The organism is Candidatus Synechococcus calcipolaris G9 (assembly GCF_029582805.1).
Taxonomy (GTDB): Bacteria; Cyanobacteriota; Cyanobacteriia; order Thermosynechococcales; family Thermosynechococcaceae; genus Synechococcus_F; species Synechococcus_F calcipolaris.
Map to the genome: position 1 here is coordinate 461,373 of NZ_JAKKUT010000002.1, position 56,128 is coordinate 517,500.

54 protein-coding genes and 1 tRNA gene (2 of these 55 only partly in view) are annotated in these 56,128 nt (G+C 50.1%); 35 read left to right on the top strand and 20 right to left on the bottom strand.

Annotation, left to right across the window (positions count from 1 at the left end):
* Positions 1–697: the 3' end of a protein kinase domain-containing protein gene (locus L3556_RS04895; protein WP_277866189.1), read on the top strand. 794 nt of this gene lie to the left of the window's left edge; only the last 697 of its 1,491 coding nucleotides appear in the window; its start codon lies beyond the left edge, outside the window; its stop codon occupies positions 695–697.
* Between the two features lie 17 nt (positions 698–714).
* The gene (locus L3556_RS04900) at positions 715–1,806 is read left to right on the top strand and encodes a PstS family phosphate ABC transporter substrate-binding protein (protein ID WP_277866190.1); all 1,092 of its coding nucleotides are present in this window, start codon (positions 715–717) and stop codon (positions 1,804–1,806) included.
* A 7-nt stretch (positions 1,807–1,813) separates the two neighbouring features.
* Here L3556_RS04900 and pxcA read toward each other — a convergent pair whose 3' ends face one another.
* Positions 1,814–3,220, bottom strand: coding sequence for a proton extrusion protein PcxA (gene pxcA / locus L3556_RS04905; protein ID WP_277866191.1), 1,407 nt, complete (start codon positions 3,218–3,220; stop codon positions 1,814–1,816).
* A gap of 84 nt (positions 3,221–3,304) precedes the next feature.
* Here pxcA and L3556_RS04910 point away from each other — a divergent pair, with 84 nt between their 5' ends.
* From L3556_RS04910 to L3556_RS04945, 8 genes are all read left to right on the top strand, one after another.
* The gene (locus L3556_RS04910; RefSeq protein WP_277866192.1) at positions 3,305–3,490 is read left to right on the top strand and encodes a hypothetical protein; all 186 of its coding nucleotides are present in this window, start codon (positions 3,305–3,307) and stop codon (positions 3,488–3,490) included.
* 183 nt (positions 3,491–3,673) lie between these two features.
* A complete protein-coding gene (gene thrS / locus L3556_RS04915) occupies positions 3,674–5,515 on the top strand; it encodes a threonine--tRNA ligase (RefSeq protein ID WP_277866193.1) in 1,842 nt (613 codons plus the stop codon).
* 62 nt (positions 5,516–5,577) lie between these two features.
* Positions 5,578–7,215 carry an acetolactate synthase large subunit gene (locus L3556_RS04920; protein ID WP_277866194.1) on the top strand — a complete coding sequence of 546 codons (1,638 nt, stop codon included), beginning with the start codon at positions 5,578–5,580 and terminating at the stop codon, positions 7,213–7,215.
* 69 nt (positions 7,216–7,284) lie between these two features.
* The gene (gene pgl, locus L3556_RS04925) at positions 7,285–8,025 is read left to right on the top strand and encodes a 6-phosphogluconolactonase (protein ID WP_277866195.1); all 741 of its coding nucleotides are present in this window, start codon (positions 7,285–7,287) and stop codon (positions 8,023–8,025) included.
* A 143-nt stretch (positions 8,026–8,168) separates the two neighbouring features.
* A complete protein-coding gene (locus tag L3556_RS04930; RefSeq protein WP_277866196.1) occupies positions 8,169–8,864 on the top strand; it encodes an FHA domain-containing protein in 696 nt (231 codons plus the stop codon).
* 33 nt (positions 8,865–8,897) lie between these two features.
* A complete protein-coding gene (locus L3556_RS04935; RefSeq protein WP_277866197.1) occupies positions 8,898–10,346 on the top strand; it encodes a protein kinase domain-containing protein in 1,449 nt (482 codons plus the stop codon).
* Positions 10,343–11,110 carry a TIGR03943 family putative permease subunit gene (locus tag L3556_RS04940; RefSeq protein WP_277866198.1) on the top strand — a complete coding sequence of 256 codons (768 nt, stop codon included), beginning with the start codon at positions 10,343–10,345 and terminating at the stop codon, positions 11,108–11,110. Before L3556_RS04935 ends, L3556_RS04940 begins: the two co-directional genes overlap by 4 nt.
* Before the next feature lie 26 nt (positions 11,111–11,136).
* Positions 11,137–11,844: a hypothetical protein gene (locus L3556_RS04945; RefSeq protein WP_277866199.1), complete on the top strand. Its 708-nt coding sequence runs from the start codon at positions 11,137–11,139 to the stop codon at positions 11,842–11,844.
* 5 nt (positions 11,845–11,849) lie between these two features.
* On the opposite strand, the gene L3556_RS04950 is transcribed toward L3556_RS04945, so the two are convergent.
* Both L3556_RS04950 and ctpC read right to left on the bottom strand, forming a co-directional pair.
* Entirely contained in the window at positions 11,850–12,947 is a 1,098-nt protein-coding gene (locus L3556_RS04950) for a glycosyltransferase family 4 protein (RefSeq protein WP_277866200.1), read from the bottom strand.
* Between the two features lie 55 nt (positions 12,948–13,002).
* On the bottom strand, positions 13,003–14,289 hold the full coding sequence (ctpC, locus tag L3556_RS04955) for a carboxyl-terminal processing protease CtpC (protein ID WP_277866201.1): 1,287 nt from the start codon (positions 14,287–14,289) through the stop codon (positions 13,003–13,005).
* Between the two features lie 176 nt (positions 14,290–14,465).
* On the opposite strand from ctpC, the gene typA reads away from it, so the two are divergent.
* Positions 14,466–16,256 carry a translational GTPase TypA gene (typA, locus tag L3556_RS04960; protein WP_277866202.1) on the top strand — a complete coding sequence of 597 codons (1,791 nt, stop codon included), beginning with the start codon at positions 14,466–14,468 and terminating at the stop codon, positions 16,254–16,256.
* A 17-nt stretch (positions 16,257–16,273) separates the two neighbouring features.
* Here the strand turns inward: typA and L3556_RS04965 are convergent, their stop codons facing one another.
* The gene (locus tag L3556_RS04965; protein WP_277866203.1) at positions 16,274–16,894 is read right to left on the bottom strand and encodes a DUF305 domain-containing protein; all 621 of its coding nucleotides are present in this window, start codon (positions 16,892–16,894) and stop codon (positions 16,274–16,276) included.
* Positions 16,895–17,005: 111 nt separating this feature from the next.
* Positions 17,006–17,434 (bottom strand): YraN family protein, encoded by a 429-nt coding sequence (locus L3556_RS04970; RefSeq protein WP_277866204.1) that lies wholly within the window; start codon positions 17,432–17,434, stop codon positions 17,006–17,008.
* Here L3556_RS04970 and L3556_RS04975 point away from each other — a divergent pair.
* Positions 17,433–18,899, top strand: coding sequence for an aminotransferase class I/II-fold pyridoxal phosphate-dependent enzyme (locus L3556_RS04975; protein WP_277866205.1), 1,467 nt, complete (start codon positions 17,433–17,435; stop codon positions 18,897–18,899). The genes L3556_RS04970 and L3556_RS04975 overlap by 2 nt on opposite strands.
* 99 nt (positions 18,900–18,998) lie before the next feature.
* Positions 18,999–20,066 carry a WG repeat-containing protein gene (locus tag L3556_RS04980; protein ID WP_277866206.1) on the top strand — a complete coding sequence of 356 codons (1,068 nt, stop codon included), beginning with the start codon at positions 18,999–19,001 and terminating at the stop codon, positions 20,064–20,066.
* Between the two features lie 162 nt (positions 20,067–20,228).
* Here L3556_RS04980 and L3556_RS04985 read toward each other — a convergent pair whose 3' ends face one another.
* Entirely contained in the window at positions 20,229–21,659 is a 1,431-nt protein-coding gene (locus L3556_RS04985) for an ammonium transporter (protein WP_277866207.1), read from the bottom strand.
* Positions 21,660–22,025: 366 nt separating this feature from the next.
* Here L3556_RS04985 and L3556_RS04990 point away from each other — a divergent pair, with 366 nt between their 5' ends.
* Complete coding sequence (locus L3556_RS04990) at positions 22,026–22,889, top strand: Tab2/Atab2 family RNA-binding protein (protein WP_277866208.1); 864 nt, start codon at positions 22,026–22,028, stop codon at positions 22,887–22,889.
* A 99-nt stretch (positions 22,890–22,988) separates the two neighbouring features.
* On the top strand, positions 22,989–23,210 hold the full coding sequence (locus L3556_RS04995; RefSeq protein ID WP_277866209.1) for a hypothetical protein: 222 nt from the start codon (positions 22,989–22,991) through the stop codon (positions 23,208–23,210).
* A gap of 35 nt (positions 23,211–23,245) precedes the next feature.
* Here the strand turns inward: L3556_RS04995 and L3556_RS05000 are convergent, their stop codons facing one another.
* The 3 genes from L3556_RS05000 to L3556_RS05010 form a co-directional block, all read right to left on the bottom strand.
* Positions 23,246–24,136: an Rpn family recombination-promoting nuclease/putative transposase gene (locus L3556_RS05000; RefSeq protein ID WP_277866210.1), complete on the bottom strand. Its 891-nt coding sequence runs from the start codon at positions 24,134–24,136 to the stop codon at positions 23,246–23,248.
* A 74-nt stretch (positions 24,137–24,210) separates the two neighbouring features.
* Entirely contained in the window at positions 24,211–24,702 is a 492-nt protein-coding gene (locus L3556_RS05005) for a YajQ family cyclic di-GMP-binding protein (RefSeq protein ID WP_277866211.1), read from the bottom strand.
* Between the two features lie 18 nt (positions 24,703–24,720).
* Positions 24,721–26,010: an ABC transporter substrate-binding protein gene (locus tag L3556_RS05010; RefSeq protein WP_277866212.1), complete on the bottom strand. Its 1,290-nt coding sequence runs from the start codon at positions 26,008–26,010 to the stop codon at positions 24,721–24,723.
* 600 nt (positions 26,011–26,610) lie between these two features.
* Between L3556_RS05010 and L3556_RS05015 the strand changes: the two genes are divergently transcribed.
* Both L3556_RS05015 and pdxH read left to right on the top strand, forming a co-directional pair.
* Complete coding sequence (locus L3556_RS05015; protein ID WP_277866213.1) at positions 26,611–28,539, top strand: DUF2339 domain-containing protein; 1,929 nt, start codon at positions 26,611–26,613, stop codon at positions 28,537–28,539.
* 17 nt (positions 28,540–28,556) lie between these two features.
* Complete coding sequence (pdxH, locus tag L3556_RS05020) at positions 28,557–29,198, top strand: pyridoxamine 5'-phosphate oxidase (RefSeq protein ID WP_277866214.1); 642 nt, start codon at positions 28,557–28,559, stop codon at positions 29,196–29,198.
* A gap of 1 nt (position 29,199) precedes the next feature.
* Here pdxH and L3556_RS05025 read toward each other — a convergent pair.
* From L3556_RS05025 to L3556_RS05035, 3 genes are all read right to left on the bottom strand, one after another.
* A tRNA-Thr gene (locus tag L3556_RS05025) sits at positions 29,200–29,271 on the bottom strand.
* A gap of 94 nt (positions 29,272–29,365) precedes the next feature.
* Positions 29,366–29,713 carry a type II toxin-antitoxin system PemK/MazF family toxin gene (locus L3556_RS05030; RefSeq protein WP_338405709.1) on the bottom strand — a complete coding sequence of 116 codons (348 nt, stop codon included), beginning with the start codon at positions 29,711–29,713 and terminating at the stop codon, positions 29,366–29,368.
* Complete coding sequence (locus L3556_RS05035) at positions 29,673–29,861, bottom strand: hypothetical protein (protein ID WP_277866216.1); 189 nt, start codon at positions 29,859–29,861, stop codon at positions 29,673–29,675. The genes L3556_RS05030 and L3556_RS05035 overlap by 41 nt, the downstream gene beginning before the upstream one ends.
* A gap of 159 nt (positions 29,862–30,020) precedes the next feature.
* On the opposite strand from L3556_RS05035, the gene L3556_RS05040 reads away from it, so the two are divergent.
* From L3556_RS05040 to speA, 4 genes are all read left to right on the top strand, one after another.
* Positions 30,021–30,479, top strand: coding sequence for a DUF2752 domain-containing protein (locus L3556_RS05040; protein ID WP_277866217.1), 459 nt, complete (start codon positions 30,021–30,023; stop codon positions 30,477–30,479).
* A gap of 307 nt (positions 30,480–30,786) precedes the next feature.
* Complete coding sequence (locus L3556_RS05045) at positions 30,787–31,041, top strand: TM2 domain-containing protein (protein ID WP_277866218.1); 255 nt, start codon at positions 30,787–30,789, stop codon at positions 31,039–31,041.
* Between the two features lie 135 nt (positions 31,042–31,176).
* Positions 31,177–31,449 carry a CD225/dispanin family protein gene (locus L3556_RS05050; RefSeq protein WP_277866219.1) on the top strand — a complete coding sequence of 91 codons (273 nt, stop codon included), beginning with the start codon at positions 31,177–31,179 and terminating at the stop codon, positions 31,447–31,449.
* A gap of 276 nt (positions 31,450–31,725) precedes the next feature.
* Positions 31,726–33,678: a biosynthetic arginine decarboxylase gene (gene speA / locus L3556_RS05055; RefSeq protein WP_277866220.1), complete on the top strand. Its 1,953-nt coding sequence runs from the start codon at positions 31,726–31,728 to the stop codon at positions 33,676–33,678.
* Positions 33,679–33,700: 22 nt separating this feature from the next.
* Here the strand turns inward: speA and L3556_RS05060 are convergent, their stop codons facing one another.
* Complete coding sequence (locus L3556_RS05060) at positions 33,701–34,366, bottom strand: phosphoribosylanthranilate isomerase (RefSeq protein WP_277866221.1); 666 nt, start codon at positions 34,364–34,366, stop codon at positions 33,701–33,703.
* Positions 34,367–34,504: 138 nt separating this feature from the next.
* On the opposite strand from L3556_RS05060, the gene psaK reads away from it, so the two are divergent.
* Positions 34,505–34,756: a photosystem I reaction center subunit PsaK gene (psaK, locus tag L3556_RS05065; protein WP_277866222.1), complete on the top strand. Its 252-nt coding sequence runs from the start codon at positions 34,505–34,507 to the stop codon at positions 34,754–34,756.
* Here the strand turns inward: psaK and L3556_RS05070 are convergent.
* Entirely contained in the window at positions 34,733–35,686 is a 954-nt protein-coding gene (locus tag L3556_RS05070) for a serine hydrolase (protein ID WP_277866223.1), read from the bottom strand. The two genes, psaK and L3556_RS05070, sit on opposite strands and share 24 nt — an antisense overlap.
* 174 nt (positions 35,687–35,860) lie before the next feature.
* Between L3556_RS05070 and L3556_RS05075 the strand changes: the two genes are divergently transcribed.
* From L3556_RS05075 to L3556_RS05120, 10 genes are all read left to right on the top strand, one after another.
* Complete coding sequence (locus tag L3556_RS05075) at positions 35,861–36,841, top strand: hypothetical protein (protein ID WP_277866224.1); 981 nt, start codon at positions 35,861–35,863, stop codon at positions 36,839–36,841.
* A 28-nt stretch (positions 36,842–36,869) separates the two neighbouring features.
* Positions 36,870–38,033: a GuaB3 family IMP dehydrogenase-related protein gene (locus tag L3556_RS05080; RefSeq protein ID WP_277866225.1), complete on the top strand. Its 1,164-nt coding sequence runs from the start codon at positions 36,870–36,872 to the stop codon at positions 38,031–38,033.
* Positions 38,034–38,421: 388 nt separating this feature from the next.
* Positions 38,422–38,745, top strand: a complete 324-nt coding sequence (gene trxA / locus L3556_RS05085) for a thioredoxin (RefSeq protein WP_277866226.1) — start codon at positions 38,422–38,424, stop codon at positions 38,743–38,745.
* 57 nt (positions 38,746–38,802) lie between these two features.
* Entirely contained in the window at positions 38,803–39,024 is a 222-nt protein-coding gene (gene thiS / locus L3556_RS05090) for a sulfur carrier protein ThiS (protein WP_277866227.1), read from the top strand.
* Positions 39,025–39,034: 10 nt separating this feature from the next.
* Complete coding sequence (locus L3556_RS05095) at positions 39,035–40,789, top strand: ABC transporter substrate-binding protein (RefSeq protein ID WP_277866228.1); 1,755 nt, start codon at positions 39,035–39,037, stop codon at positions 40,787–40,789.
* A gap of 49 nt (positions 40,790–40,838) precedes the next feature.
* Positions 40,839–41,516 carry a DUF3108 domain-containing protein gene (locus tag L3556_RS05100; protein WP_277866229.1) on the top strand — a complete coding sequence of 226 codons (678 nt, stop codon included), beginning with the start codon at positions 40,839–40,841 and terminating at the stop codon, positions 41,514–41,516.
* A gap of 112 nt (positions 41,517–41,628) precedes the next feature.
* On the top strand, positions 41,629–41,925 hold the full coding sequence (locus L3556_RS05105; RefSeq protein WP_277866230.1) for a type II toxin-antitoxin system TacA family antitoxin: 297 nt from the start codon (positions 41,629–41,631) through the stop codon (positions 41,923–41,925).
* Complete coding sequence (locus L3556_RS05110; protein WP_277866231.1) at positions 41,916–42,434, top strand: GNAT family N-acetyltransferase; 519 nt, start codon at positions 41,916–41,918, stop codon at positions 42,432–42,434. Before L3556_RS05105 ends, L3556_RS05110 begins: the two co-directional genes overlap by 10 nt.
* Positions 42,435–42,529: 95 nt before the next feature.
* On the top strand, positions 42,530–44,176 hold the full coding sequence (locus tag L3556_RS05115) for a 2-isopropylmalate synthase (protein ID WP_277866232.1): 1,647 nt from the start codon (positions 42,530–42,532) through the stop codon (positions 44,174–44,176).
* A 128-nt stretch (positions 44,177–44,304) separates the two neighbouring features.
* Positions 44,305–46,017, top strand: coding sequence for a CapA family protein (locus L3556_RS05120; RefSeq protein ID WP_277866233.1), 1,713 nt, complete (start codon positions 44,305–44,307; stop codon positions 46,015–46,017).
* A gap of 38 nt (positions 46,018–46,055) precedes the next feature.
* On the opposite strand, the gene cysS is transcribed toward L3556_RS05120, so the two are convergent.
* Both cysS and L3556_RS05130 read right to left on the bottom strand, forming a co-directional pair.
* Entirely contained in the window at positions 46,056–47,579 is a 1,524-nt protein-coding gene (gene cysS, locus L3556_RS05125; protein WP_277866234.1) for a cysteine--tRNA ligase, read from the bottom strand.
* A gap of 14 nt (positions 47,580–47,593) precedes the next feature.
* Positions 47,594–48,262, bottom strand: a complete 669-nt coding sequence (locus L3556_RS05130) for a potassium channel family protein (protein WP_277866235.1) — start codon at positions 48,260–48,262, stop codon at positions 47,594–47,596.
* 15 nt (positions 48,263–48,277) lie between these two features.
* Here L3556_RS05130 and L3556_RS05135 point away from each other — a divergent pair, with 15 nt between their 5' ends.
* The gene (locus tag L3556_RS05135; protein WP_277866236.1) at positions 48,278–49,945 is read left to right on the top strand and encodes an ABC1 kinase family protein; all 1,668 of its coding nucleotides are present in this window, start codon (positions 48,278–48,280) and stop codon (positions 49,943–49,945) included.
* On the opposite strand, the gene lptC is transcribed toward L3556_RS05135, so the two are convergent.
* The 3 genes from lptC to metG form a co-directional block, all read right to left on the bottom strand.
* On the bottom strand, positions 49,925–51,139 hold the full coding sequence (gene lptC, locus L3556_RS05140; RefSeq protein WP_277866237.1) for an LPS export ABC transporter periplasmic protein LptC: 1,215 nt from the start codon (positions 51,137–51,139) through the stop codon (positions 49,925–49,927). The genes L3556_RS05135 and lptC overlap by 21 nt on opposite strands.
* A gap of 4 nt (positions 51,140–51,143) precedes the next feature.
* Positions 51,144–51,794, bottom strand: a complete 651-nt coding sequence (locus L3556_RS05145; RefSeq protein WP_277866238.1) for a LabA-like NYN domain-containing protein — start codon at positions 51,792–51,794, stop codon at positions 51,144–51,146.
* A 76-nt stretch (positions 51,795–51,870) separates the two neighbouring features.
* Positions 51,871–53,469, bottom strand: coding sequence for a methionine--tRNA ligase (gene metG, locus L3556_RS05150; protein ID WP_277866239.1), 1,599 nt, complete (start codon positions 53,467–53,469; stop codon positions 51,871–51,873).
* Between the two features lie 101 nt (positions 53,470–53,570).
* Here metG and L3556_RS05155 point away from each other — a divergent pair, with 101 nt between their 5' ends.
* Positions 53,571–53,999, top strand: coding sequence for a hypothetical protein (locus L3556_RS05155; protein ID WP_277866240.1), 429 nt, complete (start codon positions 53,571–53,573; stop codon positions 53,997–53,999).
* 17 nt (positions 54,000–54,016) lie between these two features.
* Here the strand turns inward: L3556_RS05155 and L3556_RS05160 are convergent, their stop codons facing one another.
* Positions 54,017–55,036, bottom strand: a complete 1,020-nt coding sequence (locus L3556_RS05160) for a hypothetical protein (RefSeq protein ID WP_277866241.1) — start codon at positions 55,034–55,036, stop codon at positions 54,017–54,019.
* Positions 55,037–55,444: 408 nt separating this feature from the next.
* On the opposite strand from L3556_RS05160, the gene L3556_RS05165 reads away from it, so the two are divergent.
* Positions 55,445–56,128, top strand: partial view of an iron ABC transporter substrate-binding protein gene (locus L3556_RS05165; protein ID WP_277866242.1) — the 5' portion only. Its footprint extends 327 nt past the window's final position; the window shows 684 of its 1,011 coding nt (coding positions 1–684); it begins with the start codon at positions 55,445–55,447; its stop codon lies beyond the right edge, outside the window.

Below are 56,128 nucleotides of genomic sequence, written 5' to 3' on the forward strand. Positions count from 1 at the left end.
ACTGACGGGTAAGGCTCCGGATCAATTGTTTGAGGCCTACCATAACCGCTGGAATTGGCGTAGCCAGGCAGCGGTTAGCGATCGCCTCGCAGATATTTTAGATAAAATGCTCCATGCCACCCCCAGTCAGCGGTTTCAATCTGCCAATGAGGTGCTCCAAGCCCTGGCTGCGCCCACCACAACCAGTTCTGTTCCCCAGGCACCTAGCCCCCCACCCACCCCAACAAATTCACCCACGGTGCAGCAGCCCGCAGGCACGGTCGCTCCGCCTACGACCACCCCCCGACCCCAACCCGTAAAACCAGCCAAACCGCCCCGGGTTCGCACCCCCCCACCGCCCTTGCCCATTGCCAGACTCTTGTCGGCGGCAGCATTTACGGGCTTTGAAATGGCAGCCTTGGGCCTCGTCCTGCGGGGACTGATTCTGGAATGGAGTCTTTCTCTATCCGTGGGGGCTGGTATCCTGGGTATGATCTTTGCTCTCCTAGTCTTTCTTCAGTTCAAGGGCATTGTCGAAAAGTGGGAACAACTGGCGATCGCCATTGTCACAGGTTTAGTCATCGTCTATGTACCTCTACTGCAAGCAGGCCTAGGGGGCATGATGGCATTACTGGTTTGTGGTCTAGGAGGCTTGATTACCCTAGTGATTGGTAATATTTTTCTGGTGATTTATACTCTACTATCGCGGCTATTCTGAACCGCTACTCTAAACCTATGTCTCAACGCAATAACATTGTCCCCCTCCTATTTTCGCTGATCCTTACCCTAGGCCTGTTGGGGGGTGGAGCCTGGTTGGTTCTCCGGTTTCTGAAATCAGATGTTCCCCCCGGTATTCCCCTACCCACCCAAGGAAATGACAGTGATCCCAGCAATACTTTGCCCGGAACCTCCCAAGCTCCCTGGCCGGAGTCGGGGCAATCTAATCTAGACTTTTTTGCCCAAGTCCCCGCCGTGCCCGCTGGATTATTTAACTACGGCGGCAGTACCACCTGGGCCCCCATTCGTCGGGATGCGGATCCAGTGATTCAAGCGGTGTGGCCCAACTTTCGTTTGCGTTATACAGACCCCACCAGCGGCACCCCAGGATCCGGCAGTGGTATTCGGATGCTCTTGAATGATCAACTCGTCTTTTCCCAATCCTCGCGGCCGATTAATGACAGCGAACGGCAACAGGCCCAAAACCGTGGCTATCAATTAGAGGCCATTCCCGTGGCGATCGATGGGATTGCCCTAGCAGTGAATCCTAGCCTAAACATTCCAGGCGTAACTGTTCAAGACGTAGTGGATATTTATACAGGCAAAATCACCAATTGGAGCCAAGTGGGGGGGCCCAACCTCTCCATTACTGCCTATTCCCGTCGTCCCGAAGATGGAGGCACTGTGGAGTATTTTGTGGATGAAGTCTTGAATGGCCAAAATCTGGGCTCCAATGTGGAACTTACCCGCGATACCACCGATGGCCTACGAAAAGTAGGGGCAAACCCCGGCGGCATTTACTACGCCTCCGCCCCGGAAATTGTAGGTCAATGTACGGTGCGCCCCCTGCCCCTCAGTGCCCGTGGCTCCGATTTTATTCCCCCCTATCAATCTCCCTTTGCCCCATTGGAAAACTGCCCAGCCCAGCGGAATGTCTTAAACCATGGTGCGTTTCAAACTGGAACCTATCCGATTACACGACGGTTATTTGTGATTATTAAAAAGAATGGCCAACTAGATGAGCAGGTGGGCCGTACCTATGCGGATCTGCTTTTGACCAATCAGGGCCAGGAGTTAATTGTCAAGGCCGGTTATGTGCGCCTGCGGTGATCGGGCCCTAATCATTCATATTTTTATAGGTTGCCACCGCCGAAGGGGAAATTTGATTTAAGTATCGAAAAATCCAGTACTTAAAGACCGTATCTAGCATCACCGGAAACGTGGCAATAAACATATCAATAAAGTCTTCATTGCGAGGCAGGCCAAAATGCTGAAGGGTATTATTCACTAAGACCGTCCAACCGTGGGGCGAGTGGAAGCCAACAAAAACATCTGTAAATAAAATAATAATAAATGCCTTGGCACTATCGCTAAGGCCGTAGACCACTTCATCCATAAAGGCTTTGAGAATGGCGACCTGCCGCTGACCCGTAAAAAGGAGAATCGTAAAGGCTGCCAAGCCCAGGGCATCGGAAAGAATGTTTTTTAGGGGTTCAATGAGTTCTTTTTTATACTCCGTAGAAAGCTCGATCGCCTTTTGGCGGATTTGTGCTTCCACCTGTTCAGGGGCAAGGGGAATTTGACTCACCAAACTTTCAAAGCGAATTTTATTTTCAAAGCGAGCGAGTTCCTCTAAGACATTTTCTTCTAATTGTGAATTAATAATTTTCTCAATTTGACCCACGGCTCTGAAGTGATTCACAATCGGGCTGACCAGAAAAGCCTTGGATACCTGCTGGGTTAATAGGGGCACAATAATCAGGAGTAAAACAAAGCGAATGGCAATCCTTGTGCGAATTCTGGAGGTGCGAAAATCCCGCATCACCTCTGCTTCTGTGTCTTCTCCAGGATCGAGTTCACGGCGAAAGCGATCGGCGGTTCGTAAAATAGAGCGGGGAATAAAACTACTACTATCGAGCTTGGAATCTTCCGTCTTTGTATCGTCGTTAATATACTCGGCGCGATAGAGGGAGTCTTTATCGGTGAGTTGGGCATCATTTTTAACCGGATTTTTAGGGCGGCCATTCTTTGGCTCATTCCCGCGGCTATTGATAGCGGGTGTTGCTAGGGCCGATAATTCCCGTTCCCGCTGTCGTTTATAGCGATTGATGGTGGCATCAATGAAGCGGAGTTTTTCATAAATCGTGGGTTCTTTATCACCCTCGGCGATCGCCTCAGCCGTGACCGTATAGGTGGGAATAGTCCCATTCTCGATTCCAACTTGACGATGCAACCGTCCCCCAGGGGGAATCTGGATAACTTGGCTACTGGCACGAAATTCCGTCAGGCGCATCCGTACCGTTTTCAGAAGCTTTTTCAGTTCCGTCTCAAAGTAGCCTGCTACGGAGCCCGGCGGCAGAGACAGGGGACTAATGGGGCCAGACTGAAAATGCTCATCCTCAATGGCTTTTATGCGCAGAGCCGCCTCATAGGAGTCCTGCAACGCCCGCTCAGGAGTGGTCAAGTACCATTTTTCCCACTGGGAAATTGTTTGTCGCAGGCCCGAAAAGGGGTTGGGTGTCATGGCCAGGAATGCAGATAATGGTAGTAGGATCGTAGCAAATCCATTCACCTAACCAAATAAAACCAATAAAGTGGAGATCCCCCCATGGAACCGGCCCAAATCAAAGCCCTGGTTGAACAAGCCCTTGCAGATAAAATCCTCACCCTGAAGGAACACGGCGAGATTATTGATGCGGTGCTAGCGGATGGAGAAATTTCTGAGGAAGAAGAAGCCATCCTCCAGAATCTCCTGGAAAAAGTGGCGTCCGGTGAAGTGGATTCCCAATACTAAAGGTGGATTCAAGTTAATTCTAAATTTTTAGTAAAATAAAATCAATCAATCGAAATCCCACGAATTAGGGCGTGTTTTTTGAAGTTAACATCGCCCCAGTTTTTTGTCTCTACAAGTTCTGCAAGTATAGAATCTCGGTAAGATAGAAGCAGTGCGCTCCAATTCAGCAGGTTAATACGTTCTATGTCGTCGGTGTCGGTTCAGGATCATAGCCCCCAATCTGCCCCCATTGCCTTACCCCGTACCAGTGAATCAGAGACCCTGAAGCGGATTCGCCACACCACCTCCCATGTTTTAGCCATGGCCGTCCAAAAGCTCTTTCCCAAGGCCCAAGTGACGATTGGCCCCTGGATTGAGTCGGGTTTTTATTATGACTTTGACCATCCCGAACCCTTTAGCGAAAAAGACCTAAAGCGGATTGAAAAGGAGATGGTGAAGATTATCAAGCGGAAACTACCGGTGATCCGCGAAGAAGTAAGCCGGGAGGACGCGATCGCCCGGATTGAGGCCCTGGGGGAGCCCTACAAACTGGAAATTCTCGCAGACCTAGAGGAACCGATTACCCTGTACCACCTAGGGGATCAGTGGTGGGATCTCTGCGCCGGCCCCCATGTGGAAAATACCGCAGAGCTTAACCCCAAGGCGATCGCCCTAGAGAGTGTGGCCGGAGCCTACTGGCGCGGCGATGAAACCAAGGCCCAACTGCAACGCATCTATGGAACAGCATGGGAAACTCCAGAGCAACTGGCGGAACACCAGCGGCGCAAAGCCGAGGCCCTGCGGCGAGATCATCGCAAACTGGGCAAGGAACTGGGGTTATTTGTCTTTGCGGATCCCGTCGGGCCCGGCTTACCCCTATGGACTCCCAAGGGCACGGTGTTGCGTTCCACCCTCGAGGACTTTCTCAAACAGGAGCAACTGAAGCGGGGCTATTTATCCGTAGTGACTCCCCACATTGCTCGGGTGGATTTATTTAAGACCTCGGGCCATTGGCAAAAGTACAAAGAGGATATGTTTCCGCTGATGGCGGAAGATGAGGCCGCCGCCAACCTAGAACAGGGGTTTGTCCTCAAGCCGATGAACTGTCCCTTTCACATTCAAATTTATAAAAGTGAATTGCGCTCCTATCGGGATTTACCCCTGCGGTTGGCGGAATTTGGGACGGTCTATCGCTATGAGCAATCGGGAGAATTGGGGGGTTTAACCCGGGTGCGCGGCTTTACGGTGGATGATTCCCACCTGTTTGTCACCCCCGATCAATTGGATCAGGAATTCCTGAACGTGGTGGATCTCATCCTGGAGGTATTTCGCGCTCTCCATTTGCATCGCTTCAAGGCCCGGCTCAGTTTTCGGGATCCAGACTCGGATAAATATATTGGTTCCGATGAAGCCTGGTCAAAGGCAGAAAATGCCATCCAGCGAGCGGTGGAATCCCTAGGAATGGATCATTTTCTCGGTCTGGGGGAAGCGGCCTTCTATGGACCCAAGCTGGACTTTATTTTTGAAGATGCCCTTGGTCGAGACTGGCAGTTGGGTACGGTGCAGGTGGACTACAATCTGCCGGAACGATTTGATCTCGAATACATTGGCGATGACAATGAACGCCATCGACCGGTGATGATCCATCGGGCCCCCTTTGGATCCCTAGAACGATTAATTGGCATTCTCATTGAGGAATATGCGGGGGATTTTCCCTTTTGGTTAGCACCAGAGCAGGTACGACTCTTACCCGTGGGGGATGTCCAGCGGCCCTATGCTGAGGAGGTGGCCCATAAACTCAGACAGGCCGGTATTCGCGTCAAGGTGGATACCAGTGGAGATCGCCTCGGCAAACAAATTCGCAATGGGGAGACCCAAAAAATTCCGGTCATGGCCATTATTGGGGCCAAGGAAGCGGAGGAACACACCCTGAGTATTCGCACCCGTACCGACGGAGATGTGGGAAGTATTAACCTAGGGCAGGCGATCGCCAGTCTCAAAACCGCCATGGAAAACCGCAGCCTAGGATTCACCTGGCAAGACTAGGGCATCGTAAATTTAACGCGAACTTGAATTGAAATTTCTTAGAATAACCCTTTGAGGACACCATGAATACGGCTGAGTTACTCGTCAAATGTCTAGAAAATGAGGGGGTAAAATACATCTTTGGCCTACCGGGGGAAGAGAACCTCGACGTTCTGCAAGCACTGCGCCATTCCTCCATCGAGTTTATTACCACCCGCCATGAACAGGGGGCTGCCTTTATGGCGGATGTTTATGGTCGGCTCACGGGCAAAGCAGGGGTGTGTCTATCCACCTTGGGGCCAGGGGCAACCAATTTAATGACCGGCGTGGCGGATGCCAACCTAGATGGGGCCCCCTTGGTGGCGATCACGGGCCAGGTGGGTACCGATCGCATGCACATTGAATCCCATCAATACCTGGACTTAGTGGCCATGTTCAGCCCCGTCACCAAATGGAATGTCCAGATTGTCCGCCCCAGTATTACCCCGGAAATTGTCCGCAAAGGCTTTAAGGTTGCCCAAACGGAAAAACCGGGAGCCGTCCATATTGATTTACCAGAAAATATCGCAGGCATGGAGGTTGAAGGCTCTCCCCTAGAGTCCGGCCTCGTAGAAAAAACCTATGCCTCCTTCCAAAGTATTCTTAAAGCCTCGGAAATAATTAACAAAGCAGAAAATCCCCTGATTCTAGTGGGCAATGGGGCCATTCGCGCCGAAGCTGACGCGGCCCTGACTCACTTTGCGGAAAAGCTGAATATTCCCGTTGTCAATACCTTTATGGGCAAAGGAGTAATCCCCTACCAACATTCCCTCGCCCTATGGACCGTGGGTTTACAGCAGCGGGACTATATTAGCTGCGGCTTTGATCACGCCGATTTGATTATCGCCATTGGCTACGATCTGATTGAGTATTCCCCCAAAAGCTGGAACCCGGAAGGGCGACTACCGATTATTCACATTGCCGCAACCCACGCCGAAATTGACAGTAGCTATATTCCAGCGGTGGAAGTCGTCGGGGAAATATCCGATTCCCTCTACGAAATTCTGAAGCGGGCCGATCGCCAAGGGAAACCGACCCCCTATGCCGTCCATTTGCGCCAGGATATTGTGGCGGACTACTCCCAATATGCCCAGGACGATGGCTTCCCAATCAAACCGCAAAAACTCATCTACGATCTCCGCCAAGTAATGGGGCCCGAGGATGTGGTGATTTCCGATGTGGGGGCCCATAAAATGTGGATTGCCCGCCACTACCACTGCGATCGCCCCAATACCTGTTTAATTTCCAATGGTTTTGCCGCCATGGGGATTGCAGTGCCCGGGGCCCTTGCCGCCAAACTAGTCTATCCCAATCGCCATGTGGTGGCCGTCACCGGGGATGGGGGCTTCATGATGAACTTCCAGGAACTAGAAACAGCCCTACGAATGAAAACTAACTTTACAACCATTATTTTTAACGATGGTGGCTACGGCCTGATTGAATGGAAACAGCACCGCTACTTTGGTGAGTCCGCCTACGTTCACTTTGGCAATCCCGATTTTGTTAAATTAGCCGAAAGTATGGGCCTGAAGGGCTATCGCATTGAATCCACCGCCGATTTTGTGCCCACCCTGAAAACGGCCCTAGAGCAAGATGTCCCCACCATTATTGATGTTCCCGTAGACTACAGCGAGAATCTACGGTTTAATCAGCGTTCTGGAGAATTACACTGTACAACCTAGATTAAAGGTTAATCCCGCTTCTGGCCCCCTGCAAAAATTACCCTGACCCATCAGTCACAACAATAAACTATGGCAAATAAATTACGTCACATTGAAGTCTTACCGGATTTAGAGACCCTCTGTCAGCGGGCCTTAGACATTACCCTAGAATGCTTAACCGCTGCCATCAATGAGCGAGATCAATTTACCATTGCCCTAGCGGGGGGGAGTACACCCACCGGCCTCTACGAAAAACTCAGCAAAGAAAGTTTACCCTGGGATAAATTTCAGGTGTTTTGGGGAGATGAGCGTTATGTCCCCCTAGCTCACCCGGACAGTAATGCCGGCAAGGCCAAGCAGGTCTGGTTGGATCTGGTTCCGATACCGAGTCAAAATATTCACATCACCCCCACCCACCTCAAGGAACCGGTCGCTGCTGCGGCAGCCTACGAAGAAACCCTTCAGCGGGTGTTTCAAACCCATGGGGGCGAGATTCCCCAGTTTGATCTCATTCTTTTGGGTATGGGCCCCGATGGCCACACCGCTTCCCTCTTTCCCCATACCCCAGCCCTTCAGGTGAGCGATCGCCTGGTAACGGTGGGAAAAAAAGACGATCAACCCCGGATTACGTTTACCGTTCCCCTGATAAATCACGCCAAAACGGTTCTTTTTCTAGTTTCAGGATCCAATAAACAACAGGCCCTCAGCCATGTTTTCAACCGCACCGGTGACCCCCAGACCTATCCAACCCGCCTCATTGAACCGGAACAATCCCTAATTTGGCTCCTCGATCAAGAAGCTGGCCTAGGTGTCACTCCCCCAGAATCCTAGGATTGGCCATAGATGTATAATTTGACCTAGATATTCTGGCAATTCCCTAGATACAATGAGGTATGTTATTTTTTATCCTACCCTTGGGCATTTTCCTAACTCTTGTGTAGGATAGGCATGGACACAGGTTTCCTAGGACTCCTATGATTATTTGTCCCAGTTGCCAGCATTCTAATCCCGATCATGCGGTTCAGTGTGAGGCCTGCTTTACAGCGTTACCAAGTATGAAAAATTGTCCCAACTGTGGTGCCATTGTTCAGGCTGATGCCAGCTTCTGCGGTCAGTGTGGCTTTAGCCTGCGCCAAACCATGGCGAATTCATCCCCCGCAGAGGCTCCCGATCCCTTACCCCTAAATTTGCACGAGGGCGGTATTGAAATTTCCAGCCCCCTAGACATTGATTCCCTAGAATTAGCCGCCGAAGAAGCCCGGGTTAGCACGCTTTCACCGCCGCCGATACCGCCACCACCACCGATTTTTACCCATTCCCCTACCCGGGTTCAAACCAGCAAGGCCCAACTTGTCCATGTGCAGACCCAAACCCCCATTTCGATTCCCGTGGGTAAAATTGTGATTCACGTGGGTAAGCCCAACGATCGCATCCCCCCAGATATTGATGTGGCCGGTTTCCCAAACTCAGAAATTGTGTCCCGCATCCATGCTGACATTCGTATCGAAGGTGATATCCATTATCTCGAAGATGTGGGCAGTGCCAACGGTACCTACGTCAACGGCCATCCCCTCTCCCCCGGCAATCGTCATCGTCTCAACAATGGCGATCGCTTTTCCCTCGGAAAAGGAGATTTAGTCACCTTTGTCTATGAAATACTTAATACTTAACACTTCATTAACTAACGCTGACGGTAAACGAACGTGATTACCCTGACCCTTTTGCATCCTGTCCAAGCAACACCCGTCCAAAGTTGGACCTTTGAAACTGACCCAGTCATTCGCATTGGCCGGGCAGTGGATAATCATGTGGTGCTCTACAGTGCGGTTGTTTCCCGTCACCATGTAGAACTGCGGCGCAGCGGGGTTCATTGGGATGTGGTCAATTTAGGCACAAACGGTACCTACCTAGATGGTAAGCGGGTTCAACAGGCTCCCCTCAGTGATGGCGGCATCTTACGCCTAGCTCGCTCCGGCCCCAATATCCAAATCCGTCTTGCGGCGGTTGATCAGCCTCCTCCGCCCAATGCACGGATGGAAACCATTCCTGAGCAGACCCCCGCAGACAATGCATCCAAGGCAACCCATATCGCCAGTGCCACAGATATTGAAGATGGCGACAAAGAAGAAGGTGCCAGTAGCCCCAGGGAAGTGAAATCCGCCGCCCAGGGGGATAAGGCAAGCAGTAGTGATGACGAAGAGGATGACGAAGTTGAGGCCTTTGCCCTCACGGGAGATCTCCCCCAGGAATTCCTAGGAAAAAATCGGGCCCCGCCGGATTCCAGTTGTACCCATAGTCGGGCTGAGACAGGGGACATCTTTTGCATTGAGTGTGGTTATCCCCTGCGGGTTTGGAAGCAGATTGGCTCCTACCACGCCATTAAGTCTATGGGACAAAATAATACATTTTTAGCCTGGCGTAACGGGATTAGCCTCGTTCTCAAAAGCCACGGTTTGATGCCCTCCCGCCGGGATGCCCGTCAATTTTGCCGTCAATTTCAGCAACTAAGTCAATTATCCCATGCCTGTTTACCCAAGATTTGGGAAGGGTTCATGGTGGGGAAGCAGCCCTACGTTGCCATGGAAATGGTTTATGGCCGCAATCTTAAAAAATTAGTCAGTGAAGAGGGCCCCCTGAGTATTAACCAAGTCGCCCGCTGGTTACTCCCGGTTTGCACTCTCCTGGAAAAATTACACCAGCAGAATCCACCCATTGTCCACCAGCATATTCGCCCCTCCAATTTAATTCATCCCTACGCTGAGCGGGCGGATACGGGGTTAGTGCTCGTCGGCTGGGGCAAGGCCATGGTCTTAACCTCGGAATCCGGGACATTTATTGGCACGGTTGGCTACACGGCTCCAGAGCAACAGGAAGGTCATCCCCAACCCACGTCGGATCTGTACGCCCTAGGGGCGACCTTAGTGTATCTTTTGACTGGATATGAACCTGAAACCTACTACCGTTGGGGAGCTAAGGAGTATCGTCTCTATGCTGAAGATATTCCCCATTTGGATCCGCGGATGGTTCATTTGATTAATACCCTCACCCATCCCAATCCCCAAGAGCGTCATTCCACGGCCCGGGTCGTCAAGGAAAAACTGGAGCGATTTTTAGCAACGGCGACATCGGTTCAAGGGTTATCGAGTCAATGACATCTAAATCCCTAAAACCGCTCATGTATTCCCGTCGCTGGCTACTGCAAGAGTGGTTGTCCGTACTGGCCCTATTGCTGTGGGCGGTCTTATTTTTGTCCTACTGGCTGGGCGATCGCCTGGCCCTGCTGATTCATCCCAATTATTTTCCCTTGGCGATCGCGGCGGGATTTTTACTGTTAATCTGTGGCCTGTGGCAAACGGTTCGCCTGTGGCGGCGGCAGGTGGTTCCCGTCCAACATGTTTCCCTACTCCCGCCCCTATTTACGACATCGGTTTTGCTTGGGGCCGCAGTGATTGGTCTATTAATTACGCCCCAACCCTTTAATAGCCAAACTGCCGAGCATCGGGGATTAAATGAAGGGTTAACGGTGACCCGTAATCGCCCCGAATCCTTCCGGGCATCCCAACGACCGGAGGATCGCTCCCTCATTGATTGGATCCGCACCCTAGATGTTTATCCTGAGCCGGATGCCTACAATGATTTACCTGCAAATATTGAAGGCTTTGCCGTTCACAGTAGCAACCTGCCGCCTAATTACTTTACCTTGACGCGGTTTGTCTTGACCTGTTGCGCGGCGGATGCCTATCCCGTGGGACTACCGGTGAAAATCGATGGCGATCGCTCCGCCTACACCAAGGATAAATGGTTCCGAGTCCAGGGACGAATGATGACGGAAACCTTGGCAGGACGACGACAAATGGTGCTGCGGGCAGAAACCATTACCCCCATTGATACGCCGTCCAATCCCTTTGCCTATTAATGACGATAGATTGGATAAGAGTGACCTTGGATAGCCCCACAAATTTCGCATTGTTATCAAGTAATAAAATTGCAAATGTTTTGTACTACGCAAAAATTTTCAATCTAAAAAAAACAAACTTGATCATGACTCCATTAGACGTTAATGATTTAATTAAAACGATTGATTCTTTGTTTGACGAACTAAATAAAAAAAATATATCCTACCTTTTGGTTGGTGGCATTGCCATGTTAACTCTTGTGGAAGGACGGAACACGGAAGATGTTGATCTGATTATGTCCTACTCAGACTTGAGTAGTCTAGATAAAGTTATAATAAATCATGAAAATAAAAATTTTGTTCGTGCAAATTATCAAGGTTTGCAAATTGATTTGTTGTTAACTCAAAATCCACTATTTGAGCAAGTCAAGCAGAATTATAATAATGAAATTGAATGGAGAAAATTTCGTATTTCTTGTGCAACTCCAGAAGGCTTAATCATTTTGAAATTTTACGCCCTACCCTCACTTTATCGACAAGGAAATTTTGATCGAGCGGCTCTTTACGAAACGGATATTCTCCAACTTTTGTATCATTATAATGTTAATTTAGAGCAACAAATTCAGATCGTTGATCCCCACCTTCTTGCCAGCGATCGTTTGGCTATTCGTGAAATTGCTCAAGATATTGAAAAACGTTGCAGAAGAATGCAAGGAAAACAATCTTCTCATCAGCAGGATCAACTAGAACCATAAAAAAATCATGGCTGTATAAACTGATCGTACAGTTGAGTTGTTTGGGCAACCATGGTTGCTAGGGAAAAATTATCTCGATAGCGATCGCCACTGTTTTGGCCAAAGCGATGGCGTAGTTCGGGGTCGGCAACGAGTTGGCCGAGTTTTTCGGCAAGGGCCGTTGCATCCTGGGGTGGAACGATAAAGCCATTGATTTTATCGGCAACTTGTTCGGGAATGCCACCGACATTTGTGCCAACAATGGGTTTTCCCTGGGCCATGGCTTCGGCACAGGCCAAACTACAGGCTTCTTCCAGGGAGGGGAGGACAAAAATATCAAACACCTGCATCAAGTTGGCAAGATCCGCCACATAGCCCGTAAAAATCGTGCGATCGCCCACGCCCAAATCATCCGCCTCCTGCTTCAGGTCTGCTTCCAAGTCACCGGTTCCGGCAATCACTAAGCGCAAATGCTCCCCGGATAATTGGGCAAAGGCCTGGATCAGGTACGTGAGTCCCTTAACCGGATTTAGGCGGGCGGCGGTGCCAATAATTAATTGCTGATCAGGCTGAAGATGAAGGGTTTGCGCCCATGCCCTAGTTTTTTCCGGCTCTAGCTTCGGCTGGGGAACCCCGTTATAGATCAAATGGCGTTTAGGGCCGGCCAACCCAAATCGCCGCAGTAGGTCATCCTCGGCTTGACACACCGTAATCACCCCCTGGGCCAGCCATTGACTCAACCAGGCACTGGTGCGGTAGCTAAAGAGGGCGCCACTGCCATGGTAGCCATGGACGGTAAAAATCATGGGTGTGTGGCGTAGTACCCATCGACAGGGAATCATTAGTTCGTGGGCCCCATGGATATGCACCAGATCAATCTTTTTCTGGCGGTGCATGGCCCTTAGCGCCCGGAGAACCTCAAAAAAACCCTTAAAAAAATTAAAATCCCAACGGGTAAAGGTAGCCTGGGGAATGGATAAGGCACGGAAGGGAGCTGCCCCCGGGCCATCGGGAGCTAATAGGGAAAGATCATAGCGATCGCCTAGGGCTTGGATTAAACTCAAGGCCTGTTTTTCCGTCCCCCCCTGACCAAGATAGGGCAGAACGTAGAGAATATGGGTCATAGCCCGATCGCCTGATTATCCCAATCCCAAGGAGAGGGCCTCATCCTAAATAGCCCTAAGGAGTCGTGGATTGGCTGGTCTGCTGTTGTCCGGCAGCAATGCGCTCCCGCAGGATTACCAAGGCTTGGGAATATTGGGGATCCTTGTCCGTGCCAATGTCATCACGGGTTAGGCTTTCCCGCTGGGCATCCGTTAAGGCAAGCTCAATATCTGGCTCAATGCCTTTTTTGTTAATATCCCGGCCACTGGGGGTTAGATATTTGGCAATCGTCACCGCAATTCCGGAAGCTTCACCCACGGGTTGCACCGACTGCACTAGGCCCTTACCAAAGGTTTTCGTTCCCACCAAGGTCGCCCGGCCATTGTCTTGCAAGGCTCCGGCCAGAATTTCACTGGCACTGGCAGAACCACCATCAATTAAAACCACCATGGGTTTATCCGTCAAAAAGCCCCGGCCTGCTTGCAGGCGATCGGAAACCCCTTGACGATTGACCGTGGAGACAATCGTGCCTTGGCGCAGAAACATGCGGGCAATTTCTGCACTGGAGAAGAGTAACCCCCCTGGATTGGATCGCAGATCAAGGACGTAGCCCACGACATTTTCCTTTTCAAATTCCCGAATCGCCGATCGCATCTCCGCCGCTGCATTGGAACTAAACTGAACGAGGCGAATATAGCCCACTTTGCCCTGGGGCGTTTCCCGCAGACTATGGCGCACAGGATGGATCTCAATGCGGGCGCGAATAATATCAAAGTTAAGAATTTGGTTATCCCGGCGCACCTTGAGGCGGACGCTGGTATTCACCGGGCCGCGAATCATCCCCACCGCCTCGTTTAAGTCCATGCCCTTGGTACTCGTGCCATCAATTTCGATGATCACATCCTTGGCATTCAAACCCGCATCCGCCGCCGGACTCCCCTCAATGGGGGAAATGACCGTGATTTCGTTGGTTTCTTCATCTTCGGTAATCGTAATGCCCACCCCCGTTAATTCCCCGGAGGTTTCAATTTGCATCGATTTGAACTGCTCTGGATCCATGAAACGGGTATAGGGATCGTTAATTTTCTCTAACATTTCCCGCGCCGCTTTGTAGGCATCATCGGGGGTGGCATATTCTCGGGACAGGTACTCTCGCCGCACTGCCCGCCAATCATTGCCATTAAATGTGGCATCCACATACTCGCGATCGATGACCTGCCAGATTTCATCCACTAATTCCTTGGGACTTTGGCGAAACCCTGCCAGGCTCTTAGACAAATGCAAACCGGCTCCAGTGACAGCCACGGCTGCAGTTAAAACAACGGTTGCCCCAACCACCAGAGTACGATTTGATAGTCTCATAGTGCTTTTCCTATAGTTTCTTAAGCCTACGCTGAATCTAGCATAGCCTATCTACTTCTTAGGGTTTAGACGGACGAGGATACAGATCGTTCCCGTCGGGCTTCATCCTGAGCTAAGATCATTAAGGTTTGTAGCAAATCCTTGACTTTTTCGTTCACTTTTTCCTCAGGTTTTTTATGACTTTGCCCATCCGCAACGTTGCGATCATTGCCCACGTCGATCACGGCAAAACCACTCTTGTTGATGCCCTGCTCCACCAATCCGGTACGTTTCGGGCGGGGGAAGATATTCCCGATTGTGTTATGGACTCCAATGATCTGGAACGGGAGCGGGGCATTACCATTTTGGCGAAAAATACCGCCGTTCGCTACAAAGATATTCTCATTAACATTGTGGATACCCCTGGTCACGCCGATTTTGGTGGTGAAGTCGAGCGGGTCTTGGGTATGGTGGAGGGCTGCCTGCTGATTGTGGATGCCAATGAAGGGCCAATGCCCCAAACCCGATTTGTCCTCAAGAAGGCCCTAGAAAAGGGGTTACGGCCGATTGTCATCGTCAACAAGATCGATCGCCCCCAGGCAGAACCCTACCAGGCGATCGATAAGGTTTTAGATCTGTTTATTGAACTGGGTGCGGACGACGATCAGTGTGAATTTCCCTACCTGTTTGCCTCCGGTCTATCGGGCTATGCCAAAGATGGTCTAGAGGATGAAGGTAAGGATATGCAGCCCTTGTTTGAGGCGATGTTACGCCATATTCCCCCTCCGATTGGCGATGCGGATGCCCCCCTTCAGTTGCAGGTCACGACCCTAGACTATTCTGAGTACCTGGGACGGATTGTGATTGGCAAAATCCACAACGGCACGATTCAGATGGGTCAGCAGGCGGCCCTGGTTCGGGATCAGGGACAAATTGTCAAAGGTAAAATCACCAAGCTACTGGGATTTGATGGCCTACGCCGGGTTGATTTAGACACGGCCTCTGCGGGCAATATTGTCGCCATTGCTGGATTTGCCGATGCCAATATTGGCGAAACCATTACCTGCCCCAATGAACCCCGGGCCCTACCCCTGATTAAGGTGGATGAACCCACATTACAGATGACTTTTGCGGTGAATGATTCTCCCTTTGCCGGTCAAGAAGGGAATTTTGTTACCTCTCGCCAACTGCGCGATCGCCTCTATCGGGAACTGGAAACCAATGTGGCCCTACGGGTCGAAGACACCGACTCCCCCGATCGCTTTGCCGTGTCTGGCCGAGGAGAATTGCACCTAGGGATTTTGATTGAAACCATGCGTCGGGAAGGCTACGAGTTTCAGGTCTCCCAACCCCAGGTCATCTATCGGGAAGTGGGGGGTCAACCCTGCGAACCCTACGAATGCCTAGTGCTGGATGTGCCAGAGGAAGCGGTGGGAGGGTGTATTGAGCGAATTGGCCAACGCCGGGGGGAAATGCAGGATATGCAGGTGGGCAGCAATGGCCGTACCCAACTGGAATTTGTAATTCCGGCCCGGGGTCTGGTGGGCTTCCGGGGAGAGTTTATGCGCCTTACCCGAGGTGATGGCATTATGAACCATAGCTTTTTAGACTATCGGGTTTTAGCTGGGGATATTGCCGCCCGCCGCAATGGCGTACTCATTGCCTTTGAAGAAGGAACCACCACGTTCTATGCCCTCAAAAATGCTGAGGATCGGGGAGTGTTCTTTGTTACTCCGGGCACGAAGGTGTATAAAGGTATGATTGTCGGTGAGCATAACCGCCCCCAAGACCTAGAGCTAAATATCTGCAAGACGAAACAACTCACCAATTTCCGTTCCTCGACTGGGGATGAACTAGTCCAGCTACAGTCTCCGGTGGAGATGAGTTTGGAGCGGGCCCTAGAGTACATTGGCCCCGATGAATTGGTGGAAATTACCCCCCAGTCCATTCGTCTCCGCAAGGTTACAAAAAAGCTGGCCCGACGTTAACCAAATGCGGCGAAATACTAGTGATGGGGCTGACCCGATGAGGAACTAAACCAGGCACTAAGCCAGGTGTGCATTTGCTGAATTTCTTGACTTTGGCTACTGACAATGGCTTCGGCAAAGGGTTTAACGGGTTCATTTTCCACCAGATTCCCACGCAATAGCTGCTGGGACATCATCACCGCTCCCATGTGGTGCATAATCATATCTTCTAAAAAAACCTGATCGAGGCGATCGCCCTCTAGGTTGGTCAAATCCCGCATCATGGGTTGATATTGACTCGGCTGATTTTCATTGGGATGCCAAGCAGCTAGCCAGGCCGCCATTTGCTGAATTTCAGCGGACTGAACCGCAATAATTTCTTGGGCAAAGGCTTTCATTTCTGGACGTTGGCTACGGGCAAGGATAATCTCAGCGGTATCAATGGCCTCTTGATGGTGGGGGATCATTTCCCGTAAAAATTCGGCCTCACTAGTGACGTTCATATGCATATCATGGCCGCCGTGATCCATGCCCCCATGGTTCATGGAGGAGTGATGATTCATAGCCTGGGCCGCAGGATCGCCCTCCTTGGACTGGAAAAACTGGCTACCGGCGTAGGCTCCAACGGCAATGACCGCAACGGAGGCAATAGATGCCATAACAACTTTTTGATTCATCGATCACAATCCATGGGTGCTTCAATTCCAGGTTAAACCTTCCAGTTAAGGGGAAGGTCAATTTCATGGCCGGACTGGGGAGATCAACCCTCCCTAAATCAGAAATGCCCCCTCCAGATAGGTGGTTAACTCAAGCTCATAGGCATTTCGTGGCATGGGTTGACCCAGGGAAATCTTGGGCTGCTGGAGTGCATGGGCTGGAACCGGATCAACCCGAGGGCGATAGAGGACTAAGGCCACATCAAAGCGACAGGGATTATTTTGTAACGTTGGATGGGCCTCTAGAAAGAGGGCGGCAGTTTGGATCAGTCGCTTTTGCTTGATCGGTGTAATGGCCAGCAGGCCATTATGATCCAGGTTGCGGTGGCGACGGGTTTTCACTTCCACAAAGGCAACGGTGCGATCGCTCCCTTGGGCGACAATATCCAGTTCTCCCCAAGGGCAATGCCAGTTTTGCGCCAAAATGATGCTATTTTGCTGGCGTAACCAATCTGTCACAAAGGTTTCACCAACGCTGCCCATGTCTCGACCCATTTCGGCCGCTCCCCAAGATGTCCTTCCCATCCTAACAGCCCTACTCCAGCGGCAAAGCCAGGCCACCCTGCCCTTCCATACCCCTGGCCATCAACAGGGACGGGGAAGTTCCCAGGTGATCCAAGACCTCTTGGGTGAGGGTTTAAGCCTAGATTTAACGGAACTACCGGGCCTAGATTATCTGGCGGCCCCATCGGGGCCCATTGCTGAGGCCCAAGACCTAGCAGCCCAAACCTTTGGCAGCGATCTCACCTGGTTTTTAGTCAATGGCTCCAGCGTGGGCATTATGGCAGCCCTTCTGGCCACGGTGGGGGAAGGGGAAACGGTTCTACTCCCCCGCAATGTCCACCAATCAGCCATCTCCGGCCTGATTCTATCGGGAGCTAACCCCGTATTTATCAATCCCGATTGGGATGCCACCTGGGGTCTTGCCTATCCCCTAGGGGCGGAACAGGTGGCCCAGGGACTTGCGGCCCATCCAGAGGCCAAGGCGGTTTTTCTCGTCAGCCCCACCTACGAAGGGTTATGTAGCCCTCTGGGGGCGATCGCCAATGTGGTCCATAGCTACGATATTCCCCTGATCGTGGATGAAGCCCATGGCAGTCATTTGGGTTTCCATCCCCAGTTACCGCCATCCGCCCTGAGTCAAGGGGCCGATGTGGTGATTCAATCCAGCCATAAAACCCTGACGGCCCTGACCCAAGCAGCCATGTTGCATCACCAAGGTTCCCGGATCCATGGCCAAGCTCTCAGCCGTTGCCTCAATCTTCTCCAAACCACCAGCCCCAGCTATCTTCTCCTTGCGTCCCTGGATGCCGCCCGACACCAAATCGCAACCCAGGGGCAACAACACTACGATCAGCTTATCGGGGCGATCGCCGATTGCTGGCAGAAACTTGATCCCTTGGGCCTGCCCCGCTTGGACAATAGATTGGGCCCCATGGATCCCACCCGCCTCACCCTGGGAACCTGGCCCCTAGGTCTAACAGGCTTTGCCTTGGACGAATGGCTCGATCAACAACAGAAAATTACCGCCGAACTCCCCTGCCTACGCTATCTAACCTTCCTATGGGGTTGGGGAACCACTGCAAAAATGCTCGAATCCTTTAGTGAGGGGATCAATGCCTTGATGCGAGCCTATCCCATTCTCCGCCATGATCCCCCTGCCGCCTTTCCCCTAAATGAATCAATGCTCCCTAGTATCAGCCAGCCCCACCTCACCCCCCGTCAAGGATTCTTTGCCCCCCAGGAGTCCTTTCCCCTTGGCGAAAGCATTGGCCGCATCAGTGCCACGAGTCTCTGTCCCTATCCGCCGGGGATCCCCCTAATTTTGCCGGGAGAAGTGATTACAGCGGGGGCGATCGCCCAAATGGAGCAAATTCTTGAGGCGGGGGGACAGATCACCGGCCTAGAGAATCATTCCCGGAAAACTGTTTCCGTCGTGATGTCCTAGTCAATACTTTTAAATATTGAGTCAATGGTTTTGAATATTTTCATGGAAAATCATAGGATACATGAAAATCAAATTTACCCTTACTTACCCTAATTAATAATGCGCGGCCGTTTTCTTTCCGTTTTGGTTCCAGGAATCCTCACCCTAGGCTTAGTAATTGGTCTACCTATGGTGGGTTTAGCCGCCCGTTCGTCCCCAGAGGCGATCGCTCCCCCTTCAGAGGGTCTGCTGTCCCAAGCCCAAGAAAATCCACCCTGGGGATTTATTGATCGCGGCGGTAAAGTTGTGATTGAGGCTCAGTTTGAAGATGCCTATTCCTTTAGTCAGGGGTTAGCTCCAATCAAGTTTCGTGGCCGCTATGGCTACATTGATCGCAATGGCAAAATGAGTATTCAGCCCCAGTACGAGGAAGCCTATGCTTTTTCGGAAGGTTTGGCTCGAATAAAATTTAATGGTCGCTATGGTTTTATTCAGCGGAACGGCCGACTACGCATCCCCGCCAAATATGAGGACGCAACCGGGTTTGTGGATGGCCTAGCGGGGGTCAAGGAAGGGGGGCGTTGGGGCTACATCAGGGACAATAGTCGCTATGTCATTGATCCCCAGTTTGAAGAGGCTCGGGAATTTGCCGAGGGCTTGGCCGCTGTCAAGATCAATGGCAAGTGGGGATTTATTGATAAACGGGGTGAGGTGGTTATTCCGGCCCGATTTGATGCCGTACAGCCCTTTAGTGATGGGGTAGCAGCGATTCAAATGACCCAGAAGTGGGGATTAATTGATCGGAATGGTCGCACCGCCGTTGCCGTGAATTATGACCGATTATCCAGTATGGCGGAGGGCCTCTCTGCGGCCCAACGGGATGGGAAATGGGGATTTATTAATAAAAGTGGCCGGGCGATGATCCCCTTCCAGTATGAGGATGCCCTGCCCTTTTCAGAAGGTTTAGCTGCCGTCAAACAGGGCGATCGCTACGGCTACATTAATAAAAATAATCAGAGGGTAATTACCCCCCGCTACGATCGGGCTTTTCACTTTATTGATGGTTTAGCCCCGGTCAAACAGAACGATCGCTTTGGCTTTATTAATTCCCGTGGTCAATTTGTGATTCCGGCCCGATTCCAAGAGGCCTACTACTTTGCCGAAGGGTTAGCCCGCATTCAACCCTAGATACAAGATTCAGCTACCCCATCCCCATCTGAAAATTTCTAAAAAAAACTGCCCCCAAGAAACGAGTGGGGACAGTCATTACCACCTAGGGCAACTTGGGGCCGCAGCCAAGAAGGCTAAATTAAACGAATCATAAAACGGCCCAAAACCAATGGAGCAGGACTATTCCTTCAGGAAACCGCTATAGGCTTCCATGCCATGCTCACTAATATCCAAGCCCTTGATTTCCTCTTCTTCGTGGACACGAATGCCCAGGGTACTCTTTAGACCCAGCCAGAAGATACTCGTCAACAGCACGGTAAAACCACCGATCGTCATAATCCCAATGATTTGAGCGATCAATTGGTTAATTCCATTGCCGGTGAGTAAACCAGCATCCATGCTGAATAGACCAACCGCCAAGGTTCCCCAGATACCACACACCAAATGAACAGAGGTGGCACCGACGGGATCGTCAATTTTAATGCGATCAAACATGAGCACTGAGTAGACGACAATCACCCCAGCGATCGCCCCAATAATCACGGCAGACAGATAGGATACGGCATTACAGCCAGCGGTAATCCCCACTAAACCGGCCAGAATTCCATTGATGATCATGGAGAGGTCAGGCTTGCCAATGACCAGCCAAGCGGTAATTGTTGCCGCAACACCACCCGCCGCCGCCGCCAAGTTGGTGGTGACCGCAATATAGGGGACGGCTTCACTAGCTGCCAACTCGGAACCTGGGTTGAAACCAAACCAACCAATCCAGAGAACCAAACAACCCAACATCGCAAAACCCATGTTGTGGCCAGGAATGGCATTAGGGGTTCCATCACTGTTGTACTTGCCAATGCGAGGCCCGAGGAAAGCGGCTCCCATGAGGGCGGCCCAGCCACCAACGGAATGGACTACAGTTGAACCGGCAAAATCAGCAAAGCCAACGTCAGCAAGGAGACCACCACCCCAACTCCAGTGGCCGGTAATGGGGTAGGAAATCCCGGTCAGGAGCAAGCTAAAAATCAGGAAGTCCACAAACTTAACCCGTTCCGCCACTGCCCCGGAAACAATCGTGGCAGCGGTACCGGCGAAGGCAGCTTGGAATAGGAAAAATACGGGAATAACCAGGCCGTCCGGAAAGGGATCCAAACCATAGGTTGCTGGATCTTCACTGCTGAGGAAGAAACCGCCCATGCCAATAAATCCACCGCCCCCTTCTGTACCAAACATGAAGGAGAAGCCAATGGCCCAAAAGGCCAAGGTGGCAAGGGCAAAAACAATCAGGTTTTTAGACAAAATGTTGACGGCATTCTTTTGGCGGCAGAAGCCGGCTTCTAACATACCGAAACCCGCATTCATGAAAATGACTAGAATTGCGGCCACCAAAATCCAGATATTATTCAGAACCCCCTGCACATCTTCGGGAGTTAAGGGTACCTCCTCCATGGCTTCTTGAGCTTGTACCGCTACCCCCCAAGCACAGAGGATGATGATTGCAAGGGGAATGCAGGCTAGTACGGCCGGCGATCGCAGGCGAAAATTAGGTAAGGAACCTAGCCCGGCCAGGGGTCGCTTTGCCTTTCTGGCTCGTTTTAATTTCAACTTAGGCATCTCTCTACGTTCTCAACGGGTGGACAAATTTCAAGACATCAAATAGACATCAATAACTTAATGGGGTGAGGAAGTATTCAGCAAGATCTAGTCCATTTTTAATAACTGTCACAGACCAGATAAAAAATAAACTGGCATGAGCAGTCCTAACGACTAACGCAGGTAGGTCGATTGACAAGGTCAAACATTTTACCCGCAGTTAACCTTCGATTGCATCAGTTCTCACAGGTGAAATTCTGTATTTTCTTATACAATTCATCAGGAGTGAAAAACAGCCTATGCTAGAGAAGGTCAGGCCTAGAACCGCAGGAGGGTTTTATCCGTGACCATAATTTTTTATTGCATTGGAGATAGTGGCGATCGCCCATGGGTATGATTTGGGAACTGGATTTCTATTCCCGTCCAATCTTGGATGAGAATCAAAAGAAGCGTTGGGAATTATTGATTTGTGATAGTGATCAAACCTTTCAATTTGCCAAAAACTGTAGTGGTGCGGAAGCCAATGCCCGTTGGCTAGAAACCGCCTTAAACGAAGCCAAAGAGCAATGGCAAAAACAATATGATTTAACGGACAATACTCGTCCTGAAAAAGTTCGCTTCTTCCGGCGGGCCATGAACAGTATTATTGTGCGGGGATGCGAAGCCGCCGGTCTAGCGGCCATTCCCAGTCGTCGTACCTTTGCCCTGACTCGCTGGCTCCAAGAACGAGTCGAGCAGGTTTACCCCTACGAACCCGGCTATGATCCTGCGTTGGCAAACCCACCCACCCTCCCGCCCCCAGCCCCTGAACCCTTACCCCCAGCCCTCAGGGGAGAGCAGTGGCAGTTAACAGCCATACCCTGGTCAGAGTTAAATTCCGCCCGTGATTGGGGTCTTCCCTTTGGGGACATTCCTTCCCTAGCTCTGTTTGATCTGGAACCGGATACCCCCATTCCCGGACTGATTATTTATTCCCAACGAGCTTTGCCTTTAGCGGGCTGGTTATCCGGCATAGAACCAGCATTCATTGACTCAATATCCACACCCCTCAACCAATTAATTTTGGAAACTGGAGCCAGCGATCGCTGGATTTTAGCTACCTTACGGCAATCTGACCTCATCAAGGAAGCAAAAGCCTTTATGGAGGGGATCAAAGACAGTCAGAATCTTCATTTTTTGGCGGTTCAACCCTCGCCAACGGTAGAAGAGCTGAGCGGTTTTTGGCTCCTCTGCCTAGATGAATTTATGTAATCCTTATTTAATACTATTGTATAATAAATAGAATCAACGACCTCAAGGGAAAAGCCGATCCCTGCTGCAAGAAGATTTGAGACGGAGGAAAATGATCCGATGGAACCTAGCCCAAACGAGATCAACTGTGATGAAGCCTGTGTAAATGGCTGTATTCTCGGTGAAAAATGTCCCCATCGTGCCTACTTAGCTGACGTATCTAAGTTTATTAACGACACCCCCATGGACAAAATTATTGCGATCGCCGAAGAAAGTGTCCAAAAACGCTTTATTCAATCCCTAGAGCGAGAACGAATGCAACTTCCCCACCAACCCGAGTAGTAAAAAAATTAATTTTTATTTGGATTATTTACAACTTACGTACAGCTAGAGTTATTTTTCTGCAAATTATCTAGCCATAGTTGCAGATCCGAAAAGCATTGGAAGTCTAGGAGAACATCCACCAAGGTTTCCAATTGCAGGACAGAGAGGTTTTCCAGCCGAAGACGCAGAGCTTCGGGTACAGTTCCTAAGCGGCGGGTCAATAGTCGCAGGATTAAGGTCAATTCTCCCTCTTGCCGTCCTCGCTGCTCTCCAATGCGCTCCCCTTCTTCCTTGATTTCTTGGTAAAAACGGGTTTTATGTAACTCTGTAGCAGTAAACCCTAGCATTTCCTCTACCTCTTCCCGACTTAGATGGGTAAATTTATACACCAAAATGGTGGTCAGTAGTTCTATTATGGCGCAGCTAATCGACTCCGGTTCCTGTTGACTGCGAGCCAAAATTTCTCTAGCAACAGTGGGGGCTTCTTTTTCCTGCAAAATGGTTAAACGCATCAAAGCAAGTCCCAAAGGCAGTTCCGGAGAATTGGTTAACTCTTCCAAGTAAATGCGATGAACGCGGGGGCTTTGAACAAAATCCTGAAAGGGGAGCCAATTACTCTGTTCAATTTTTCTAGATGGATAAATAATTACCACTCGCCAATCAGAAAAGTGGGCACGATACAAGCAGAAATACAACAACGATTCACTAAAGAGACGCTCATAAAGTTTCTCATCTTTTTGAAACTGTACTTCACAAAAATAAACGATCCCCGGTGGATCATTTTCAGGTGGTAGAAAAACTCCATCAATCCGAAAAGATGCTTCTTTGACCTCTACCGAATCAAACCGATAACCCGATACATTAGTGGGGGTTACATCCAGCAGATCAAAAAGTGTCAGAGGAAGTTGCTGAAACAGTTGATAGAAAATGGAATCTCGGCGCATTTCATCTCAATAGACATTACCTGCTGTATGGCAAGACATCATCGAATCATACATGAAGGCAGTAGGAAAATAATTTAGCGATAATTGGTAAATTGTAGATCAACTTGCCAATCTTCCGCCTTCAGACGCTGCATCACTGCCTGTAAATCATCCTTAGATTTTGCAGAAACCCGGACCGTATCACCTTGGATAGAACCTTGTACCTTCTTAAATTCAGCCCGAATGAGCTTAGTAATATCTTTGGCTAACTCACTACTAATCCCCCGCCGCAGACTGATCACCTGCTGAACTCGGTTGCCGCCAACGGATTCAATTTTACCGTAGTCAAAAATTTTCAATGAGAGTTGACGCTTGGCTGCCTTGGTCTGCAAAATTGTACACACCGCATCCAGGGTAAACTCACTATCGGTGTTCACCGTAATGGCATCTTTAGCCAACTCTAGGGTCGTTTTAGTATCTTTTAAGTCATAGCGGCTTTTAACTTCCCGCTCCGTCTGATCAAGGGCATTAACGATTTCTTGCCATTCAAAATCACTGACGACATCAAAGGAGTAAGTACTTGCCATGAATTATGCCTAATAAACTTAATTTTCGGGCAGCACTTGCCCAACCACGATTAATTGTCCCTGATCATTTACTTCCCAAACATCATAAACACCAATGACATCGCCATTTTCATCCAAATCTACATTACCACTGGCACCTTGGTAATTAATCTGCTGCCCCTCTCGCAGGAGAGCTAACCCTTTACACACATCATCCACTGGCTCCCCTGGGCCATTGGCGACCTCAAGCAACTTACTACGAATTCCTTCACCGGTATTTTCTCCGGCTGCTTCCGCCGCTAACACCAAAAGAGCCGCTGCGTCCCAGGCTTGGGGAACAAAGGCCGCTGGCGGGGCCCCTTTCTTATCTAGCCAGAGGTCAGTCAAGGCCGCAAGGGCCTCACCATCTGCCCCAGGAACGGTTCCCTTGGCACCGGCGATAATAAACCGTCCATCAGGGGTTTTACCCACCTGCTCCGGAAACGTATCGGATTTCACCCCATCTGTGAGCAAAATGGCCACATTATCGGTTAAGCCCTGTTCAAAGGCTGACTTGAGCAGCAAACTACCGGTTTCTGGGTAGAGAATGGCCACTACGGCATCCGGTTGCCCAGAAAATGCTGCCGCCGCTTCCGTATTAAACGTGGTAGCGCGATCGTCGTAGCGGGTGGGATTATTTTCATTAATCACCGTCCCCCCTAGTTCCTTAAAGGCTTTTGTAAACTCCTGTTCAAAACTACGGCCATAATCATTATTAATCACGACGGTGGAAACTCGCTCATAGCCCTGTTCACTGGCTAATTTAGCTAAAGCCACAGCCTGATAGTTATCCGCAGGGGTGGTGCGGGCCCAATAGCCATTAAAATCCCCTTTCATGGCCCGCTCGGTGAAGAGGGTGCTGGTACTTCCCGGAGAAATCAGAACGACGTTTCCACGCACCGCAACATCCACTGCCGCATTGGAAATACCACTTCCAAAGGAACCCACTACCCCGGCAACTCGGTCAATTTCCACCAGTTTGGTCATAGCTTCGGCCCCAGAGGCGGGACTGGATTGATCGTCCGCCGCAAACAGAGTAATCGGCTCACCATTCACCCCGCCACAGGCATTGACCGTTTCCACAAACACTGGCACGGTTTCAGCAATGGGAAGCCCCACGGATGCCAGATCCCCAGTCGATGGTAGCAAGGAACCCATTCGTAGGCCGGTACCAGAGGTCGTTTGATTCGGATTCACCTGACAGGCAGAGATCGCGAGAACTAGACAACTACTGCCAATTAATCCGATCCACCGTTGTCCTTGGCGAAGATAGCGAAAGGAACGATCCAATATCCCCTGATTTCCCATAGAGCCACGTTAAGTTCTGACACGCAAATTTTTACAGTTGAGGTTTATTCTAGCACCACCTGGGTTCTAGGCAAGGGACTAGGTGGGAAACGCTGGAAGAATTTTTTCTTTTCAATTTTTAGTTATCTCTTCTTAATTCTATATTTTTTATAATCTCTATATAGTAGTAGTAGGGCCTGTGGAAAATGTGGAAAAAAATCTGAAGTGCTTACTCTGAGAGATATTGAGGTCGATCCCCCCTGTGGAAAAGTTGTGGAAAAAGTAGAGGAGTTTTCCACAGGGTATTAAAATGTAAGGAAAAGGTTAAAAAGTTTTTCACAATTTTGCGGAGTTTTCCTAGGGTTTTCCACAGGTTATCCCCAGATTTTTCCACAGGCATTTTGAGGTTTTCCACAGGTTTGCGGAGGCCATTTTTTGTAAATTCGTTAAAAAAATTATTAAATTTAGTCAAAAATTATCCACTTCAGAAACTGTGCTATGGTCTTGGGCCAGTTCTGGAAAACTTGTCTATAAGATTAATTAGGGCTAGGTTGGGGATAAATTGCCGCAATTTGCCTGATTATGAAAATCTGAGTTAGCCCTATGGAAGATGAGTCAAACCTGCATCAGCGCATTGAGCAGCTAGAGAAAAGGGTTGCCCATCTTCAGCAATCTTTGAATCAATTACAAGCAGCGTTTATTCAGCAAGATATAGCTCCATCTTTAGAATTGCCTCCATCTGCGCAATCAGACCCTTCCGGGCCAGCTAGTGCTCCCAGGCAATCCCCCGGTCAACCACCGGTTCCCCCAACTGTTCGAGCGGCGCATTCAGAATATCTGGCAGAAGACCTGGAGCAAGTCCCAGTGATTGGATCGACACCGGCTCCCCCATCTCCATCCGTTGCCAGGAGTGTCTCTCCCCTTAATCCGACGGATTGGTTACAAAACTGGGAAACTTGGCTGAATCGCTTGGGGATTGGTTTGCTCCTCTTGGGCATTGGTTTTTTGTTTATGTATGCCGTGGAGCAGGGCTGGCTAACATCCTATGTTTTGGTTGTTCTGGGGCTATTAATTGGGGCTGCCTTTATGGGGTTGGGCTGGCGATTGCGTCAACAGCGTCCGGCGTTTAGTCAGATTTTTCAGGGGGGTGGGCTGGCTACGTTTTACATTACCGGGTTTGCTGCCTTTCAGTTTCTCAATGTGTTTCCCCTGGCTTTGGCTTTTCCCTTTATGGTTTTAGTGACCATAGGCGCGTTTTTCATTGCCTTAAAACAACAAAAGGCTGTTTTTTCGGTGTTGGGGGCTATTGGTGGATTAGCAACGCCTTTTTTACTCTATAGCGATGATGGTAATCCTGGCAGTTTAGCTATTTATACTCTCTTGCTTTTGGCGGGAAGTTTGGCGGTCTATTGGAAGCAACGTTGGCGATCTCTCCTATGGACGACATTTTTTTTGGGTTGGATCGTTCTTTTAATTGCCGTCTCATCGGCCATGGGTTTAGTCAATGGCAGCGGCGATCGCTGGGTAATTCAATGGGTTATGGGGTTAACCTGGCTGGGCTATGGTCTGTTGCCCCCCTTAGGTCAGTTTGGCTTTCGGCAGCGACGGCGAGACGCAAATCCTTCATCTTTACCCCAACCCTCTCCATCTCAGTTGCCCTCTAGGGTCGCTTCAGGGTGGCAGCAGGGGGAACTCATTGCCTTAGTGAATCCCTTTTTTGGGTTAGGTTGGTCAGCCCTGCTGTGGGGGTGGTCTGAATCTACGGCGGGGTGGGCCTTTCTTGCCGCTGGGTTAGTGTATTTTAGCTTGAGCTTTGCCTGGCGATCGCTACCCACGAGTTGGCGACTGTTGTACCTATTCACCGGGTTATTTTTGCTCTTGATGGCTATTTTGCTCCACCTTGGCGGCAAAAACATTGTTCTGGTTCCCTTAGCCGGTGAAGCCTTGATTTTGCATTGGCTGGGCCATCGTTATCGCTCTAGGTGGTTGACGGCGATCGCCCATCTGTTTTGGGCCGCCTTAGGGGCAACCCTATTGGGCCGTCTAATCGCATTTTCGCCAGTGAAGCCCCTCATTATTAACCCCCAGTCAGTCATTGATTTAACGGTTCTAGGGGCCGCTGTGGTCAGTGCCCGTTGGTTAGGTTCCTCTACCCGTACCGTTTACTACATCCTGGCCCATCTGTTACTCTTAGCCTGGTTTCAGCGGGAATTTAATGTCGTCGCCCCCGGTTTAGTCACGTTCCTGTGGGGCCTCTATGGCATGGGTATCCTGGTCGTTGGTCTCCGCTGGGATAAACAAACCGCCCGTATTGTTGCCCTACTCACATTGATTGTGACGATTGTGCGACTATTTATCATTGACCTCATTGACTTGGAACCGATTTGGCGGGTGCTACTATTTATGGGCTTTGGTGTGTTGTTCCTAGGGGTCAGTTACTATTTCCGGGCTTTGTGGCGACCAACCCCATCTGCCCTATCCTCTACAATGCAAGAAAACCGTCCCCCATCTTCTGAAGATACCTCCCCTTAATCTACCTCAATGAATCTATGACTGTGACAATTGCAGATCTGCGGCGTGATTATCGCTTGCAACGCCTTTTGGAAACTGATGTAGACTCCCACCCCTTGGGACAGTTTCAAGCTTGGTTTGCCGACGCGGTGCGCTCCCAACTGCCTGAACCCAATGCCATGACCCTGGCGACCCTCGGCTTAGATGGAATGCCCGCTGCGCGGATGGTACTCCTTAAAGATGTTGATGAACAGGGATTTGTATTCTTTACGAATTACCGGAGTCGTAAGGGGTTAGAACTGGCCCAAAACCCCTTGGCTGCCCTAGTCTTTTGGTGGGCAGAACTGGAGCGGCAGGTACGCATTGAAGGGCATGTGACTCCCATTAGTCCCTCCCAATCCGATCGCTATTTTCAGACCCGTCCCCTCGGTAGCCAGTGGGGAGCTTGGGCCTCGGATCAAAGTCAAGTTTTGGACAGTTATCAACACCTTGAGGAAAAACTTGAAGTCGTCAAAGCCACCTATGGAGAAGCCAATGTGCCTCGGCCCAAACACTGGGGAGGGTATCGCCTAGAGCCACGACTGGTTGAATTTTGGCAGGGCCGAACCAATCGTCTGCATGATCGCCTCTGTTATACCAAGGCAGATGAGACGTGGCAGATTCAGCGATTATTTCCCTAAAAGCCCGTGACGAGGATTGAACTCGTGGCCTCACCCTTACCAAGGGTGTGCTCTACCACTGAGCTACACGGGCAACGAAGACCAGTATATAATTGTACAGCAAGCTAGAGCAAGATTAATCAAGATTTATGCTGACTTTTTCAGATGCGGTTCTTGATGCGTCAAGCCTACAAACCTAACCAATCTCGCAAGGATTGTTCAAGCCGGTCAGTATCAACCTTAGCCAGTTGACCGATCATTTTGATGACCAAACGTTCATGCAGGGTGTACACACCCCTCTTGACTGCGGTTGCTACGTTTAGCCCTGCTGCTGCCCACTCAGATAATACAAACTCTCCTGCCAGTAGTGAACTCGTTTTGCTTGTTAACGGAGTAATGAGAATGTCTTGAGATGGGTGTGATGTACTGACCACAACAGCAGGTCTTACCTTTGAACTGGACAAGTCTGTGAAGGGATAGCGTATCAAGATTACATCATGTTTGAAGAAGCTGGGCATATACATCATCCTCAGCATTATTCCAAACTGTATCTAGGGATGCTTGGCTTGCCTCTAGCCAAAAATAATTTTCATCATCGGGTAAGACTGTTACCAGTACCCTTGCCCCTTCTACTAGTTCCGCGGACTCTAATAGCTCAATTTTTCCTTGACGAACTGTAGCCAAAAGCGTTCTTAGCATATCTATTGAATGAGACTATGCCTTGATTTTATGCCGTAGTTGGTAGTTTAGCTACCGTCTCTTTTCCCAAGGGTGTACTCTACATTGATCTGCATGGTCAATGTAGACCAGGGTATAATTACACAACAAGCCAGAGCAAGATTAATGCTGACTTTTTCAGATGCGGTTCTTAATGCGTCAGAGCGGTACACCCGCTGGGGATTTCTAGGATTAACGCTTACTCCAGTGGTTGGGGCAGTCGTTCTCAATCATGGGTATGATCCCGGGGTTAGTTTCTGTCCCATGCTGAATTTAACGGGGATTCCCTGCCCTGGCTGTGGTATGACCCGATCCTTTATGGCAATGGTGAGGGGGGAGGTAGACCAGGCGATCTCCTTTCACCTATTTGGCCCAGCGTTATTAACCACATTTTTGGGTTTAGCGATCTTTTTGGCGATCGAACTCTATCAAGGTAAGAAAATAGCCCGCACCCCGTTTCATTTTCTGACTAAATTTAGGGTATGGGTGTACATTTTTGCCATATATTTTGTTTACTATGGTATTCGCCTGTTTAGTTTATTTCGCACAGGTGAATTTTACATTAACCCTTTTATTCTGAGCTAGCTAATGACAACGAAAGCCAAAAAACTGATGATCCCTAGCATTATTTTTATCTGGACGTTATCTAGCCTCACAATTCTTAATCAGTGGGATTTGAATTTTCTCTATCGATACTACACATGGGTTTTTACAGCCCAGGTGGCATTCTTAATCTTTTTTGTGCCTCAAATTCTCAAGACACTTCATCAGACTAAAAAAATCCCAAATCCCATAAAGTTTTTTGAAAAAGAGGACTAAATTGGTATTTTTAAATTTTATTCGCCTATAATCTCTCTTGAGTACGTCACTCTTGGGGATTGAAGCAATGGCCATGAACTCTGATATTTCCGGAAAGAAGATTGCTGCTGGAATTTGTGGCATTCTCTTAGGTGCATTAGGGATTCATAAGTTTGTTTTGGGCTATACCACTGAGGGGTTGGTGATGCTTTTAGTCACTATCCTGACCTGTGGCTTTGGTGGGGCTGTCATGGGCGTGATTGGACTGATTGAAGGAATTATCTATCTAACCAAGAGTGATGAAGACTTTTACAGCTTATATATGCAAGGTAAAAAAGGCTGGTTTTAGGATGAAATTGGGGTACAATCATAAAGTTTTTATGTCGATATCTAAGATTCCCTAAGGTAATGTGCTTCTATTGATTGAAGGGATTGCCTCAATGAAACCCCCAGATTTTATGTTGATTTTACGAGATTCTCTGACATGACATCTTCACCCAATCAAAATGTACCCAATTACCTTGTTCCTGCAATCTTGACGACGATTTGTTGTTGTGTGCCCTTCGGCATCGTTGCCATCGTCTATGCCTCTCAAGTTAATGGTAAACTTGCAGCGGGTGATTATTCGGGGGCATTGGAAGCATCGAGTAAGGCAAAACTGTGGTGCTGGCTTTCCTTTGGGACTGGGTTAGTTGTCAGTCTTGTCGTTATTCTTATTCAAGTCCTAGCAGTCGTTGGTACAGGTGGCTTTGACTAAATTGTTATCGTTTCATCCCTTGAACTGATCTGTATCATTGGGAATAATGAAAAATTTTGCATCCTATATATGTAAGGTATAAAGCCTGGTTTTAGGATGAACTTGGGGTAAAGCATAAAGTTAGTTGCTCTGCCGATCTTTAAGGCAATGTCCTGCTATCTTCAAGATTTTTAAATCGATCTGCTTTTTAAGTTTCTCTTTTTAAGTTTTTGAATGCAAAAGGTCTCTGCACAAGCCGTAATATCTGAGTCGATCATTCCGGGGAAAAATACCGAGATGTCATCGGAAAAGCAAATCCTATCCTCTGAATCGGAATCATCCTGGACGATTGAGGACAGCGAAAATCTCTATCGCATTGAAGGTTGGGGTGACCCCTACTTTGGTATTAATGCGGCTGGCCACGTCACTGTTTCTCCCCGAGGCGATCGCGGTGGTTCCTTAGATTTGTTGGAACTGGTGCAGGCCCTAAGACAACGCAATATTGGTTTACCCCTCCTGCTCCGGTTTTCTGACATTTTAGAAGATCGCATTGAACGTCTCAATGCCTGTTTTGCCAAGGCGATCGCCCGCTATGGTTATAACGGCACCTATCGGGGAGTGTTTCCCGTTAAATGTAATCAACAACGCCATTTAATTGCGGATTTAATTCAATTTGGCCAACCCCACCAGTTTGGTTTGGAAGCAGGCTCTAAGCCAGAACTTTTAATTGCCCTGGCCATGCTTACTACCCCAAGTTCAACTACCCTCCCCGGGCCGCTATTGATCTGTAATGGGTATAAAGATCGAGGTTATATTGAAACCGCCATTTTAGCCCGACGGTTGGGCCACACCCCGATTATTGTCCTAGAGCAACCGGAAGAAGTCTCCCTGGTGATTCAAGCCAGTCAGACCCTCGGAGTTTCGCCAATTTTGGGGATACGGGCCAAACTGAGTGCCCAGGGGGTGGGTCGGTGGGGAACCTCCGCTGGCGATCGCGCCAAGTTTGGTCTGACCATTCCCGAGATTTTGGCAGCGGTGGCCCAACTACGCCAAGCGGGGATGCTAGATGCCTTACAACTGTTGCATTTTCACATTGGCTCCCAAATTTCTGCCATTAGCGTGATCAAGGATGCCCTGCGGGAAGCGGGTCAAATATATGGGGAACTGGTGCGCCTAGGGGCTAATATGGCTTATCTGGATGTGGGTGGTGGGTTGGGAGTAGACTACGATGGCTCTAAAACCAATTTCCATGCCTCCAAAAATTACAGTATGCAGAACTATGCCAGTGATGTGGTGGCAGAAATCAAGGAGGCCTGTGCTGAGCGGAATATTCCCGTCCCCACCTTAATTAGTGAAAGTGGCCGGGCGATCGCCTCCCATCAATCAGTATTGATCTTTGATGTGTTAGGAACCAGTAATGTACCAACAAGGATACCCGAAGCTGCCGAGAGCCAAGAGCATTTAATTATTCGCAATCTCTACGAAACCTACCAAGGAATTGATGTTCATAACTATCAAGAAGCCTATAACGATGCCCTCCAGTTCAAAAACGAAGCCATTAGTTTATTTAACTTTGGTTATTTAGGTTTACAGGAACGGGGTCGGGCTGAATCTCTATTTTGGGCCTGCTGTGCCAAAATTCTGGCGATCGCCCGCCAACAGGACTATGTGCCCGATGATCTGGAAGACCTAGAAAAGATCATGGCCTCAATTTACTACATTAACCTTTCAGTTTTTCAATCTGTCCCCGATAGCTGGGCCATTGATCAACTCTTTCCGATCATGCCCATTCATCGCCTGGATCAAGAACCCACAGAACGGGGCATCTTAGCGGATCTCACCTGTGATAGTGATGGCAAAATTGATCAGTTCATTGATCTGCGAGATGTGAAATCCGTTTTGGAACTCCACGCATTAGAAGCGGGGCAACCCTACTACTTAGGCCTCTTTCTGAATGGGGCCTATCAGGAGATTATGGGAAACTTGCATAATCTTTTTGGAGATACCAATGCGGTACATATTCGCCTCACCCCCAAGGGCTACCAAATTGAGCATTTAGTCCGGGGCGATACCATGCAAGAGGTCTTGAGCTATGTCCAGTACGAAGCCACCAGCCTCCTGGAAAATATTCGTCGCCGCACTGAACAGGCCCTTGCCGAGCAGCAAATTACCCTAGAGGAAGCCCAGCATTTTCTGGAAAATTATGAGCGGAGCCTTCGCAGTTACACGTACTTGGTTAATCCGGCTTAGTCATTTTGGCTGGTCAACACCCCTAAGGGTAATTATTTAATCTATAGTTTGCTTCCGTGAGGGTATCAAGTAACTGTTCCACAAGGAAGATATCCTTAATCCCCGGCGATCGCTCCACACCACTGGATACATCAACTCCCTGGGGGTTGGCCATGGTTAGGGCCTGATGAATATTTTCCGGCTTCAATCCTCCCGCTAACCACCAGGGACAGGCGGGCTGAAAGGTTTGTAACAACGACCAATCCAACACTTGTCCCGTCCCCCCCCACTGCTGCGGATGGTAGGCATCTAAAAGGAGAATATCAACGGTTTGATCATAGGTTTTAGCACGCTCTAGGGCTTGGGCATCCCTGACTTGAATGGCCTTAATCAATACCTGTTCCGGCAAAGCATGGCGGAGGGCCTGGCAAAATTCTACGGACTCATTCCCGTGGAGTTGCAGTCCCTTGAGGCCAGTATGGTGGGCAATATCATAAATTTCATCTAGGGAGTGATTTACAAATACCCCCACAGTCAGGAGGGAGTTGGGTAACGCCTGAAGAATTTTGGCGATCGCCCCCGGATCAATGTAGCGGGGGGATCGATCCAGGCAAATAAATCCTAGGGCCGTCACTCCCCTAGCAGCGATCGCTTGGGCCTGCTCCAGGGACGTGAGGCCACAGATTTTAACTTGTATATTCTTAAACATATGTAAAGTATTGAAACATTTTCTCAATGGATTTCCAGGCGATCCCTATAATTTTTGCAGCATCGGTTCTAATAATTTTGGGTTAGAGCATAATGCGCCACCATGACTTAACGTAATTTTTAAGGAGGATTTTTAATCATGTTATTAGCCACATTGCCCGATACCAGTTGGTCTCCTAGTGTGGGACTCGTGGTGATTGTCTGCAATTTATTTGCCATCGTCATTGGTCGCTATACGATTCAAGGTCGCGGGAAAGGGCCCGGTCTACCGGTTTCGTTGCCTGCCATGTTTGAAGGATTTGGCCTCCCGGAACTGTTGGCAACCACCAGTTTTGGCCATGTGTTGGCCGCTGGTGTCGTCAGTGGTTTACAGTATTCCGGTACCCTCTAGGGGGGGAATCCGCTCCGCAAACTGACGGGAGATAAAGGGCAACACGGCCCCATTGGTACTGGCCGGTTTACTGTCTAAAAAGACAACAAGGGTATAGGGACAACGATCAGGCAGTTCAATATAGGCTGCATCATGGCGTACCCAACTTGTGAGACCGGCCTTCGACCACACCTTTGCTGAATCCGGCACCCCTTCCCCCAAAAATCCCTGGACTTGATTTTCCGGATCCGCCTCCAAATCCGCCTTAACTAGACTGCGGCTCATTAAACCCAGCATCTCCTGGGATGCCTGGGCAGAGACGGCCACACCACCGACAATACTGTGGATTAGGCGGGCAGTGGCATTGGTGGAAAGGCGATTTCGATTATGGCGATCGCTGCCGACAAACTGCTCTTCCCGGCCGTAGGGGCCATCACACCAGGTTTTCTGATTGACATTAATGCCATCAAGTTCGGGCCACCCCAGGGATTGAAAATAACGATTCACAATATTGCGCTGATACTGCCAGGTTTGAAACGGGCCCGAGGCCAGGGCTGGGCCACTTGTCGTACCACTCAACATATCCATCACCAGGCCCGTGGCATCATTACTGGAGTCCACAATCATATCCCGGACGGCCCGCTCCAACTCTGGATCCGCACCCAGCATATTTCCCTGAAGCCATTCATGGTAGGCCACCAAATAAAAAAGTTTAACCACACTGGCCGGGTAAATTTGGGCCGACCCGCGATAGCTAAATCCCTGCACCGGGTATTGCCAAAACTCCTCTGCCGTCAGAGAACCACCGGTATTCACGGAGATGGGTGGGGCATAGAGTAGCCAGGTTAGGGCGATCTCCTGCCGATCCAACCAGGGAAATTCCTGCCAAGTCGCCTCTAAAACCTGCTCTGCCAAAACCGATAGGGCTGGATTCGCCTGAAAAAAATCCATGAATGACTCCAAAACAGTTATTTTTTCATCCTAGGGGGCGATCGCAACCGAAAAAATAAAAATTGAGTTGCTTAATCCCTAGGGGTGACATAATAATTGGAATTATCTCCTGTTCATCTCCATGAACATTAGAGTCAGACCGTTGCCGGAATCGTTTGCGAGAATCAGAGTGTCATGAGTGCCGAACCCGCTGCTAAACGCCCTAGAGCGAAAAAGACGACCAGTTCTTCCCCTTCTGCGTCAGAAACCAAAGCCCCTAACCCGGAATCCTCCTCTGCCGATAGTAAGCAGCGGCCGGAAATAGTCAGTATTCGTCCCTCCATCAGTAAGAAAAAAACTGATTTAGAGGAAAAAGTATCATCCCCCGAATCCACCCCAAGGGCAGTCAGTCCAGCCGAAAATATTACTATTGGTAACCGTCTCCATCCCATTCCCCCTCCCAGTGAGCGAATGCAGTATCGAGCCATTGGCCTGGTGCTTGGTCGGTATCAACCCATCTCTGAGGAAGAGTTTAATCGCGGTAAACTGATTACCCCCGATGGCACGGAAATTGATGCGGTGCTACTGGGACAAGTCATGAACTTGATGAAAAAATATCTAGACCTCAATGAAGAGTATCTTTGGGTTGTCTACCCCCGCACCCGGGATGAAAAGCCCAATACGTTTCTGCACTTACAAATTGTTGGGGTTTGGGAACCCGATCTCCTTCAGCAAAGCCCCCCTAAACAACCCCAATCCCTTGATCATCCCGTCGATACCAAGGATGGTTATTTTTCCATTCGTGGTGAAATTGTTTTCTATGCCCAGGATCAAACCTTTGTCGTGGTCAAAATTCAACAGGCTCCCCGTCGCCGCAATGATAAGCCCCGTTCCTTTAAGATTAAAGTCTATGGCAGCCTAGAAATGAAGTCTCCAGGATTTTTCTGGGATTTACAAGTACAACGGGAAGAAGGACGATTAGTCATTACTGAGGCCCATACTGTTGGTGTTCTGCCCCCCCGCAAGGTCAAATCCAGCAAGCGACCAGCCCGGCCCAGTAGTGGGCGGCCAACCCGTCCAGGGGGAGGGAGTCCGCGGCCAGCACCCGCAGGGGAACGGCGTGCCATGCCTACTCGACCTGTGCGGAGATCGTTGCCCAACCCACCCAGTTCCTAGTCGGTTAATCACGTTTAAGGGGGTTACAATGGATATTCAACTTGGCCGCAATCGGCTGGCCCGTCGCGCCTACGGTATTGACGAAATTGCCCTAGTCCCAGGGCGGCGCACCCTTGATCCCCAGTTAGCTCGTCCCCATTGGCACATTGGTTCCCTAGAATTTGAAATTCCGATCATCGCCAGTGCTATGGATGGGGTGGTAGACGTGGACATTGCCATTAAACTCACTCGGTTGGGGGCCCTAGGGGTACTCAACCTAGAAGGAATCCAAACCCGCTATGCGGATCCTGACCCCATCTTGGATCAAATTGCCCAGGTGGATGTGGCAGACTTTGTACCCCTGATGCAGTCCCTCTACGCTGAACCCATTCAACCGGACTTAATTCGGCAACGGATTCGGGACATCAAAGCAGGGGGAGGCATTGCCGCAGTGAGCTTAACCCCGGCGGGTGCCAGTCGCTTTGGCGATATTGTGGCGGAGGCAGAAGCCGATCTGCTCTTTGTCCAGGCCACGGTCGTCTCGACGGCCCACCTATCCCCAGAAATTATTACGCCTCTAGACCTGGCCCAATTCTGTGAAAAAATGCCCATGCCCGTGGTCTTGGGAAATTGTGTCACCTATGATGTTGCCCTGAGCCTGATGAAAGCGGGGGCCGCTGCTGTCCTCGTGGGCATTGGCCCAGGGGCCGCCTGTACCTCCCGTGGTGTTCTAGGGGTGGGGGTTCCCCAGGCAACGGCGATCGCCGATTGTGCTGCCGCCCGTCAAGACTTTTATCAGACCACTGGAAATTATGTCCCGATTATTGCCGATGGCGGCTTAGTCACCGGCGGAGATGTGTGTAAATGTATTGCTTGTGGTGCCGATGCGGTGATGATGGGGTCTCCCCTTGCCCGGGCCAGTGAAGCACCCGGCCGGGGCTACCATTGGGGTATGGCCACGCCCAGCCCCGTCCTACCCCGAGGAACCCGGATTCGGGTGGGTACGACTGGAACCCTAGAGCAGATTTTACGGGGGCCGGCCCAGCTTGATGATGGTACCCATAACTTTTTAGGGGCCCTGCAAACCAGTATGGGAACCCTAGGGGCAAAGGATATTCAGGAAATGCAGCAGGTTGATATTATTATTGCTCCCTCCCTCCTCACCGAAGGAAAAGTTTATCAAAAAGCACAAAAACTAGGAATGGGTCGCTAAGGAAATTAAGTTCTTGTAAAGAAAGGGCAAGTTTTAGGGGTTTTTACTATGGCAATTTCCAAACTGTCCCCTAGAATAGAAGATAGCGGAGACGCACGTTTCCGTTCACTCCTCACACCACACCCCGCCTGGACGATCGTTCGGGCGGCTTCCTTATGGGCCGATCTTGGTGCAAGCCGATAATGTAAAGAAGAGTTTGATGCCCCAGAATTTTATGTTGTCCCGGTTTCGGGGTGGTCAAGCCATGTGATAGGATAAATTTCAATAGGAGTAGGCGATCGCTGTTTGGAATCCCTTAGACATTTGCGGAAGCTAGCATCTCTGGGGCTGCCTCTCTTCAGGTTCTATAGTTGCTAAATTGCTCAATCAGTTAGAAAGGTTTTGACCTATGTCCAGCGCGTTATCGGTTACAGATGCCACATTCAAGGAAGAAGTTCTGGATAGCGAGTTGCCCGTCTTAGTAGATTTCTGGGCCCCTTGGTGTGGCCCCTGCCGGATGGTGGCTCCGGTGGTGGAAGAAATTGCCAGTCAGTATGTCGATAAGGTCAAAGTGGTTAAGGTCAATACCGACGAGAACTCCAAAGTCGCCACAGATTACGGGATTCGCAGTATCCCGACCCTAATGATTTTTAAGGGAGGTCAAAAGGTTGACCTCTTAGTCGGTGCGGTGCCCAAAACCAAAATTGAAGCGACCTTAGAGCAATTTATCTAACGTTCTCAGCGGGAGTACCCCTGTCGCGAATATTTACCAGCCCCTTTATCAAGCACCATGCACCAAATCGATCATCAGGTTATTGTCACTGTTAATGGTCTTCAAGAATCGGTTGCCTCTGGTCTCTCTATGCCTGTGTTTTGTAAAACTTTGGGCTATAACCCCCGGTTGATTGCCATTGAGTACAATGGCGAGATTCTCCACCGTCAATACTGGGATACAACGGTTGTCAAGTCCGGCGATCGCCTTGAAATTGTCACGATTGTCGGCGGGGGCTAGGTTTCGCTGAATGGGTCAGGGGTATCGTCAAGGGTGGCAATGGATTCTCGTTATTTTTGTTGTTTTAACTGTCTTTATTGGCGGTTGCAGTCCCCAACAATTTCGGGCCCAGAGTGCCGAGGGTTCCCAACTCATTACCAGTGTGCTGTCGGATCCAAAAACCTTTAATTATCTCCTCAGTCAGGAATCCCCCAATGTCTTTGGCTATATTTATGAGGGGTTACTACGGGAAAATGGTGTAACTGGGGAATTAGAGCCGGGCCTAGCGGAGTCCTGGCAGGTGAATCCGGAAACCCTAGAAATTACGTTTACGTTGCAGCCAGGTTTGAAATGGTCTGACGGTGAACCCCTGACCAGTGAAGATGTGGTTTTTACCTACAATGATCTTTACCTGAATACCCAAATTCCCACCGATACCCGCGATATTTTGCGTATTGGCCGAGAGGGACAGTTTCCGGCAGTGATGGCTATGGGCGATCTCCAGGTCAAATTTACCCTACCGGAACCCTTTGCGCCTTTCCTACGCACGACGGGATTACCCATTCTGCCGGCCCATATTTTGCGCCCCTACGTTGAGCAACTCGATAGTTCAGGCAAACCCCTAATTATTAGCATGTGGGGTACGGATACGGATCCAGCGGAGGTGATTGCCAACGGCCCGTTCATTATGGATCGCTACCGCACGAATCAGCGACTCATTTTTAGGCGGAATCCTTACTATTGGAAGCAACCGGAACCCTATCTAGAACGATTGATTTGGCAAATTGTGGAATCCACGGATACCGCCATGCTCCAATTCCGTTCCGGCGGCTTAGATGTTTTGGGCGTAACCCCAGAAAATTTTGCCCTATTGAAGCGGGAGGAAAAACCAGGAAATTTTCGGATTTACAATGGTGGCCCGTCATCGACGACGAACTTTATTAGTTTTAATCTCAACAAAGGGCAGCGCAATGGTCGCCCCTTGGTGGATCCGATCAAATCTGCTTGGTTTAATAATGTTACCTTTCGCCGGGCGATCGCCCATGCCATTGATCGGCAGCGGATGATCAACAATGTCTATCAAGGCCTAGGAGAACTACAAAATTCACCCATTTCTGTGCAAAGCCCCTACTTTCTATCCCCAGAGCAGGGTCTCAAGGTGTATGCCTACGACCCAGAAATGGCCAAAGAACTGCTTCTAGGGGCAGGATTTAGGTATAACAACCGCAATCAACTGGAAGATGCCCAAGGCAATCGGGTTCGATTTTCATTAATGACGAATGCGGGTAATAAAGTGAGGGAATCCCTAGCTGCCCAGATTATGCAGGACTTAGGGCAAATTGGTATCCAAGTGGATCTGCAATTTGTTGCCTTCGGTGCCTTAGTGGATAAACTCTCCAATACCCTGGAGTGGGATTGCCATCTGTTGGGCTTTACCGGCGGAACTGAACCCAATAATGGTGCAAATATTTGGCTACCGGATGGCCTCCTCCATTCCTTTAATCAAAAACCTAGCCCAGAGCAGGAACCCCTTGTGGGCCGGGAAGTGGCCGACTGGGAGCAACGCATTGGCGATCTCTATATTCAAGGGGCCCAAGAACTGGACGAAAGCCAACGAAAAGCAATCTACGCAGAAACACAACAACTCACCCAAGAATATTTACCCTTTATTTATTTGGTGAATCCCTACTCTTTATCTGCCTTTCGTAATCATGTCACTGGCGTTAAACCCAGTGGCTTGGGGGGCCCACTCTGGAATATTTCTGAAATCAAAATCCAAGAGTAAATCACCCTAAATCTGTTATTTTGAAAGGCAAAGATTGGAAGTAAAAAGAATGACCTTTTCAGGATGGCAAAAAGCAACTGGGGCGATCGCCCTTGGGGTAGTCGGCGCAATGGTAGCAAGTCTAGCGGTTTCCCCAGGGTTCTCTTCCCTGCCATTGATGCAAGCTCAATCAACCCCACCTCCCCCCGATTATTTTCCACTACGGGTAGATGATTGGTGGAAGTACAAAAATATCACCGGTAATGGCCAGACCTCTGAATTTCAGATTACCGTTATCGGCACCACCCCCCAAGGTGATGGCAGTATTTGGTTTAACACGGAAACAAAAACCAGCTTCCAAAGCTTTCAGGATTGGTATAGTAAACCGGCTGGCTTAGTGATTTGGCATAAGCAATTCTACCCTAACAATAATCAAGACGTAACGTTTTCACCCCAGCGAGTCAGTCTCAAAAATCCGCCTAAAACTGGAGATACTTGGCAATGGCAAGGGAAGGGAATGATGGGGGTAGACATTGAAGAAACCCTCCGAGTTACAGGGACAGAGGAGATTATTGTTCCCGCCGGTAAGTTTGCCACCATGAAAGTTGTGGCCGATGTCGTGCAGGGTGGTGCCACCGTTGAGCGACGTATTTGGTTTGCTAATCATGTTGGCCCAGTCAAGATTCAAACGATTAGCCCCAGCTTTGAATCTACGTCAGAACTCATTGATTACAGCTTTAAGCGATAAATCTGGGACTGGTCGAATCAGAGCGATGATTGTCAAAAAGGGATTGTGTGTTGACATTGTGTATACAAGCTCTTATATTGGATAGAGTGTCCTTCTTGGAAAAGTAAGCACAATGTATAATCCAGACGCTAAAGGGTCAGTTAGCCAGATCCGCGATGTCACAATCAATATTCGAGCCAAGCAAAACCAGCGAGATGTAATTGATCATGCGGCTCAAGTGCAGGGCAAGAGTCGCTCAGAATTTATGCTTGAGTCATCCTATCAGAAAGCCCAAGACGTTCTTCTAGACCGGAGCTTCTTCGAGTTAGATGAACTTAAGTTTAAGCAATTTGTCGCGCTGCTAGATGCAACACCTATGCCAAATGAGAAGCTACGCACATTACTGACGACTCCGGCTCCGTGGGATTAGATGTAGATCGGCTTGATCTCTGCCCACCTGAAAAATTGAATTCATCACATCGAGTTGAAAGCTTTAACTCAGGTAATAGTCACTTAGACGACTGGCTTAAGCGTCGTGCTTTAAAGAATGAGTTAGAGGGAGCTTCACGCACTTATGTTCTTTGCGATGACGAAAAAATGGTCATTGCCTATTACTGCCTTGCTAATGGAGCCGTGGCACAACCTTCTGCAACAGGCCGGGTTCGACGTAATATGCCCGATCCGATTCCGGTTATGGTGATTGGACGACTGGCGGTTGATCGTCCGTGGCAAGGTAAAGGTATTGGGCGTGGTCTACTGCGAGATGCCATACTGCGTACTCTTCAAGCTGCTGAAATTGCTGGAATACGGGCGATTCTTGTACATGCCATCTCGGAAGATGCAAAGCAGTTTTATCAGAAGTTTGGTTTTACGGCTTCACCTCTCGATCCAATGACACTGATGGTAAAACTTGGCGATGCCCATGCTTCCCTCGGCTAAGATAGAGAATAGTTCTGTCCCCCGTTTTTGGGGGAGACCCTATCCCTTTTTACATTTACGTTTTTGCCGACTTCTTTCACCTCCTGGATGGCCTTATGAGCATCAAGTTTCCACCCCAGTCTGTCGATCGCGTTTTGATTTTTGATACCACCCTTCGGGATGGAGAGCAGTCCCCCGGTGCATCCCTCAATGTGGATGAGAAACTAACGATCGCCCGTCAATTAGCTCGTCTTGGGGTTGATATTATTGAAGCTGGGTTTCCCTTTGCCAGTCCTGGGGATTTTGAAGCGGTGCAACGGATTGCTGAAACAATTGGCACGGAATCTGGGCCAGTCATTTGTGGCTTGGCCCGCACCACCCGCGCCGATATTGAGGCCGCGGCTAAGGCCCTCCAGCCCGCATTCTATCGCCGCATTCACACCTTTATTGCCACCTCGGATATTCACCTGGAATACAAACTCAAAAAAAGTCGGGCAGATGTGCTGGCGATCGCCCCGGAGATGGTGGCCTATGCCAAGACTTTTGTCGAGGATGTGGAATTTTCCCCAGAGGACGCTGGGCGTTCCGATCCAGAATTTTTGTATCAGGTCTTGGAGCAGGTGATTGCTGCTGGAGCCACAACCATTAATATTCCAGATACGGTGGGCTACACAACCCCCAATGAATTTGGTGGTTTAATCCGTGGCATCAAGGAAAATGTACCCAATATTGATCAAGCAGTCATCTCAGTCCATGGCCATAATGATCTGGGATTGGCAGTGGCCAACTTCCTGGACGCGGTGAAAAATGGGGCCCGCCAACTGGAATGTACGATTAATGGCATTGGCGAACGGGCGGGTAATGCGGCCCTAGAAGAACTGGTGATGGCACTCTACGTGCGGCGACAGTACTACAATCCCTTTTTGGGGCGATCGCCGCAGTTGGAGGAACCCCTGACAAATATCGATACCCGCCAAATTTATAAAACCTCTCGCCTAGTGTCTAACTTGACCGGCATGTTGATTCAACCCAACAAGGCGATCGTGGGTGCCAATGCCTTTGCCCATGAATCCGGTATTCACCAGGATGGGGTACTGAAAAATAAGCGCACCTACGAAATTATGGATGCCCAGTTGATTGGCCTGGCGGATAATCAGATTGTTCTGGGTAAACTTTCCGGCCGAAATGCCTTTGCCACCCGCCTGAAGGAATTGGGTTTTGAACTCACAGAAACGGAATTGAATAAAGCCTTTGTGCGGTTTAAGGATCTTGCCGATAAGAAAAAAGAAATTACCGACTGGGATCTGGAGGCGATCGCCAAGGATGAAAGCCAAGCGGTGGATGTAAACGGCTATCAATTGGAATTTGTCCAGGTATCCTGCGGAGATCATGCCCAGCCAACGGCCACTGTAACCATTCGCACACCCCAAGGGGAAGAATTAACGGATGCGGCCATCGGAACCGGCCCGGTGGATGCGGTGTATCGGGCCATTAATCGGGTGGTGGGACTCCCCAATCGCCTGATTGAATATTCCGTTCAGTCGGTGACGGCAGGGATTGATGCCATTGGTGAAGTAACCATTCGGCTCCAGGAGGGCGATCGTATCCATTCGGGCCATGCCGCTAATACGGATGTGATTGTTGCCTCTGCCCAAGCCTACATGAATGCCCTAAATCGTCTTTATCGTGTCCTTGAGCAGCGATCGCCCCAGGTTGAGAGCACCATTGAGGCCACGGATACAGATGTGGTTGAATTGGTCTAGCCCCCTATCCCCTAGCCAATCCAGCTAAAAATCCGATTCAAAGACTGTCCTCTGGATGACCCCAGACCTGCAAAATCAGGGTTACGATGTTTTTTGATTCTGAGTTGGGTTCCTAGGGGAGTTCAAGTATGCAGGCAACGATTCAAGACCTCTGGCTACAGGCTCGGTTGGGCCATCCTGGGGCGATCGCCCATTTAATGAATCGTAATCTACAGATTAAGGGGATTCGGGCCCAGGCCCGTCGCCAGGGAAGTTGCTTGCAAATCATGTTGGAGTCGGCCCGATCTCTCCCCCCCGATGCCTGCCTCCAGTACATTTTGCGGGGGCTGAAACGGCTAGATCCCGACGGCATTATCAGTATTCGCGTCCATGGACGGCTTCAGGGGGACGACTGGCCGGAATGGACTAAAAACCTTGACCTAAAATCCGTACTGCCCCAATCCATGGTGGATACCACCATTTCCACCGCCCTGGCCACCCCCCAATCCGCCCTCAACCCAGCTAAAACTCTAGCAGCAGAAACCGTTACTCCCCAGCTTTCCCCTCCGGCTGCGATCGCTCCAGAGATAACCAGTGGGCCAGCCACCCCAGCGGATCCTGCCCTATCCTCCCCAAGCCCTAATGCCACTCGTACCACTCCCCAGCGGTCATCCACTGTGGCCCTGGGATTATTTGCTGTGGCCAGTGCAGGGGTACTAGGTTGGCAATGGTATGCCCAAAACCTCTTGACCGAGCCAGTCCCTGCCCTCCCCTCCAATCAAGAGCAGAGCAGCCCCGATGCCAATCCCCTGAGTCCTGTCCCAGAATCCCTACCCGGTTTAATTGACCAGAATCAGGCCCCAGCCATGCGACGAATTCGGATTAAATCTGTCGGAGACATGGTTCCCGGTACTAACTTCCCCAATAATCGTCTGCCTGAGGATCCCCATCGTTTATTTGAGGCCATTAAACCCTATCTCCAGGGGGCAGATATTCTCTTAGGCAACTACGAAAGTACCCTGACGGATCATCCCCACCCCTTCAAGGATACAAGTCGAGGCATGACCTTTGCCTTCCGATCGCCCCCGTCCTATGCCAAGTTATTTCGGGAGGTGGGGTTCAACATCCTCAATATTGCCAATAACCATAGCTACGACTTTAATGAGCAGGGCTTCCAGGATACGATGCGCCATATCAGAGAGGCTGGCATGGAAGTTGTTGGGGATGAAAATCAGATTGTTTATATGGAAGCCAACGGTGTAAAAACAGCCTTTATTGGCTTTGCCACCTATCCAGGACAAAATCAAGTTCAAGACCTCAAAGGTGGTGCGGCCCTGGTTCAGCAAGCCAAGAAAAACGCCGATGTGGTAGTTGTGACGTTTCATGCTGGGGCCGAAGGATCCGATGCCATTCATACCCGTAACCAAACGGAATACTTTTATGGTGAAAATCGCGGTAATATTGTTCAGTTTTCCCGGGTAATGATTGATCATGGGGCGGATCTAGTGATTGGCCATGGCCCCCACGTTCCCCGCGCCTTGGAATTGTATAAAGGTCGCTTAATCGCCTACTCCCTCGGCAATTTCATCGGTTATAAAACCCTGGGAACCGCCGGGGTATTAGGTAAATCCCTCATTTTAGATGTGGAGTTGGATGGTTCCGGTCGCTTTATTGATGGCAAGATTATTCCTGTGCGCCTAGATAATCAGGGTATTCCCCGCTTAGACAATGATTTTGCCTCCGTACAACTCATCCGCCGGTTAACTGCCACGGATTTTCCGGCAACTCCCCTTGAAATAGATCGCCTCGGACAAATTATTTCCAGTGAAGAACAGCAGGAAGAAGTTAGGCAATCCCAGTGAGTTGTGAAAGTTTGAAAAACTAGAAATCTAGGAGTACGTCACGAATTCACTTTGATCCAACGGGTTGATCCATCCTTTTGATCAATGAGTTTAATCCCATGATCAGCCAATAGATCCCGTAGGCGATCGCCCTCGCTGTAATTTTTTGCCTGTCGTGCCTGCGCCCGCTGCTGAATTAGGTCTTCTATTTCCCCTGGGGATAACCCTAAATCAGGGTCTTGCTCCATCGTTTCTTGGGTAGATGTTTCTGGGTGGGAGCCAGAGGATGGGGCGGTGATCTCTAGGCCAAGAATCGTCGTCATTTGCACTAGATCCCGCCAAAGTTGAGCTAACTCCGGGGGGCTATGGGGAGCTTCACCGCCATGGGTGAGTTGATTATGGCTACGGTTTAACTCCTTGGCCACCTCAAAGACAACCGCTAGGGCTTCGGCGGTATTGATATCTTCATCCATGGCCCCTTGGAACCTGTGTAGATGTTGACTACCTCGCTCCGGTTGGGGTTCAACCCTATCCCCATCCTTATTCTTAAGAGACTGGGGGCATAGATCAGGGTGATACTCCGCAAATTGCAGGGCTTGGCGCAGGGTTTTCCAGCCATTTTCGGCACTCTCCAGGGCCGCTGGCGTAAAATCTAGGGGCTTACGATACTGCGCCTGCAACACTAATAGTCGTAGGGCCATCGGATCCACCCCCGAATCCAACAGTTGACGAATCGTGGTGAAGTTGCCCAGGGACTTGGACATTTTCTCGGCACTGACGGTGACAAACCCATTGTGTAGCCAGAAATGGGCCAGGGTTTTGCGCGTTGCGGCCTCGGATTGGGCAATTTCATTTTCATGGTGGGGAAAAACTAAATCCATGCCGCCACTATGAATATCAATGGTTCCGCCAAAGGCCTGCCGCACCATCGCCGAGCATTCAATGTGCCAACCGGGACGGCCCAAGCCCCAGGGGGACGGCCAGGGAGTATAGACTTGTTTTTCCTCCGGTTTCAGAGCTTTCCAGAGGGCAAAATCCAGGGGATGACGTTTCTTTGTATCCTGCTCATGGGTGCGGCCACTGGCCCCAGCGGTCATTTGATCCAGGCTCCGGCCCGAGAGCTTGCCATAGGCAGGAAAGGCTTCTACCGCGTAGTACACGTCCCCTTCAACGGCATAAGCAACCCCTTGATCGATTAAATCTGCAATCAGTTGGATAATGTCTTCAATGACTTCTGTGGCACGGGGGTAAGCAGCGGCGGGTAGGATATTCAGCCGGGCCATATCCTGGTGGTATGCGGCAATGTAGCGATCGCTGATCTCGGCCATGGTTACGCCTTCTTGGGCGGCCCGGCGCAGAATTTTATCATCAATATCCGTAAAATTTTGGACATACTGTACCTGATAGCCACAAAAGGTGAGATACCGTCGCAGCACATCCCAGCCAATATAGGAACGGGCGTGGCCCAAATGGCAATAATCGTAAACCGTGACTCCACAGGCATAGATGGTAACGCGATGATTGTGAAGGGGGCTAAAAACTTGTAGCGATCGCGTCAGGGTATTGTATAGGTGCAGAGTCATGGCGGCAGGTCAAACTAACTCACAAAATCCAGAAATTGATGTAGCAGATCGGGTTTCGTCACCGCTAAAATCGTTGAACCATTTTCTAAAACCGTATTGCCATTGGGAATGATTAAATCTTCATGGGTGTGGGCCTGGTAGCCAATAATTAGGGTTCCGGGGGGGAACTGGGGATCTTGGGCCAGTTCCGCAAGGGAGCGACCGACAATGGAGCATTTTTCCGGGATTCGCAATTTTAAGACTTCGACTTTTCCCTGTTCAAAGTGCATCATAGCATCAACCTGGGGGTATTCAATGGCACTCACCACCCGCGAGATCGCCAGTTCCGTCGTGCTAATAATATGGGTAGCCCCAGCGAGGCGATAGGGTTCATCAAAATCAGGATTTCGCATCCGCACTAAAATTTGGGGTACGCCGTAATGCTTAGATAGGGTCACCATGGCGAGATTCAGGGCATCTTCCCGCAACGCGGCGATAATGGCATCAGCCTTGCGAATTCCCGCTTCCAAGAGGGTGGTGGTATTCACCGCACTGCCTTCAAAGGCCATGATGCCAATTTTTTCCCGGGCATACTGGCAAGCGAGGGGATCCGTATCCACGATCGCCAGAGTATGGGATGAATGGATGAGGGATTTAGCCAATTCCAGGCCCATCATTCCGGCTCCACAAATCAGAACGTACATTGAGAGGCTCCTTAGGTGCTGGCATCGATTACTTTCAAGTATGGCCCAGGCCGTCAAAACCGCAAACCTCAACTCTCTTTGATCCGGCGACAGCAGCAAATTTGTAGTGCCTTTCTCGCCTTTGCCTGGCAGTTGGGGTGGGATTCTCTGTGGCGGCGGCAATCTCCTAAGCTCCGACGAAAACGGGCCCGCTGGCTGATGCACAAATTGTTAGACTTGGGCCCCACGTTTATTAAAATTGGTCAGTTTCTCTCGACTCGCATTGATCTACTGCCCCTGGAATATATTCAAGCCCTCAGTGAACTCCAGGATCGGGTTCCCCCCTTTAGCTCGGAACGGGCGATCGCCACCATTGAAGAGGGTTTAGGCCATCCCCTTGATGATTTATACGCTTATTTTGAACCCACGCCCCTCGCCGCGGCCAGTTTAGGCCAGGTGCATCGGGCCCGCCTCCATTCTGGGGAAGAGGTGGTGGTCAAGGTACAGCGGCCCAATTTAGAGACTATTTTGGAGTTGGATTATCGGGCCGTGGGGCAGTTAGTCCGCTGGTGCGATCGCTATGTTCCCCACAGTCGCCGCTATGAACTCGAAAGTATCTACGAGGAATTTTTTAGTATTTTATTTCGGGAAATTGACTATATCCAGGAGGGGGAAAATGCCGATCGCTTCCGGGAGAACTTCGCCCAGGTGGGCTATATCACGGTTCCTAAGGTGTACTGGGAATACACTGCCCGCCATGTCCTCACCATGGAGTATTTGCCCGGTATCCGCGTTGATAATCGTGCTGCCCTTGAGGCCTTTGGCTTAAGTCCCCAACAGATCAATCAACAGGGTATTTGCTGCTACCTCAAACAACTCCTCCAGGACGGTTTTTTCCATGCGGATCCCCATCCGGGAAATCTGGCGGTGAGTAAGGAAGGTCATTTAATTTTCTATGACTACGGCATGATGACGGACGTGGCGGCCATGAACCAGGAGCAGATGGTACGCACATTTTTTGCGGTGATGAAAAAAGATGCCCCCCAGGTGATTATTACCCTCACGGAATTGGGATTGATTACCCCCGTTGCCGATATGGAGCCGGTACAGCGGGTAATGCAGGTGATTTTGGATCGGTTTACGGAGCGGCCCGTGGATGTGCAGGTGTTTACGGAGATGCAGGACGAAGTGTACGCCCTCTTTGAGCAGCAACCCTTTCGTTTACCGGCGAAAATGACCTATATCCTCAAATCCCTAACCACATTGGATGGCATTGCCCGCAGTTTAGACCCAGAGTACAATCTCACGGCGGCGGCCCAGCCCTTTGTGAAAACCCTGGTGGTGAATGCAAAACCGGGGCAGGGTATGGGGGAATTGGCCCGACAAGCCCGGCAACTCATTCAGCAAAGACTCAATCAACCCAGTCGCCTAGAATTGCGGCTTCAGCGTTTAGAGGAACGCCTGGATCGGGGAGAGATTTCGGTGCAAATTCGTAACCCCACCAGCGATCGCCAACTGCGCCGTTTAGAGCGGCTCTTGATCTGCGTCCTCTATGCCTGTATTAGTGGGTTTACCCTTTTGGCAGGGGCCCTATTAATTGTGGCCCAACTACCGGGGTGGGGGATTCTATTATTTATGATCTCTGGGTTAGGGGCGGTGGCCCTAATCCGCCAATGGTTCCGTTTAATTTGGCCGTGGCGGTAGGATTTGGGTTTCCACCCGACCCGTGACCACCACCCGCTGTTCCTCTAGCCATCCCGTGGCCTGATTGCCGCGAATTTGCACAAAGGGATTCCCTTGGCGATAGAAGACATTCCCACTGGCAACAATTTCCTGTTGAGCAATGCGCCAGGTGAGTTGCTGCGATCGCAAAATAGCTCCCAGACGATTGATCTGTACCGACCCTTGACCAATCACTTCCCCCTGGGGAATCCGCCAGGTTACGCTTTGGGCCTGTAGTTGGGCTTGATGGGCCTCACTGTTGACTTGGACCCGACCTTCAAGAATAGCTCGGTTTTCGCCAATGAGCATTACTCCCCGTTGTCCCTGGGCCTGGATACCCTGGGCAATGTAGTTGAGCCGGACGGGGCGATCGCTCACCAGTTCCTGATCATCAATCCGCCATTCCAGTTCCTCGGCATTGGCCATGAGGTCTGGCTCCTGGAGACGCACCTGGACATCCCCTAAAAACAGCAATCGGTTGGTCTCTAAATTCCAGCGGAGTTCCTCGCCCGATGCCCGATCCCCGACTTGGTCGCCGTTCAGTCGTTCGACTAAAACACCGCCGCCCTCGCCCCCGGCAACTAAGACCTCCTGGGATCGCTGCCACACAAGGGATTCCGTGGTTAGGCGTAAATCCTCAACCGCCTCCTCCTCAGAGATCACCCGCACCTTTCCCGTCGCCCGCAGTTCATCTTTGCGGCCATCGGCCTGGAGTTCCTCGGCCGTCACCTCTGCTTCTGGATAGGCCACATTCAGATTGTCCTGGGCCCGCAGTAGATCCTTCTCCCCTTCCCAGGTAAACTGATCCGCTACCAGGGTTCCCTTGTCCCGTAGATCCGTCACCGTGGTTTTGCCCTTCAGGACAAGGCGATCTCCCTGCTGCTGTACTTGCACATCCTTGGCCTCAACCTTATAGACCGGTTCCCCCTGATCCAAGAGTTCCCCAGTCAGATTTTTGACCTCAACAATGCGGCGATCGTCTTTATACTCTGCCTCCGCCGCCTTTAATTGCCAGAGAAGTTCCCCCTGATCATTGGTTTGACGCAGGGTTAAATTCTTAAAGGAGAGGCCGCCGACAATTTCTGGCTCCGGTTCTGGTTCCGGGGCAATGCTGAAATCAAACCAGCCACATCCCCCTAAGGTCAGCGTAGCCAGCACCAACAGCCCCCAGCGCATTCCCCTAGACCTTGTTGTCGAGGGAGGTTGATTCCAGGGACTTGGGTGGCCAAGGTTCCGTGGCCATATCAGGGGGTGTAATGCCACCGGCCAAGGGGCGATAGGTATAGTTGGGGCGGGGTGCTTTTTGGATTTCTTCACGGATGCCGTCTAAATCAATATAGCGATCGGCAACATTAATTAAACTATCACTGGTCATGGAGCGCAAACTCACCACTTCAACCCGCGCCCCCCGATAGCTGACCGCATCCACCGCGTAGGCCAGATCCCCATCCCCGCTCACCAGTACTGCCGTATCATAACAACCCACTAGGGCCATCATATCCACGGCAATTTCCACATCCAGATTGGCTTTTTTTGACCCATCGGGCAACTGGGCTAGTTCCTTGGACACGACTCGATAGCCATTGCGTCGCATCCAGAGCAGAAAGCCCTGCTGTTTTTCATTGGTCGGATCCACACCCGTGTAGAAAAAGGAGCGAAAGAGGCGGGAACTTTGGGTTAAGTAGCATAGGAGCTTGGAATAGTCGATTTCAATGCCCAACTGTAGGGCGGCATAAAAGAGGTTTGAACCATCAATAAAAATGGCAATCCGTCCCCGGTTTTGGAGAACTTGCTCCGGGGTGTACATCGTCGAACTTGTCGGTGTAATCATGCAAAAAGAAGTCTCATTTAACGAAGGTTTATTAAATCAAGGGATTTATATCATTCCAGCCTAGCCTAGACCATGGTTATTCAGCCACTAGGGTAGGGGACTGAAGTTTCTGGAACACAGGTTGAGGCTGGGCCAGAACTTGACTGGGTTTCAGTTGTCCCCAACGATCCTGAGGAGTCTGGGTTGACCAATAGGCCAAGTCTTGGGTCGTCAAGAATTCCCTATCATAGCCTAACTGTTGGTAGATTTGGCTACTGAGCTGGGGAACAATGGGGGCCAAGAGGTAGGCAACTAAACGCACTGATTCTAGCACCCCATACAAAATTTGACTGACGGCTTCGGTTTGACCCTGCTTGTAGAGGCTCCAAGGGGCTTGATCATCAATGTATTTATTTCCCGCCCGCGCTAGGCTTAGGGCCCGTTGACACAGGCGATGAAACTCCAGGTTTTTATAGGTGGCGGCATAGTCCCCCAAGATCGTTTCTGCCAATTCCCGTAAGGGATGCTCGGGCCCCAACTCCTGGGGATTGACCGTGGGTACCTTCCCGTCACAGTATTTCCAGGCCATTTTTAGGGTGCGGTTGAGTAAATTCCCCAGATCATTAGCCAGATCTGCATTCAGAATATGGATAAAGCGGGTTTCCGAAAAGTCCCCGTCCCGGCCAAACTCCACTTCTTTCATAAAGTAGTAGCGCACCGCATCACTACCATAGCTCTCGACTAAGGCAAAGGGATCTAGGGTGTTTCCCAGACTTTTGCCCATTTTTAGGCCATCTTTGGTTAAAAATCCATGGCCAAAGACCTGGCCGGGTAGGGGTAGACCCGCCGACATCAGCATTGCTGGCCAGGAAATGGCATGGAACCGAAGAATATCTTTACCAATAATGTGTAAATTAATGGGCCACCAGTGGGCCAGAGCATTCTCTAGGGTAGGCTCCTGATCCGGCTCTAATAGGGCAGTGACATAGCCTAAAAGGGCATCAAACCAGACATAAATGGTATGACTGGGATCCGTTGGTATGGGAAAGCCCCAATCCATATTCACCCGTGAAATGGAAAAATCCTCAAGCCCCCGTTCAATGAAGCTTAAAACCTCATTGCGGCGGCTGCTGGGTTGAATGGTCTCCGGGTGTTTAGCATAGTAATCTAGCAGGGCATCCTGATACTTGGATAGGCGAAAAAAGTAATTCCGCTCATCGCGCCATTCCACTGGGCGGTTGGTGTGGATCGGGCAATGGCGATCGCCCACTAAATCCCGCTCTTCCTTAAATTCTTCGCAGTCAACGCAATACCAGCCCTGTTGCTGTCCTAAATAAATATCTCCTTTATCCCAAACCCGCTGGAAAAACTGGTTAACAATGGGTCGATGCCGCTCATCGGTGGTTCGGCTAAAGCGATCGTAGCTAATCCCCAACTTCTGCCACAGATCCTGAAACCCCTCTGCCACCCGATCGCAGTGTTCCTGGGGCGAGCGCCCCAATGCCTCAGCGGTGCGTTGAATTTTTTGGCCATGCTCATCGGTGCCCGTAATCAACAGCACCTCATCCCCCTGCAAACGATAAAAACGAGCCACAACATCGGCGGCAATTGTGGTGTAGGCACTACCAACGTGGGGTAAGGCATTGACGTAATAGAGTGGGGTGGTTAACGCAAATCGGTTGGGCACAGTGGGCATAAAGGAAAGAGAGCCTCAAAACAAACAATAGACAAATAAACAATATTCACCTAAATCTCTATGATAGGCTTCTAAGCAAACGAAAGCGGAGTAGGAAACAGGTGAATGCGGCAGAACTTGCCTGTGGGCTAGAGCTAACCAGTAAAATTGCTGCCATTGTCAATTTGGTCAAACGGGACTATCCAGATATGCGGGCAGATTTGCGCCCCTGGGCCGATGACCCCCATACCCAGAACCTAGTGGACCCCGACTCCATTGATCTGGGTTTTCATTTGCCCGGTTGGAGTCGGCGTTGGCAAGCCCGTAGCTTATTAGTCCAGGTACGGCTCCATGGCGAAGAGGGGGGCGATCGCCGGGCCATTGGCATTGAAATCGTTGGTTTTAGTTACTTTGGCGAACAATGGCGGTTTTCCACGGTGGCAGGAGGTGTATTTACGGGGCAAAATTGTCCCATTGAGGAAATTCGTCAGCAACTACGCGACACCAGTGGGCAAATTCTGGCATTACTGAACCCAGCGATCGACCCTTAACAAGACCCTTTTCTACCCTACCAAGGATATTGACTCCAGATCGCCAACACAATCTCCGATTCTCCCTCTAGGGGTTCAATACTCAGATACAGTCGCCGTGATTGATCCCTTGGGGTTAGTTGATAGAGTAGGGCACCACCCACCCGTCCTTCGGAAATAATCCTAAACCCCTGATCCTTGAGTTGCTGCTGATAGGCCGGCCAAAATGCCTCAAAGTCCTGATCGGAAATTCGCAGAATTCCTAAAATTTCATCCCGGAACTGTCCCTCCGTCGTCCCGTACCAATCCGCCTCTGCAACTCGACTCCCTGCCCTCAAATCCTGAAACTGCTTAAGGAGAAACCAGTCCGGGGATACGGGTACCCCGGAAATCTCCGTCGGCCCTTTAGGGGTCTCATCCTCCGGTTTTTTCAGATCAAATGACCATTCCTCGGCAGTATCCTCCACCTCAGCAGTTTCCGGCGTGCTTGATTCTGGTGCAAGGGGAGCTGGGGGAGAAAAGAGAGGGGGAATGGAATCCCCAGGAATGGGCCCGGTGTCAGTTTGTGGGGGTGATGCTGCCGGGATAGCCTGTTCTAACGCGGACGGCTTTGGCTCTAGTTCTGGAACATCAGTGGGACTAGGGATCAATTCCGTAGGCGGGATGAGGGTATGGAGATCGGGATCCTGTTGCGCGGTGGGTGTGGTGATGGCCATAAAAAACAGAAGACCATGGATCCCTAGGGACAGGAGGAGAAATAGCCCGACCGCCTGGGGAGGACTCGGTTTCGGCCAGCTAAATTCCGCTTCAGAGGGCGCATGGAACACCATCGGAGTTAGATGGAAATACCCTAGCCTAGGGTTCCGCGTCTGTTGTTGACTTGAAACGTGTTGGCTTAAAACTAGCTCGACCAATTCTTCCCTAGATAGGGACTTCAAATCATCGGACAAAGACTCTAAACTCTTCGACTCTAAATCCTTCTGAGACTCAATATCCATTCCATTCCTTAGAACGACACCCACTGCGATCGCCCAATCAGGCGGTTCAATCCCGAACACCTGGAGATTCCAGCGTTGCCCTATCCTATTATTACCCTACTAACACAATACTTTTTCAATAAAATTCTATAAAGATTCTTTTTATATCAAAACTCCTGAATTATTTATTGATAATAATCTACCTTAATTGCCAGATATTAGACAGGATCAACCAAGGAGATAACAGTTGTTCTGCCAATCATTAACACAATATTAACTTCCTCTAAAGTCTTGACTCAAGGGATATAAACTCGTTTTTTTACCATCTACTAGATGATCCACCCTGGGGGCGATCGCCCGTTAGAGCGCAAGTTAGACCATTTGCAAATAGGACTTGTCTAATTTATAACGCAAATGCTAAACTTATCCCTACAATATTGAGAAATATTCCTAGTTATTCAACCATCACCTTTTTGGAGGATTTTGACCTTGGTTGCCCTTAAACCCGTTTCAATTGCCACCAGTCTCTTGGCGACCCTGACGATTTGGGGTCTTGGACTAGCCAGCAGTGTCCTTGCCCAAACCTTGACGATTTACTCCGGTCGTGGTGAAAGTCTCATTGGGCCATTGATCGAACAAGCAGAAAAGGACTTGGGCTTTGATATTGAGGTTCGCTACGGCGATACCTCAGAACTTGCCATCTCAATTCTCGAAGAAGGTCGTAATAGCCCCGCCGATCTATTCTTTGGTCAGGATGCCGGTGCCCTAGGTGCCCTCGCCCGTGAAGGCCGCACCGTAACTATTCCCAGTCGTATTTTAAATAAAGTAGATGAGCGATTCCGTTCTCCCAAAGGTCAATGGGTAGGAATCTCAGGGCGATCTCGAGTGATTAACTACAACACCAATATGGTGAGTGCCCGTGACCTGCCCAAGTCTATTTGGGAACTCACCCAGCCCAAGTGGCGCGGTAAAGTGGCTTGGGCCCCCACCAACGGATCCTTCCAAGCTTTTGTCACTGCCCTCCGCCTCACTGAAGGAGATGCCCGTACCCTAGAATGGCTTCAGGCCATGAAGAACAATGGTGCTGTAGTCTACCGCAACAATACGACCATTGTAGAAGCCGTAGGTCGTGGTGAAATTGAGCTTGGCTTAGTCAATAACTACTACCTCCAT

Bases quoted from the DNA above. Each gene is read 5' to 3' on its own strand.
- L3556_RS04900 (WP_277866190.1), top strand. From the start codon at position 715: ATGTCTCAACGCAATAACATTGTCCCCCTCCTATTTTCGCTGATCCTT.
- pxcA (WP_277866191.1), bottom strand. From the start codon at position 3,220: ATGACACCCAACCCCTTTTCGGGCCTGCGACAAACAATTTCCCAGTGG.
- L3556_RS04910 (WP_277866192.1), top strand. From the start codon at position 3,305: ATGGAACCGGCCCAAATCAAAGCCCTGGTTGAACAAGCCCTTGCAGAT.
- thrS (WP_277866193.1), top strand. From the start codon at position 3,674: ATGTCGTCGGTGTCGGTTCAGGATCATAGCCCCCAATCTGCCCCCATT.
- L3556_RS04920 (WP_277866194.1), top strand. From the start codon at position 5,578: ATGAATACGGCTGAGTTACTCGTCAAATGTCTAGAAAATGAGGGGGTA.
- pgl (WP_277866195.1), top strand. From the start codon at position 7,285: ATGGCAAATAAATTACGTCACATTGAAGTCTTACCGGATTTAGAGACC.
- L3556_RS04930 (WP_277866196.1), top strand. From the start codon at position 8,169: ATGATTATTTGTCCCAGTTGCCAGCATTCTAATCCCGATCATGCGGTT.
- L3556_RS04940 (WP_277866198.1), top strand. From the start codon at position 10,343: ATGACATCTAAATCCCTAAAACCGCTCATGTATTCCCGTCGCTGGCTA.
- L3556_RS04950 (WP_277866200.1), bottom strand. From the start codon at position 12,947: ATGACCCATATTCTCTACGTTCTGCCCTATCTTGGTCAGGGGGGGACG.
- ctpC (WP_277866201.1), bottom strand. From the start codon at position 14,289: ATGAGACTATCAAATCGTACTCTGGTGGTTGGGGCAACCGTTGTTTTA.
- typA (WP_277866202.1), top strand. From the start codon at position 14,466: ATGACTTTGCCCATCCGCAACGTTGCGATCATTGCCCACGTCGATCAC.
- L3556_RS04965 (WP_277866203.1), bottom strand. From the start codon at position 16,894: ATGGCATCTATTGCCTCCGTTGCGGTCATTGCCGTTGGAGCCTACGCC.
- L3556_RS04975 (WP_277866205.1), top strand. From the start codon at position 17,433: ATGTCTCGACCCATTTCGGCCGCTCCCCAAGATGTCCTTCCCATCCTA.
- L3556_RS04970 (WP_277866204.1), bottom strand. From the start codon at position 17,434: ATGGGCAGCGTTGGTGAAACCTTTGTGACAGATTGGTTACGCCAGCAA.
- L3556_RS04980 (WP_277866206.1), top strand. From the start codon at position 18,999: ATGCGCGGCCGTTTTCTTTCCGTTTTGGTTCCAGGAATCCTCACCCTA.
- L3556_RS04985 (WP_277866207.1), bottom strand. From the start codon at position 21,659: ATGCCTAAGTTGAAATTAAAACGAGCCAGAAAGGCAAAGCGACCCCTG.
- L3556_RS04990 (WP_277866208.1), top strand. From the start codon at position 22,026: ATGGGTATGATTTGGGAACTGGATTTCTATTCCCGTCCAATCTTGGAT.
- L3556_RS04995 (WP_277866209.1), top strand. From the start codon at position 22,989: ATGGAACCTAGCCCAAACGAGATCAACTGTGATGAAGCCTGTGTAAAT.
- L3556_RS05000 (WP_277866210.1), bottom strand. From the start codon at position 24,136: ATGCGCCGAGATTCCATTTTCTATCAACTGTTTCAGCAACTTCCTCTG.
- L3556_RS05005 (WP_277866211.1), bottom strand. From the start codon at position 24,702: ATGGCAAGTACTTACTCCTTTGATGTCGTCAGTGATTTTGAATGGCAA.
- L3556_RS05015 (WP_277866213.1), top strand. From the start codon at position 26,611: ATGGAAGATGAGTCAAACCTGCATCAGCGCATTGAGCAGCTAGAGAAA.
- pdxH (WP_277866214.1), top strand. From the start codon at position 28,557: ATGACTGTGACAATTGCAGATCTGCGGCGTGATTATCGCTTGCAACGC.
- L3556_RS05030 (WP_338405709.1), bottom strand. From the start codon at position 29,713: ATGCTGAGGATGATGTATATGCCCAGCTTCTTCAAACATGATGTAATC.
- L3556_RS05040 (WP_277866217.1), top strand. From the start codon at position 30,021: ATGCTGACTTTTTCAGATGCGGTTCTTAATGCGTCAGAGCGGTACACC.
- L3556_RS05045 (WP_277866218.1), top strand. From the start codon at position 30,787: ATGAACTCTGATATTTCCGGAAAGAAGATTGCTGCTGGAATTTGTGGC.
- L3556_RS05050 (WP_277866219.1), top strand. From the start codon at position 31,177: ATGACATCTTCACCCAATCAAAATGTACCCAATTACCTTGTTCCTGCA.
- speA (WP_277866220.1), top strand. From the start codon at position 31,726: ATGTCATCGGAAAAGCAAATCCTATCCTCTGAATCGGAATCATCCTGG.
- L3556_RS05060 (WP_277866221.1), bottom strand. From the start codon at position 34,366: ATGTTTAAGAATATACAAGTTAAAATCTGTGGCCTCACGTCCCTGGAG.
- psaK (WP_277866222.1), top strand. From the start codon at position 34,505: ATGTTATTAGCCACATTGCCCGATACCAGTTGGTCTCCTAGTGTGGGA.
- L3556_RS05070 (WP_277866223.1), bottom strand. From the start codon at position 35,686: ATGGATTTTTTTCAGGCGAATCCAGCCCTATCGGTTTTGGCAGAGCAG.
- L3556_RS05075 (WP_277866224.1), top strand. From the start codon at position 35,861: ATGAGTGCCGAACCCGCTGCTAAACGCCCTAGAGCGAAAAAGACGACC.
- L3556_RS05080 (WP_277866225.1), top strand. From the start codon at position 36,870: ATGGATATTCAACTTGGCCGCAATCGGCTGGCCCGTCGCGCCTACGGT.
- trxA (WP_277866226.1), top strand. From the start codon at position 38,422: ATGTCCAGCGCGTTATCGGTTACAGATGCCACATTCAAGGAAGAAGTT.
- thiS (WP_277866227.1), top strand. From the start codon at position 38,803: ATGCACCAAATCGATCATCAGGTTATTGTCACTGTTAATGGTCTTCAA.
- L3556_RS05095 (WP_277866228.1), top strand. From the start codon at position 39,035: ATGGGTCAGGGGTATCGTCAAGGGTGGCAATGGATTCTCGTTATTTTT.
- L3556_RS05100 (WP_277866229.1), top strand. From the start codon at position 40,839: ATGACCTTTTCAGGATGGCAAAAAGCAACTGGGGCGATCGCCCTTGGG.
- L3556_RS05105 (WP_277866230.1), top strand. From the start codon at position 41,629: ATGTATAATCCAGACGCTAAAGGGTCAGTTAGCCAGATCCGCGATGTC.
- L3556_RS05115 (WP_277866232.1), top strand. From the start codon at position 42,530: ATGAGCATCAAGTTTCCACCCCAGTCTGTCGATCGCGTTTTGATTTTT.
- L3556_RS05120 (WP_277866233.1), top strand. From the start codon at position 44,305: ATGCAGGCAACGATTCAAGACCTCTGGCTACAGGCTCGGTTGGGCCAT.
- cysS (WP_277866234.1), bottom strand. From the start codon at position 47,579: ATGACTCTGCACCTATACAATACCCTGACGCGATCGCTACAAGTTTTT.
- L3556_RS05130 (WP_277866235.1), bottom strand. From the start codon at position 48,262: ATGTACGTTCTGATTTGTGGAGCCGGAATGATGGGCCTGGAATTGGCT.
- lptC (WP_277866237.1), bottom strand. From the start codon at position 51,139: ATGCGCTGGGGGCTGTTGGTGCTGGCTACGCTGACCTTAGGGGGATGT.
- L3556_RS05145 (WP_277866238.1), bottom strand. From the start codon at position 51,794: ATGATTACACCGACAAGTTCGACGATGTACACCCCGGAGCAAGTTCTC.
- metG (WP_277866239.1), bottom strand. From the start codon at position 53,469: ATGCCCACTGTGCCCAACCGATTTGCGTTAACCACCCCACTCTATTAC.